Source organism: Micromonospora psammae, from assembly GCF_036902725.1.
GTDB lineage: Bacteria > Actinomycetota > Actinomycetes > Mycobacteriales > Micromonosporaceae > Micromonospora.
This window is the reverse complement of sequence record NZ_JBAKHM010000012.1, coordinates 1-57,671: the sequence shown is the minus strand read 5'-3', so window position 1 is coordinate 57,671 and position 57,671 is coordinate 1. Positions and strand designations below refer to the sequence as shown.

Genomic DNA, 57,671 nt, shown 5'->3' with positions numbered 1-57,671 from the left:
AGCGCGGCCCAGCGTCACCGCCAGCGGCACCGCGGCCACCGACATGCCGACCGCCCCCCAGAGCGCCGAGGCGGGCAGGTCCAGGAAGACGGCGTGGGCCAGCACGCTGGAGAAGTACGTCCAGAGGTAGAGCGCGAACATCGGGGCGTCCCGGGAGTCGGTGACCGCGACGGCCGGCCCCGCGAGGGGGCGCAGCGCGCCCATCAGCAGCACCGCGAAGAGCAGCCAGCCCAGGTAGTTGCTGACCGGGACGCCGGGCAGCCCGGGCAGGGCGGGGGTGGCGTCCCGCCAGATCCAGTAGCCCTCGGCCACCATCTGGGGGTCGAGGAAGAGGTCCCAGGTGGCCAGTCCGAGCGCGGCCAGCGCGGTCCGCCCGAGCCCGGGCGGGACGAGCCGGGCGGCGGCCAGCCAGGCCGGCCAGGCCATCCAGGTCCACGCGAGGGGGATGATCAGCGGCACCCCGGCCAGCTTCGGGCCGAGTTCGCCGGAGTAGTCGTAGCTGCCGAACGGGAAGCCGGTGGCCACGCCGAGCGCCTCGATGGCGAACCCGCCGCCGGTGGCGACCGCGACCAGCGCCGCCGCCGTACGCGGACCGCGGCTGAGCAGCGCGTGCCCCACCGCCAGCAGGTAGCCGAGCACGACCGTGGCGACGGTCAGCCGGGCCCGGGTGTCGCCGCTGGTGAGCGGGTAGCAGATCTGGGCGAGGACGAGGACGGTCAGCAGCGCCCAGGAGACCCGCTGTCGGGTCACGGCACGCCCGGGCCGGGTTCGCCGGCGACGCCGGGCGCGGCCTCGGCGGCGGCGGGCGGGACCAGCGGCAGGTCCCGGCCGAGCACCCCGAAGGGACGTTCGTCGCCGGGGAAGTGGAAGTGGCGCAGCACGTCGACGAAGCCGAAGCGCCGGTACAGCCGCCAGGCGCGGGAGGTCGACTCGTCGGCCTCCGGGGTGGAGAGCAGGGTGGTCGTCCCCTCGGCGAGGGTGAGCAGCGCGGTGAGCTGGCGGGCGCCGAGCCCGTGGCCCTGCGCCGGGGGCCGGACGTGCAGCTCGACCACCTCGAAGCAGTCGGCCAGCCAGCGCCGCCGGTCCTCCGGGGTCAGGGCGCGGAACACCTGGTCGTGCCACCACTGCCCGGGTTCGCCCTGGTAGCCGTACCCGAAGCCGGCCAGCCGGCCGTCGGTGGTGAGGCTGGCCACGGCGCGGAACCCGGGGCGGCGCACGTGGCTGGCGATGTAGCCGCGTCGGGCCTCCAGCAGGTCGGCGCGGTAGCCCATCGCCTCCCCGTAGACGGCGACCACGTCGTCCAGCCGTCGGACGAGATCGTCCGGCGTCCACCGCACCAACCTCATGCGTGTCCTCTCACCGTTGCCCGTCGCCGTCGGCGACCCATCCCAGCACCGCCCGGTCACCGACCACGTCGCGCACCTCGAACCGCGCGAAGAGTTCCTCCGCGTACCACCCTTCGGTGGGGGTGCGCGTGATCGCGGCGCGGTGCTCCGGGTGACGGTACGCGAACGCCACCAGGTCCGTCGGGTCGCGCCACACGCTGACGGTGCCCTGCCAGCCCAGCGGGGCCTCGCCCACGCCGAACCGGGCGAGCAGGCCCGGCGCGGAGCGCAGCGCGCCGGCCACCGGTGGGACGGCCTTCCAGAAGGTGGCCGCCCGGTGGGGGCGCAGCCGGGCCCGGGTCAGCGCCAGCACCGGCCCGTCGACCCGGCCGCCCGGCGGGTCGCCGAACGGGCGCTGCCCGGACCACTCGCCCCGGCTGGTCACCGGACGCAGGTCGACCCGGACGCCGGCGTGGGCGATCCGGGCCCAGGCCCGGCCGACCGGGGAGGCGTCGAAGCCTTCGGCGGCGGCGGGGGAGTCCCACACGGTCAGCGCGGCCCACCGGGTGAGGTCGGCGTCGCCGGGGCCGAAGCCGGTGCCGGTCCCGGTGCCCAGCAGCTTGCCGAACCGTACGCCGGGGGTGGCGCGCAGCCGGCGCGGGTCGAGCGCCATCCGGGTCAGGGCCCGGGGCAGGGCGGCCCGGGAGATCCGCCACACGTGCAGGGTGACCAGCTCGGGAACGCCGTCGGGCCGGTTCACGCCACCTCGGTCGGGTCGCCGCCGGTGATCCGCAGCAGATCCGCGTACGTGGTGGGGAAGACCGCCTGCGGCACCCCGCCGGCCGCCCAGATCTCGTCGTACCCCTGTAGTGCCGTGTCGACCAGGGTGCGCAGCGGGCGGGGGTGGCCCACCGGGGCGACGCCGCCGATCACCTGGCCGGTGTGCTCCCGGACGAACTCGGGGGTGGCCCGGCGCAGCCGGGTGAATCCGAGGGTGGCGGCCAGTTCGGCGGTGTCCACCCGGTGCGCGCCGGAGGTCAGCACCAGCAGCGGGGCCCCGTCGGCCTCGAAGACCAGCGAGTTGGCGATGGCGCCGACGTCGACGCCGAGCGCCCCGGCGGCCGCGGCCGCGGTGTGGACCGCCTCGGGCAGCAGGCGGACCACGCTCGGCGCGCCGGCGCCGTCGCGCGCGTCCGCACCGGCCAGGGCCGCCTGCACCGCCCGTACGTTCGGGTGTGGCTGCATGCCCCCATTCTTCCCGGTACGCCTCCGGCCGGTGGAGCCGACCACGTCGGTGGGCGTGGCGCGGCTGCGGTGGTTCGGGGGGCGGGGAATCCGCTCCCGGCACGCCGTACGCCACACGTTGCGTTTTCGTCGGGGGCAGGGTGTACTGTCAGGGCAGTTAGAACGAGTGTTCGATTGAGTCGTACGCCCGTTCCAACTACCCGGAAGAGGTGTTTCGCGGCGCCGGCTTCCGGAGGGTGCGGTTTCGCGGACCGCACCGGGTGTCGGGCAGTCGCGAGCCCGGTCCCGTCAAGGCAGGATCGTCGTCCGCCGCCCACGACCCCCGGGCGGCGGACGACGGACCCGCCGGTTCGCCGGCCGGGTGTGGTGTGGGGAAGCGTCCACACCCGGCCGGCCCCCACCTGGTGCGTCTTCCTCCGCACCACCCGCTCCGGGCGCTCCGCCGGTGGAACTCCTCCGCCGCACGTCGCGCCCCGACCCGGTCACGCGGAGGAGACAGTCATGCCGACCAACCCGGCCCAGGCACCGACGGTGCCGGCGCACGTGCTGCCGCACCGCACCCCGGCCCAGCTCCTCGCGGTGGCCCGGCACGGGCTCGCCGAGGCCGCCCGGACCCGCCCCGACGGGCTGCGCTACGCCGCCGCCCACCTCGCCGCCCTGCGCGCCGCCGCGGCCCTGCTCGCCGCCCGCGCCCGCCCGGCGCCCGCCCGACGTCACCGGATCACCAGCGTCTGGGTGCTGCTCTCCACGGTCGCCCCCGAGCTCGACGAGTGGTCCCGTCACTTCGCCGCCGGCGCCGGCAAGCGGGCCGCCGCCGAGGCGGGGATACCCCGGGTGGTGAGCGCCCGCGAGGCCGACGACCTGCTCCGGGCGTCCGAGCAGTTCGTCTCGGTGGTGGAGACCGCGCTCGGCCTGGCCCACCAACCCACCTTCGACGGCCTCGCCGCCTGACCCGGAGCACGCCCGGGTCCCCGCCGGGCAGCGCCCCGGTGAGTCCATCCGCTCCAGCAGCGGGCACCTGATCCAGCACGACACGACGGGGGGTAGGTCCGATGGCGGGCCGCATGGTGGTCGGTTCCGCCGCACTGGCCGGTCTGGTGCGCCCGGCGAGCGCGCCGGATCCGGCGGGCGCTCACCGGGTCCTCCCGGTGGCCCCAGAGCTGACCGGCCTGCTGCCCAACCGCGGGCTGCGCCGGGGCAGCACGATCGCGGTCTCCGCCGGCCAGCCCCGGCACAGCGGTACCACCTCCCTGGTCCTCGCCCTGCTCGCCGAGGCGTCCCGGGCCGGCTCCTGGTGCGCGGTGGTCGGGGTGCCCACCTTCGGGGCGGGCGCGGCCGCCGAGGTCGGCATCGCGCTGGACCGGCTCGCCCTCGTGCCGGATCCGGGCCCGGAGTGGCCCACCGTCGTCGCCGCGCTGATCGACGGGGTGGACGTGGTGGTGGCCGCCGTGCCGCACACCGTCTCCGCCTCGGTCGCCGAGCGGCTGGCCGCCCGGGCCCGGCAGCGCGGCAGCGTGTTCGTGCCGTACGGCCGGTGGGACCGCGCGGACGTCACGCTCCAGGTGGTCCGGGGGGCCTGGGAGGGGCTCGGGTCGGGCCGGGGCCGGCTGCGCCGCCGCGAGGTGACCGTGTCCGCCCGCGGCCGTGGGGCGGCCGCCCGCCCCAAGGAGATCAAGGTCTGGCTGCCCGGCGACGGGCTCACCCGGGTCATCCCGCGCCCGGCCGCGTCCCCGGTCGGCCGGTCCCGGCGGGGCGCGCTCACCCTGGTCGGGTCGGCGTGACCGGCGCCCCGGTGCGCACCCTGCTGCTCTGGTGCCCGGACTGGCCGGTCATCGCCGCCGAGATCGCCGACGGGGTGCCCGCCACCGGCCCGGTTGCGGTGCTGCACGCCAACCGGGTGGTGGCCTGCTCCGAGCGGGCCCGCGCCGAGGGGGTGCGGCGAGGGCTGCGCCGGCGGGAGGCGCAGGGGCGTTGCCCGCAACTGACCGTCGTCGACCACGACCCCGCGCGGGACGCCCGGGCGTTCGAACCGGTGGTCGCCGCCGTCGAGGAGGTCGTCGCCGGGGTCGAGGTGGTCCGCCCCGGCGCGTGCGCGGTGGCCGCCCGCGGCCCCGCCCGCTACCTCGGCGGGGAGGAGGCGGCCGCCGAGCGGATCGTCGAACAGGTGGCCCAGGCCTGCGCGGTGGAGAGCCAGGTGGGGATCGCCGACGGGGTCTTCGCCGCCGGGCTCGCCGCCCGCGACGGTCGGGTCGTACCCCCCGGCGGGACGCCGGAGTTCCTCGCCGGGCTGCCGGTCGAGGCGATCGGCCGGCCGGCTCTGGCCGACCTGCTGCGCCGGCTCGGGGTGCGTACCCTCGGCGACTTCGCGGCGCTGCCCGCCGGCGACGTGCTGGCCCGGTTCGGGTTCGACGGCGCGCTCGCCCACCGGCTCGCCGCCGGCCGGGACGACCGGCCGCTGGCCGTCCGGCAGCCCCCGGTCGACCTGGCGGTGACCGCCGACCACGACGAGCCGCTCGACCGGGTCGACGCCGCCGCCTTCGCCGCCCGCGCGCTCGCCGAGCAGCTGCACGACCGGCTCGCCGCGTACGGGCTGGCCTGCACCCGGCTCGGCATCGAGGCGGTCACCGCGCACGGCCAGGAGCTGCACCGGGTCTGGCGGCACGACGGCCTGCTCACCGCCGCGGCCATCGCCGACCGGGTTCGCTGGCAGCTCGACGGTTGGCTCTCCGGCAGCACCGGTCGGGCCGGTGCCCGCCCGGCCCGACCGACCGCCGGCATCGTCCGCCTGCGGCTGGTCCCCGACGGGGTGCTGGCCCGGTCCGGGCTCCAGCCGGGCCTGTGGGGCGAGGCGGGTGAGGAGCGGGAACGGGCGCACCGGGCGTTGAGCCGGGTGCAGGGCATCCTCGGCCCCGAGTCGGTGGTCACCGCAGTGCTCGGCGGCGGCCGTTCCCCGGCCGACCAGACGCGGCTGGTCCCGTGGGGCGACGAGCGGCTCCCCGCCCGTCCCGGCCCGCCACCGCTGCCGGGCGAGCCGGCCGCCGGCGGTGCCGCCGGCAGCACCCCGGTCGCCGGTGGCGCCGGCGTCGGCCGGGCCGACGGTGCCGGTGGTGCTGGCCGGATCGGTGGTGCTGGCCGGGCCGGTGGTGTCGGCCGGGTCGCCGGTGGCGCCGGTGGCGCTGGTGGGGCCGGTGGCGTGGGCCGGGGTGACGGCGTTCCGCCGTGGCCGGGCCGGCTGCCGCCGCCCGCGCCGGCCGTGGTGCTGCGCAGCCCGCTCGCCGCGACCGTGCACGACGCCGCCGGCGAGCCGGTCGTGGTCACCGCGCGGCTGGCGGTGAGCGCCGCGCCGGCCCGGCTCACCGTCGGCACCGCCCGGCCGGCGGAGATCGTCGGCTGGGTCGGCCCGTGGCCGGTGGACGAGCGGTGGTGGGCCCCGGCCGAGGCCCGGCGCCGGGCCCGGTTCCAGGTCTGCCTGGCCGACGGCGCCGCGCTGCTGCTGGCGGTCGAGGCCGGCCAGTGGCTGGTGGAGGCGATCTATGACTGAGCACTCCGGCCGCACCCCGGCACCGGGCGTGCGTCCGCCGTCACTCCCCGCCTCGGCCAGCACCGGTGGGGGAGCGGTCCGGTGAGTTTCCACAATCCGAAGCTGCCCTGGTCGGAGTTGGAGCGGGTGCTCTCCGGCCGGTCCGGCGACGGTCGGTCCGGCGACGGCAGGTCCGGCGGCGGACGGTCGCGGGAGGGGCGGTCGCGCGAGGAGCGGCACCTGCACGTGGTGGACCCGCTCGCCGTCGACGCCGACGGCGGCGACTCCCCGGCCTGGAGCCGCCGGCGCGCCCAGTACCAACCGCCCGAGCTGACCCGCGCCGACGGCACGGTCCCCTACGCCGAGCTGCACGCACACTCCAACTTCAGCTTCCTCGACGGCGCCAGCCACCCGGAGGAGCTGGCCGAGGAGGCCGCCCGGCTGGGGCTGACCGCGCTCGCCGTCACCGACCACGACGGCTTCTACGGTGTGGTCCGATTCGCCGAGGCGGCCCGGTCCCTGCACCTGCCGACCATCTTCGGCGCCGAGCTCTCCCTCGGGCTGCCCGGCCCGCAGAACGGCGAACCCGACCCGCTCGGGCGGCACCTGCTGGTGCTCGCCCACGGGCACGAGGGGTACGCCCGCCTCGCCGCCACGATCTCCCGCGCCCAGCTACGCGGTGGCGAGAAGGGCCGCCCGGTCTACGGGGAGCTGGAGGAGGTGGCTGCCGAGCTGCGCGACCACGTGCTGGTGCTCACCGGCTGCCGCAAGGGGCACGTGCCGGCGGCGCTGCTCACCGAGGGGGTGGACGCGGCGGCCCGCGAGCTGGACCGGCTGACCGCGCTCTTCGGCGCGGAGACGGTGGCGGTGGAGCTGACCGACCACGGGCACCCGGTCGACGCCGACCGCAACGACGCCCTCGCCGAGCTGGCCGCCACCGCCGGGCTGCCCACGGTGGCCACCAACAACGTGCACTACGCCACCCCGGGTCGGCGGCGGCTCGCCACCACCCTGGCCGCGGTGCGGGCCCGACGCAGCCTCGACGAGATCGACGGCTGGCTGCCCGCCGCCGCCACCGCCCACCTGCGCAGCGGCGCGGAGATGGCGGCCCGGTTCGCCGCGTACCCGGGCTCGGTGGCCCGGGCCGCGGAGTTCGGCGCCGAGCTCGCCTTCGACCTCCAGCTCGTCGCGCCGCAGCTGCCGGCGTACCCGGTGCCGCCGGGACACACCGAGATGAGCTGGCTGCGCCGGCTCACCATGGACGGCGCCCGGGAGCGGTACGGCCCGCCCGAGGCGCACCCGGAGGCGTACGCGCAGCTGGAACACGAGCTGCGGATGATCGAGGAGCTGGGCTTCCCCGGCTACTTCCTGGTGGTCTACGACATCGTCACGTTCTGCCGCGAGCAGGACATCTACTGCCAGGGTCGGGGCTCGGCGGCGAACTCGGCGGTCTGCTACGCGCTGCGGATCACCAACGTGGACGCCGTCCGGCACCGGTTGCTCTTCGAGCGTTTCCTCGCCCCCGAGCGGGACGGCCCGCCCGACATCGACGTGGACATCGAGTCCGACCGCCGGGAGGAGGTGATCCAGCACGTCTACGCCCGGTACGGCCGGGAGCACACCGCCCAGGTCGCCAACGTCATCTCCTACCGGCCCCGGTCGGCGGTGCGGGACGTGGCCAAGGCGTTCGGTTTCTCCCCCGGCCAGCAGGACGCCTGGAGCAAGCAGATCGACCGCTGGGGCTCGATCGCCTCGGTCGACGTGGCGGACATCCCCGAGCAGGTCGTCGAGTACGCCAACGAGTTGCAGACCTTCCCCCGGCACCTGGGCATCCACTCCGGCGGCATGGTGATCTGCGACCGGCCGGTGATCGAGGTCTGCCCGGTGGAGTGGGGGCGGATGCCCGGGCGCAGCGTGCTCCAGTGGGACAAGGACGACTGCGCCGCGGTCGGCCTGGTCAAGTTCGACCTGCTCGGCCTCGGCATGCTCTCCGCGCTGCACTACGGCTACGACATGATCGGGATGACCCTCGACCTGGGCGACATGACGCTGGACGACCCCGAGGTCTACGACATGCTCTGCCGGGCCGACTCGGTCGGGGTGTTCCAGGTGGAGAGCCGCGCCCAGATGGCGACCCTGCCGCGGCTCAAGCCCCGCGAGTTCTACGACCTGGTGGTCGAGGTGGCGTTGATCCGGCCCGGCCCGATCCAGGGCGGCTCGGTGCACCCGTACATCCGGCGCAAGAACGGCCAGGAGCCGGTGACGTACGCGCATCCGCTGATGCGCAACGCGCTGGAGAAGACCCTCGGCGTGCCGCTGTTCCAGGAGCAGCTCATGCAGCTGGCGATCGACCTGGCCGGCTTCGACGCGGCCGGGGCCGACCAGCTGCGCCGGGCGATGGGGGCCAAGCGCTCGGTCGAGCGGATGGCGCAGATCGCCGACCGGCTCTACGCCGGGATGGCCGAGCGGGGCATCACCGGTGAGCTGGCCGACGACGTCTACCGCAAGCTCACCGCGTTCGCCAGCTACGGCTTCCCGGAGAGCCACGCGATGAGCTTCGCCTACCTGGTCTACGCCAGCTCCTGGCTCAAGCGCTACCACCCGGCGCCGTTCCTGGCCGCGCTGCTCAACGCCCAGCCGATGGGCTTCTACTCCCCGCAGACCCTGGTCGACGACGCCCGCCGGCACGGCGTCGAGGTACGCCGGCCGGACGTCAACGCCAGCGGCGCCAAGGCGGTGCTGGAGTCGACCCCGGAGACCCGGTGGGGCAGCCGGCCGGGGGAGCCACCGCACGCCTGGGGGCTGGGCGGCCCCGCGGTCCGGTTGGGGCTGGGCAGCGTACGTACCCTCGGCGAGGACGTGGCCGAGCGGATCGAGGCGGAGCGGGCGGCACACGGGCCGTACCGGGACATGCCGGACCTGGCCCGCCGGGTCGGTCTCACCGCCGCGCAGCTGGAGGCGCTGGCCACCGCGGACGCCTTCGCCTGCTTCGGGCTGACCCGGCGGCAGGCGCTCTGGGCCGCCGGTGCGGCGGCCCAGGACCGGCCGGGCCGGCTGCCCGGCACGGTGACCGGCACGGCCGCGCCCACCCTGCCGGGGTTGGAGGCGGTGGACCGGCTGGTCGCCGACGTCTGGGCGACCGGCCTGTCGCCGGAGAGCCACCCCGCCCGGTTCATCCGGGACCGGCTCGACGCCCTGGGCGCGGTGCCGATCGACCGGCTCGGCCGGGTGGAGCCGGGCCGGCGGATCCGGGTCGGCGGGATCGTCACCCACCGGCAGCGACCGGCGACCGCGGGCGGGGTCACCTTCCTCAACCTGGAGGACGAGACCGGCATGCTCAACGTCACCTGCTCCCCGGGCCTGTGGCAGCGCTACCGCCGGGTCGCCCGCACCAGCGTGGCACTGGTGGTCCGGGGCCGGTTGCACCGGCACGAGGGGGTCACCAGCCTCACCGCCGACCGGCTGGACGCGATCGAGCCGCCGGTCAGCCCGGCGTCCCGGGATTTCCGCTGACCCGAGTGATCCACATTACGGTTTTCGAGGGCGGAAGGCGGGACACTTCGAGGTCGTGCGGGCAGAGTGGCCCGCTCGCCGCAAGGGGGAAGACCAGTGACGGGGAACAGCACCTACACCGGTGGCGTGGCGAACGCCCGCCGCACCCGACTGGGCGCCGGTTGGACGCCGGCGCACGACGCCGAGCCGCGCGAGTACCAGGTGACCGACGGTCCGGTGGCGAACGCCCAGCGCTCGCGCGCCGAGGAGGACCCCGCCGGCGGCGGCGAGTCCTGACGTACCGGCCGAAGTCCACCCACGCCAGCGGGGGGTCGGGTGGCGCGGGTGACTAGGCTCGACCGGGTGGAGCAGACCCGAGGCCGGTTCACCGGGCCGCCGCTGACCCCCCGTACCGCTGTCATCTGGTCGGTCCTCGCCGCGGAGCTGGACCGACGCCCCGGCGACGAGTTGACCGTGCTCGACGTGGGCGGCGGCACCGGCGGTTTCGCCGTGCCGCTCGCCCAGGCCGGGCACCGGGTCACCGTGGTCGACGCCAGCCCGGACGCGCTCGCCGCGCTGACCCGCCGGGCCGCCGAGGCCGGGGTCGCCGACCGGGTCCGCGCCGTGCAGGGCGACGGCGACGCGATGGCCGGGCTGGTCGAGCCGGCCGGCGCCGACCTGGTCCTCTGCCACTCGGTGCTGGAGGTGGTCGACGACCCCGCACCGGTGGTGGCCGCGCTGGCCACCGCGCTGCGTCCCGGTGGGGCGGCGAGCGTGCTGGTCGCCGGGCGGGCCGCCGCGGTGCTGGGCCGGGCGATGAACGGCCACCTGGACGTGGCCGCCGCCCTCGCCGCCGCCCCGGACGGCTCCGCCGGGCCGCGGGACACGCTGCGCCGCCGCTTCGACGCCGACGGCGCCGCCGCGCTGCTGCGCGCCGCCGGGCTCACCGTGGAGGAGATCCACGGGGTACGCGTCCTCGCCGACCTGCTCCCCGCCGCGGTGGCCGACGGCCAGCCGGGCGCCCTGGTCGAGCTGGAACGGGCGCTGGCCGCCCGGTCGCCGTACCGGGACCTCGCCGCCCAGCTGCACCTGTTCGCCCGCCGCCCGGCATGACCGGCGTGCCGGGGCCGGACGGGCCGCGCGGACCGCTGGCGGTGGTCCCGCCGCGCTACGGCGGCGGCAGCCTGGCCGACGTGCTGCCCAGCGCGCTCGCGGTGCTCGGCGTCCCCGGCGCCGCCGACCTGCTCGGGTTGACCTCCCGGCTGGCCGGGGTACGCCGGATCGCCGTCCTGCTCGTCGACGGCCTCGGCTGGTACCAGATCCCGACCGCCGCCCCGTACGCGCCGACCCTGGCCGGGCTGGCCGCCACGGTCGGCCGGCCGCTGACCTCGGGTTTCCCGTCCACCACCCCGACCAGCCTGGTCAGCCTCGGCAGCGGCGCCGCGCCCGGGGCGCACGGCGTGCTCGGGTTCACCGTCCGGGTCCCCGGCACCGAGCGGGTGCTCAACCACATCGAGTGGACCGGCGACCCGGAGCCGCTGCGCTGGCAGCCGGTGCGGACCCAGTTCGAGCGGGCCCGCGCCGCCGGGGTGGCGGTGACGGTGGTGAGCCGCCCGGAGTACGCCGGCAGCGGGCTGACCCTGGCCGCCAACCGCGGCGGCGACTACCGGGGCGCCGCCGGGGTGGACGCCCTCGCCCGGACGATGCTCGCCGCGCTGTCCGCCGGTGCCGGACCCACCCTGGTCTCCGGCTACCACCCGGACCTGGACCGGCACGGGCACCTCACCGGGGTCGACTCGGCCCCGTGGCGGGTCGCCGCCGCCGAGGTGGACGTGCTGCTCACCCGGCTCGTCAACGGCCTGCCGCCGGACGCCGGGCTGCTGGTGACCGCGGACCACGGCCAGCTCGACGTGCCCGCCGCGCACCGCTTCGACCTGGACACCGACCTGCGGCTGCGGGCCGGGGTGCGGGTGGTGGCCGGCGAGCCCCGGGTGCGTTACCTGCACGTGGAGCCGGGCGCGGCGCCGGACGTGGTGGCCGCCTGGTCGGAGGTGCTCGGCGCGGCGGCCCGGGTCGAGACCCGGGAGGAGGCGGTCGCCGCCGGCCGGTTCGGTCCGGTGCCCGAGGAGCACCTGCGGCGCATCGGTGACGTGGTGGTCACCTGCCACGGCACGTACGCCGTGCTGGCCACCCGCTCGGAGCCGCCGGCGGTGTCCCGGCTGGTGGCGTACCACGGGGCGGACACCGCGGCCGAGATGACCATCCCGCTGCTGGTGGTCCGGGGCTGACCCGCCGGCTGTCGTACCGGGCGGCTAACCTGCGGGAATGGGTCGGAGCCAGTCGTTGCCGCGCGGCGGCGGCGACCCGCGTTTCGGGCCGGAGGCCGACGACACCGGCTGTCCGGTCCTGCACGTCGACATGGACGCCTTCTTCGCCTCGGTCGAGGTGCGGCGCCGTCCCGAGCTGCGCGGCCGGCCCGTGGTCGTCGGTGGGGTCGGGCCGCGCGGCGTGGTCAGCTCCGCCAGCTACGAGGCCCGCCGCTACGGCGTGCGCAGCGCCATGCCGACCATGCGGGCCCGGGCGCTCTGCCCGCACGCGGTCTACCTCCCGCCGGATTTCGCGCAGTACTCGGCGGCCTCCCGGGCGGTGATGCAGATCTTCCGGGACGTCACCCCGCTGGTCGAGCCGCTCTCCACGGACGAGGCGTTCCTCGACGTGGCCGGCGCCCGGCGGCTGTTCGGCTCGCCGGCCGCGATCGCCCGCCTGATCCGCGGCCGGGTGGCCGAGGAACAGGGGCTGACCTGCTCGGTGGGGGTGGCGCCGACCAAGTTCGTGGCCAAGCTCGGCTCGACCCGGGCCAAGCCGGACGGCCTGCTCGTGGTGCCGGCCGACCGGGTGCTGGAGTTCCTCCACCCGCTGCCGGTCGACGCGCTCTGGGGGGTGGGCGAGCGGTCGGCGGAGACGCTGCGCCGGCTCGGCCTGGCCACCGTCGGCGATCTCGCCCAGGCACCCTTCGGGATGCTCCGCAAGGCCGTCGGTGCCGCCTCCGCGACCCACCTGCACGAGCTGGCGTGGGGGCGGGACCCGCGGACGGTCAGCCCCGAGCACGTGGAGAAGTCGATCGGCGCCGAGGTGACCTTCGACGCGGACGTCGCTGACCCGCTGGAGATCCGCCGGGCGCTGCTCGCCCTCAGCGAGAAGGTCGGCGTCCGGCTGCGCCGGGCGGGGCAGGTGGGACGGACGATCTCGCTGAAGGTGCGGTTGACCGATTTTCGCACGGTCACCCGGTCCCGCACCCTCGGGGTGCCGACGGACGTGGCCCGGGAGATGTTCGACACGGTCTGGGGGCTCTACACCGCTCTCGACCCGGGGGAGCGGGTCCGGTTGGTGGGGGTGCGGGCGGAAGGGCTCAGCGGCTTGGCGGAGACGCCGCGCCAGTTGACCCTCGGCGCGCCCGAGCGCGGATGGCGGGAGGCGGAGGCCGCCGCGGACGCCGCGGCTGCCCGTTTCGGGCGGTCCGTCATAGGTCCGGCCAGTCTGCTCGGCAAACGTGACCCCCGTCGAAGCGAAAATCAACCCCGGCCGTAGGTCGTCCCGCTTTCCGACGCGCGACCCCCCTCGTAGACTTGGCGGTAAGCAGCCGGTTGGCTGCCACGGTCTGTCGGCCCGACCGGGCCGACCAACGTGACCGGGGAGGAGTGCCGTGCCGCTCTCGGAGCACGAGCAGCGGCTGTTCGAGCAGATCGAGCGGTCGCTTGCCGAGGACCCCAAATTCGCCTCGGCCGTGCGCGCCAGCGACCCGCGTTTCCATGCGCGGCGTCGTCTGCTCGTCGCTGCCGGCGTCGTCATCGTCGGCCTGGCCCTGTTGGTCTACGGCGCGGTGATCAAGACTCCGCCGCTGGCAGTGGCGGGGTTCGTGGTCATGCTGGCTGCGCTGGGCTACGCGGTGCAGTCGCAACGGCGGGCACAGTCACCCGACCTGCACGTGGTGGGTGGCACGACGAGTCGTCGTCGCCCGCGCGGGCGCGCGGGTGGTCGACGCCCGTCGCTGCTGGACCGCATGGAGGACCGGTGGCGGCAGCGCCCGGAGGGACACCGCTGAACGCCCGCCGTACCTGAGGACGGGCGTCACCGCGACGGCGGGCGCCGGACGAACTCCGGCCTCCTCCGTCGTATCACCGTGTCCGGCGCCGGCCGCCCGTCGTCTGATCGGCTCGACTCCACCCACCTGGCGGGCGTCCCGGGTCACGTGCCGTCGCGTCGGTGGACCGGCGTCCATCCGGTAAGCGGCGCCACGCGTCCCCGGCGCGGTGGGCGCCGTCGTCCCACACGGAAAAGGCCCGCCCGCCGACCGTGGGGTCGGACCGGCGGGCCGATCGTCCGGGATCAGGCGCGCCGGACGGCGCGGTCGGCCCACAGCCGGCGGGGGCTCCACCGCAGCAGCCGGTACCGGACCCGCCCGGCCGTCGTCACCAAGCGCGACGACGAGTCGCCCAGCGCCAGTCGCCAGCGCAGCAGCACCGACGGCGGCAGCACCGCCGCCAGGAACCGGGTCCGCCGGTCCGCCCGCGCGGCGAGGGCGCCCCGAACCGTCCGCAGCGCCGGGTGCAGCGGCTCTCCGGTCAGCGGGTCACGCGCGTAGCGGGCCCGCTCCTCGGCCCGGCCGAGCAGCCGGACCGCCGACGCCGACTCCGCGTCCTCGGCGACGGCCTCCCGGACCAGCCGCTCCGCGGTCGCCCGGGGCGTCTCCGTCCGGTCGACCGGCACCCGGTAGTCGACCAGGGTGTCGAGCAGTTCGTCCCAGGCGGCGTGGGCGTCGGCGCGGGCCCGGTCCGCGTCCGCCCCGACCACCACCATCGGGGTGGCCCCCACGATCGCGTCGACGTCGCCGGTCGCGGCCGGCGTGGGGACCGGGGTGGGCCGGCCGTGTCGCCGGCGCCGCAGCGCCGAGCGGCGCAGCGCGGGGAGCGCGAGCAGCGCCAGCAGGGCCAGCAGCGCACCGGCCGTCCACCAGGGCCAGGTCGGGGCGCGTTCCACCGGAGCGCCGGTGGTCGGGTCGAAGCCGGGGTCGATCTCCCGGTTGGCCGGGTCCGGTCGGTCCGGTCCCGCCGAGGCGGCCGGGTCGTCCGGGGTGGCCCCCGGCGCGGTCGTCCCCGAGGGCTCCGGGTCCGGCGCGTCGCTGTCCGGGGCCCACGCCGAGCGGGTGGAGCCCTGCACGCCGTACGCCGGGGTGGCGTCGAACGGCACCCAGCCCATGCCGTCGAAGTAGACCTCGGTCCAGGCGTGCAGGTTGCGGTTGGTCAGCACGGTCGCGTCGCCGTCGGAGGAGCTGCCGTTGGTGAACCCGAACGCCACCCGGGCCGGGATCCCGGCGGCGCGGACCAGCCACGCCATCGCCGCCGCGTACTGCTGGCAGTAGCCCACCTTGTTGGTGAGGAAGTCGACGATGTCCTCGCCGCTGGTCCCGCCCTTGGTGCTCAGCGAGTAGCTGAAGCCGTTCTCCCGGGAGAAGTAGTCGTAGATCGCCCGGACCGTGTCGTAGTCGTTCCGCTTGCCCTGGGTGAGCCGCTGCACCAGCAGCTCGACGTCCCGCACCAGCGGCCGCTGGGTCTGCTGCCGCTTGATCGGGTGCTCGGCCGGCAGCGACGGCGCCCCGCGCAGCGCCGCCGGCGTGTACGCCGAGCGGACGTAGTCGAACGAGTAGCGCTTGCCGCGGGAGTTGTCCCGGTTGGAGTAGACGACGCCGAGGCTCGGGTCGTAGAGCCAGTTGCCGCTGAGCCCGTCGGTGTTGACCGGGTCGGAGTAGACCGGCAGGTACGGCATGTTCAGGCTCTTCGTCACCTCGACCGTGGCCCGGTAGGTCTGCTGCTGCACCCCGCGCCGCGCCTGCTCGGGCAGGTCCCGGTTGGCCGGCCGGCCGTTCGGCGGGCGGACCCGGAAGCCGTCCGGCCGCAGCTCGTCGGCGACGCCGAAACGGAGGTAGAACGGGTTCGGCTCGTTCGTGGTGACCTTGACGACGTCGGTCACCTCGGACTGGTTCAACTGACCGCTGAGCGCGGCGAAGAGGTCGATCCGGCCCGGGCCGCCCCCCTGCCCCGGGCGCCCGTTGCCGGTGCCCTCGCCGGCGGTGGTGAACCGGTCGAGCAGGCCGCCGGTCATCCCCGGCACCGCCAGCGGCACCACCACGGCCAGCGCCACACCGACCACCGCCAGCCGCCGGCCGGCCGCCGCCAGCGGGGAGGACTCCCAGACGTCCACGTCCCGGCCCTCGCCGGTGAACCGGCGTCCGAACCGGCGTACCCGGTCGACGTTGTCGGTGACCAGCAGCCAGAGGTAGCCGGCGGCGCCGATCACGAACGGCAGCGCGGGGACGTCCTCCACGTACACCGCCACCGGGACCGAGTAGATCGCCAGCATGGGCAGGCCGGCCAGCGCCGGGCGGCGCAGCCCGACCGCCAGCACGTCGACCAGCACCGCCACCCCGCCCACGCCGAGCACGGTGATGAACAGCAGCGGGGTGGTGTCCGGCACCTCGACGCCGTAGGCGCGCATGTCCTGCAGGGACCCCTGGAGCAGGTCGCCGAAGTGGACCAGGGTGTCCGGGGTGGGCAGGAAGGCGAACAGCTCGGTGCCGCCGGGGAAGAGCCAGGTCAGGGCGAGCAGCAGGCCGGCCAGCATGCCCAGCACCTGGCCCCAGAGCGGGGCCCGGAGCAGCCGGGTGAGCGCGGCGACGCCGCCCACCACCGCCACCGCGATGGCGGACTGGATCAGCCAGGTCCAGCGCTCGAAGATCGACGACAGCGGCGCCGCGGCGAGCAGAGTCGCCGCGGCGGCCACGAAGCCGAGGTTCCGGGACGCGATCACGACGCCACCCTTCCCGTCATCGGACACCACCGGCCACCGTCTCGGCGAGCGCCGCGCGCAGCGCGAAACCCTGCGAGCCCCGGGCCGCCTGCGGCCACAGCGCCGGCAGCCGGCCGCCGTGGTCCACGCCGATCACCCGCCAGCCGCCCTGTAGCAGGGCCAGCGCCGCGGCGCCGTGCGCGTGCTCCGCCTCGGCCCGGGCCTTCTCCGGCAGGTTGAGCCAACTGGAGCTGTCCAGCAGGAAACCCACGCAGGTGGCGCCGTTGCCCCGCAACCCGGCCAGCAGCTCCGCCTCGGCGATGCTCAGCGAGCCGAGCAGCGCGATGATCAGCCCGCCGTCGGCGCGCTGCCGGACCTGCTGCACCAGGCTGGCGACCCCGCCGTGCTTGTCCAGCCGTACGTCGGCGAGGTGGTCGAGGAGCAGGCCGTCGCCGGCCCCCTCGGTGGCGTCGACGTCGGCGCCGGACCCGGTGACCAGGCGCAGCTTGTAGCCGGCCTGGCGCAGGTGCACGGCGACGCTCGCGGCGGCGGAGACCGCCCACTCGAAGCTCGCCGTGGGGCCGTCGCCGCGGTGCCCGTACGCCCGGGTGTCCAGCACCACGGTGGCCCGGCTCTCCCAGGGCTGCTCCTCGCGCCGGACCATCAGCTCGCCGGTGCGGGCGGTGGACTTCCAGTGCACCCGGCGCAGGTCGTCGCCGCGGCGGTACTCGCGGGTGGCGGCGTCGTCCTCACCGTGCACGGCCACCGACCGGGCCCGGCTGTCGCCGCTGCCCGCGTACTCGCCGGGCAGCCGCACCGAGGGCAGCGGGGTGACCTGCGGGATGACGGTGAGGTGGTCGGTGCTGGGGAACGCGCGGGTCAGCTCGCACAGCCCGAACGGGTCGGTCAGCCGGACCACCAGCGGGCCCACCTCGTAGCGGCCCCGCACGTCGGCGCGGACGGTGTACGCCACCGAGCTGGCCTGGTGCGCGCCGAGCCGCTCCAGCACCACCCGGGGGCGGCTGCCCAGCGCGTACGGCAGCCGGTCCTCCAGCAGCAGGGTGCCGGTGGGCAGCCGGGAGAGGTTCTGCAGTCGCAGCACCACCCGGGAGCTGGCGCCGACCGGCACCCGGTGCGGCTCCAGCGAGCGGTTGCAGGCGAGCTTGTAGCGGCTGCGCCCGACGTAGAGCGCGGCGATCAGCGGCAGGACGGCGAGCAGCACGGCCACCCGCAGCAGGTCCCGCTCGCCGAGGATGCCGGCGGAGACGGCGGCCGCGACGGCGGCCGCCAGGAAGGAACGACCACGGGTGGTCAGGCCGCGCAGCCCGTCACGCACCTCACGGCCTCCGCGGCTCGAACGGTGGGCGGCCGTTGCCGGCGGCGGGCCGGGCGTCGTGCGGGGCGCGCTTGCGGTCGTGCGGCAGCGCCAGCCGGTGCACCAGCTCGGAGACGATCGCGTCGGTGGTGCGCCGGGCCAGCTGGGCCTCGGCGGTCGGGATGATCCGGTGCGCCAGCACCGGCACCGCGAGCGCCTGGAGGTCGTCGGGGAGCACGTAGTCCCGGCCCTCCAGGGCGGCCACCGCGCGGGCGGTGCGCAGCAGCTGCAGGGTGGCCCGGGGGGAGGCGCCGAGGCGCAGGTCCGGCGCCTCGCGGGTGGCGGTGACCAGGTCGACGGCGTACTGCTTGACCGCGTCGGCGACGTGCACCTGGCGGACCGTGGAGATCAACCGGCGCACCGTGTCGGCGTCGGAGACCGGCCGCAGCTCCTGGAGCGGGTCGGCGGCGCCGTGACCGTCCAGCATGGCCAACTCGGCGCCCGGGTCCGGGTAGCCCATCGCGATGCGCGCGGTGAAGCGGTCGCGCTGCGCCTCGGGGAGGGGGTAGGTGCCCTCCATCTCGATCGGGTTCTGGGTGGCGATCACCATGAACGGCGTCTGGAGCTGGTAGGTCACGCCGTCGACGGTGACCTGGCGCTCCTCCATGCACTCCAGCAGCGCGGACTGGGTCTTCGGCGAGGCGCGGTTGATCTCGTCGCCGACGACCAGGTTGGCGAAGACCGCGCCCGGGCGGAACTCGAAGTCGTGCGTCTCCTGGTTGTAGACGCTGACCCCGGTGACGTCGCTGGGCAGCAGGTCGGGGGTGAACTGGATGCGGCGCACCGAGCAGTCGATCGAACGGGCCAGGGCCTTGGCCAGCTTGGTCTTGCCGACGCCGGGCACGTCCTCGATGAGCAGGTGCCCCTCGGCGAGCAGGACGGCCAGGGCGAGGCGCACGGTAGCGGTCTTGCCCTCGATGACCTGCTCGATGTTGGTCACGATGGCTTCGCTGGCGGCGCGGAACTCGTCGTGCGGCAGCAGGCCGCCCACCTCGTCCCAGGTCTGTTGTGTCACGGGCCTCCTCCTCGTCGCCGAACGGCATCTCTGTCAAGAGCACCTGGACCCGCCGTAGGGTTCGCGACGTCGAGCCACGTCTGCCGCAGGAATCTCACTGGCCTCTCAGGCTAACCATGTTTGTCGTGATCGCCGACCCCCGCAGGCAGTCGGTCGGTTACGCCCGAATATTCGTCAAGTCGGGGGACGACGCCCGTGCCGTCGCGCTCACCGCAAGTGATCACCGCGCGGGAAAGGGGCGACCTGACGGTCCGGTCGGCGGGGTACACTGCCGGTCATGGCCGGAGTGTTCCTGCTTCTTACCGGGCCGTGCTGATGCGCTGACGCGCGACAGCACGGCGGCCCCTCCTGTGCGAGGGGCTTTTTTGTGCCCGCAGCAGAGCTCCCCATATCCGACATGACCGCGCCAAGGAGACGCCATGAGTGAGGCAGCCGCACCGGCGGGCGACATTCCCCCGTACCGGTACACCGCGGCCCTGGCCGACGAGATCGAGCGCCGGTGGCAGGACACCTGGGCGCGGGAGGGCACCTTCCACGCCCCGAACCCGACCGGCCCGCTGGCCGACCCGGGTCACCCGCGTTTCGGCGCGGAGAAGCTGTACGTACTGGACATGTTCCCGTACCCGTCGGGCGCGGGCCTGCACGTCGGCCACCCGCTGGGCTACATCGGCACCGACTGCTTCGCCCGCTACCAGCGGATGGCCGGGCGCAACGTGCTGCACGCGATGGGCTTCGACGCGTTCGGCCTGCCCGCCGAGCAGTACGCGGTGCAGACCGGCACCCACCCGCGGACCACCACGGTGGCCAACATCGAGCGGTACAAGGAGCAGCTGCGCCGGCTGGGCCTGGCCCACGACGAGCGGCGCTCGGTGGCCACCATCGACACCGACTTCTACCGCTGGACCCAGTGGATCTTCCTGCAGGTCTTCAACTCCTGGTACGACCGCGACGCGCGCCGGGCCCGCCCGATCGCCGAGCTGGTCGCCGAGTTCGCCGGCGGCACCCGACCCACCCCGGACGGCCGCCCGTGGGCCGAGCTGACCGAGGCCGAGCGGCGGCAGGTCGTCGACGACCACCGGCTGGCGTACGTCTCCCAGGCGCCGGTGAACTGGTGCCCCGGGCTGGGCACGGTGCTGGCCAACGAGGAGGTCACCGCCGACGGCCGCTCCGAGCGGGGCAACTTCCCGGTCTTCAAGCGCAACCTGAAGCAGTGGATGATGCGGATCACCGCCTACGGTGACCGGCTGCTGGACGACCTGGACGCGCTGGACTGGCCGGAGCCGATCAAGCTGATGCAGCGCAACTGGATCGGCCGGTCCCAGGGCGCGCACATCGACTTCCCGACCGACCGGGAGCCGATCCGGGTGTTCACGACCCGGCCCGACACCGTCTTCGGCGCCACCTACATGGTGCTGGCCCCCGAGCACGAGCTGGTCGACGCGCTGGTGCCGGCCGCGTGGCCGGAGGGGACCAGGGAGGTCTGGACCGGCGGGCACGCCAACCCGCGCGCCGCCGTCGAGGCGTACCGGAAGGCGGCGGCGGCCAAGACCGACGTCGAGCGGCAGGCCGACACCAAGGAGAAGACCGGCGTCTTCGTCGGGGCGTACGCCACCAACCCGGTCACTGGCGGGCAGATCCCGATCTTCATCGCCGACTACGTGCTGGCCGGCTACGGCACCGGCGCGATCATGGCGGTGCCCGCCCAGGACGAGCGGGACTGGGCGTTCGCCGAGGTCTTCGAGCTGCCGATCGTGCGTACGGTGCAGCCGTCGGAGGGCTTCGACGGCAAGGCGTACACCGGGGACGGGCCGGCGATCAACAGCGCCGCGCCCGACCGCGGCCTGGACCTGAACGGCCTGGGGGTCACCGACGCCAAGGCGCGGATCATCGAGTGGCTGGAGGCCAACGGGCACGGCGCCGGCGCGGTGACCTACCGGCTGCGCGACTGGCTGTTCTCCCGGCAGCGTTACTGGGGCGAGCCGTTCCCCATCGTCTACGACGAGACCGGGGCGGCGATCGCGCTGCCGGAGGAGATGCTGCCGGTCGAGCTGCCCGAGGTGGACGACTTCTCACCGAAGACGTTCGACCCGGACGACGCCGACAGCAACCCGGAGACGCCGCTGTCGCGCCGCCGGGACTGGGTCGAGGTCGAGCTGGACCTGGGTGACGGGCCGAAGCGCTACACCCGCGAGACCAACGTGATGCCGCAGTGGGCCGGCTCCTGCTGGTACGAGCTGCGCTACCTGGACCCGACGAACCCGGACCGGTTCGTCGACGCGGAGAACGAGCGGTACTGGATGGGTCCGCGCGGCGAGGGCGACTGCGGGGGCACCGACCTGTACGTCGGCGGCGCCGAGCACGCCGTGCTGCACCTGCTGTACGCGCGCTTCTGGCACAAGGTGCTGTACGACCTGGGCCACGTCTCGTCGGTCGAGCCGTTCCGCAAGCTGTTCAACCAGGGCTACATTCAGGCGTACGCGTACACCGACGCCCGGGGCGCCTACGTGCCGGCCGAGGAGGTGACCGAGCGCGACGGCGGCTTCTACCTGGGCGACACCCAGGTCAAGCGCGAGTACGGCAAGATGGGCAAGTCCCTGAGGAACGTCGTCACCCCCGACGAGATGTGCGCCGCGTACGGCGCGGACACGTTCCGGGTCTACGAGATGTCGATGGGCCCGCTGGAGGTGTCCCGCCCGTGGGAGACCCGGGCGGTGGTCGGGTCGTACCGGTTCCTGCAGCGGGTCTGGCGGGCGGTCGTCGATGAGCAGACCGGCGCGCTGCGGGTCACCGACGCCCCGGCCGACGAGGCCACCCGGCGGCTGCTGCACAAGGTGGTCGACGGGGTCCGCGGCGACATGGAGGCGATCCGGTTCAACACCGCGATCGCCAAGCTGATCGAGCTGACCAACGGGCTGACCCGGCTGGCGGAGACCCCGCGCGAGGTGGCCGAGCCGCTGGTGCTGATGCTGGCGCCGTTCGCCCCGCACGTGGCCGAGGAGCTGTGGCGGCGGCTGGGGCACGAGACCTCGCTGACGTACGCGGACTTCCCGGTCGCCGACCCGGCGCTGCTGGTCGCCGAGACGGTGACGTACCCGGTGCAGATCAACGGCAAGGTCCGCGGCCGGATCGAGGTCGCGGCCGACACGTCCGAGGAGGACGTGCGCGCGGCGGCGCTGGAGGCGGTCGCGTCCGCGCTGGCCGGCAAGGAGCCCCGCAAGGTCATCGTGGTGAAGGGCCGGATGGTCTCGGTCGTCGCCTGACCTCGCGTCCGTTTCCACCGGAGGCGCATCCCCGTCGGGGGTGCGCCTCCGGTCGTTCGGGGGCCGGTACCCGCGGCTCAGGGGTCGCGGCGGACGATCAGGCGGCGTGGACCGTCCGGGAGCCGACGACCGGGGCCGGGACGGGGTCCACCGGCGGCGTGCCGCGGCAGCGCGCGCATGCTGGTCCATCCGTCGGAGTGACCGACCCGGCCCGCAGCCGGCGGCCGGCGGTTCGGAGGGCCTCAGGCGCGGAGGGTCGACTCCACGGTTCGCCGGTGGGTGCGCAGCCACTCCTGCCAACGGCGTATCCCGTCGACCGCGCCGGCCGCGCGCAGCCGACGCATGCCGGGCTCGTCGCGGTCGGCGCCGGCGTCGATGCCCCGCCAGGTGGCCTCGATCTGGTCGAGCATGACCGGCACCAGTTCACCCCGGGCGAGGGGCGTCCCGGCCGGTCCGGCGGCGGCCGCGTCGTAGGCGGCGCAGAGCAGCCGGCAGCGCCGGCCCAGCTCGGCCGGGTCGGCGCCGTCGCCCAGCTCACCCCAGTGCCAGGCGGCGAACGCCACGTCGTCGATCCGACGGCCCGGCGCGGCGAGGTCCCAGTCCAGGAACGCCACCGGCAGCAGCCCGGCGGGGGAGTCCCGGTACACCGTGTTCTTCGGCGACAGGTCGCGGTGGCAGACCGTCTCCGCGCCGCCGGCCAGGTCGCTGCCGGCGCAGGCGTCGTGCAGGGCGCGGATCAGCTCGGCCAGCCGGGTCAGCGCGGCGTCGGAGAAGAAGGCCCGATCCTCCCGCTCCCGCCACGGCACCCGCCCGTCGAGGTGGCTGAGCACCTGCCGGCCCCGCTCGTCGGTGCCGAGGTGGCGGGGCGCCAGGTCGGCGCCGGCCCGTTCCAGGTGTGCCAGCAGGGCGGTGACGAACGCGGCGTTCGCCGGGGGAGTACGGCGGACCGTGTCGCCGACGCGGACCACCTCGGCGATGAACCCGCCGGCCAGCAGCTCCTCGACGACCGGCCGGGTTCCGGCCGTCCCGGTCCGGGGCGGCGGCCGGTGCCCACCCGTCACGGTCGCGGCTCCGTCACCTCGAGCCGGCGCTGCCGTTCGGTACGCCACCAGCGGTGCACCAGCACCACGCTGGCGATCAGGCCGAGGCCGGCGGGGGCGGCGGCGTACCAGTTGACGGTGCCGGGGGAGCTGACCGCGGCGCCGATCGCGGCGTAGCCGAAGGCCGTCGGCGCGGACGCGATCACGCTGCCGACCAGGAACGGCAGCGCCCGCGCGCCGGTGGTGCCGTAGCCGTAGCTGACCAGTCCGAAGCCGGCGATCGGCAGCAGCCGTACGGTGACCACGCCGAGCACGCTCTGCCGGGCGAACCAGCCGTCGAGGCGGGCCAGCCGGCCGCGGACCCGCTCGGCGACGAACTCCCGGCCGAGCACCCGGCCGACCGCGAAGCCGATCGCCGCGGCGAGCAGCGCCGCGCCGAGCGCGTACGCGGCCCCTTCGAGGGGGCCGAAGATGGCGCCCGAGGCGAGCGTGACGAAGGTACGGGGCACCAGTGCGACGAGCAGCAGGGCCCCGGTCACGATCGCCGCCACCGGGGCGTAGCCGCCGAGGGAGTCGGCCAGGTGGGGCAGCTGCCCCGGGTCGGGCCGGGGCGTCACCAGCAGCAGCACCCCGAACCCGGCGAGCAGGAGCAGCAGCAGGGCGAACCGTCGCGCCGACGGCTGCCCGAGCAGCCGTCGGACGACGGGGATCATGCCCGGGCGGCGGCGGCCACCGCGGCGCGGCGCTCGGACCGGAGCCGTTCGGCCCAGGTGTCGTCCAGCGGCGGGAGCTGGTGCACGCCGGTGGCCCAGCGCAGCAGCAGGTCGGCCAGCGCGGGGTTGCGGGCCAGCGCCGGGCCGTGCGAGTACGTGCCGAGCAGCTTGCCGCGCCAGGCCCCCTCGGTGGCGCCGTCGTTGCCGACCCCGGCGGTGACCCGGGCCAGCGGGGACACCCCGGGCCCGAGGTGGGTACGGCCGCCGTGGTTCTCGAACCCGGTGAGCGCCGGCACGCCGAGCCGTGGGTCGATCTCCCCGGCCAGCTCGCCGACGGCCCGGGTCGGACCCCGGTCGGAGGAGAGGTCGAGCAGCTCCAGCCCGGCGCACCGGGTGCCCTTGGCGAAGAAGGAGGTGCCGAGGAGCTGGTAGCCGGCGCAGACGCCGAAGACCACCGAGCCCTGCGCGACGGCCCGGTGCAGGCCGCCGTCGGCGAGCAGCCGCTGGGCGCCGAGCGCCTGCGGGCCGTCCTCGCCGCCGCCGATCAGGTAGATGTCGGCGGTGGCGGGGAGCCGCTGGTCGGAGCGGACCTCCATCACCTCGACCGGCATTCCGCGCAGCTGCGCCCGGCGGGCCAGGATCAGCATGTTGCCCCGGTCGCCGTAGGTGGAGAGCAGGTCGGGGTAGATCCAGACGATACGCAGGCTCTCAGTTGACACGGTCCAACTCCGCTCGGATGTCCTGGAAGGCGGTGTAGTTCGCGATGACCTCCAGCCGGCCCGGCGGAACCGCCCGGACGGCCTCGTCGAACGTCCGGACGTGCTGGAACGGCACGCCGTTGACGTCGAGCCGGACGGCCAGGTCGTACGCCCGGTCGCCGGTGATCAGCACCTGCCGCCCGCGCAGCGGCGCGAAGTCGACGTCGAAGAGCCAGGAGGTGTCCAGCCCGTCGGGGTCGCGGGCGTTGATGGAGAGCAGCGTCGGCGCGAGGTCCGCCATGTCGAACGCCTCCAGCCAGCTGGCCGGGTTCTTCGCCAGCAGCAGCCGGATGTTGCGCCCGTCCCGGTCGACCTGGGCGTAGCGGCCGGCGACCGAGGTGACGCTGCCCAGCCGGGACACCGCGTCGACGGGGCGTACGCCGAACTCGGCGGCGACGGCCAGCGCGGTGGCCGCGTTGCCGAGGTTGACCTTGCCGGGCAGCTGGAGCTGCACCTTGTGCCAGGCGCCGGTCGGGTCGAGGACGCCGTCGTCCTCCACCGTCCACTGTGGTTCGGGGCGGCGCAGCGGGCAGCCGGTGCACCACCACTGCTCGCCGGAGCGCTGGATGGTGGAGCCGCACTCGGGGCAGACCCAGGAGTCGTCGTGCCAGCGCTGGCCGGCGCTGAACCAGGTGACGTGCGGCGGGCGGATGCCGTTGGCCGGGTCGCCGGGCGGGGTGGCCGCCCAGACCACCATCGGGTCGTCGGCGTTGGCCACCACCCGCACGTCGGTGTGCCGGACCAGCGCGGCGCGCCAGAGCTGCGCCATCATGGCGACCTCCTTGGCCCGGTCGAGCTGGTCGCGGGAGAGGTTGAGCAGCGCCACGACGTGCGGCTCGGTCGCCTCCAGCACCTGCGCGAGGTAGTGCTCGTCGACCTCCAGCACCGCGTACGGGGTGCTGCCGGCCTTGGCCAGGGCCGAGGTGTGGCCGGTCGGCATGTTGGCGCCGAAGGAGTTGGTGGCGACCCGGCCGAGCACGCCGACGGCGGCGGCGGTGAGCCGGGTGGTGGTGGTCTTTCCGTTGGTCCCGGAGACCAGCGCGATGGCGCGGCCCGCCGAGAGATGCGCCAGCAGGTCGGGGTCGATCTTCAGCCCGATCCAGCCGCCGATCACCGAACCGTCGCCCCGGCCGGCGGCCCGCGACAGCGCCGCGGCCGTCCGCGACACGGAGCTGGCCACAATTGCCCGCAAGGGCATCTTCGCGTCCGTCACCCGAGCGAGGTTACCGGACCCCCGGGTACGCCAGATCGCCGCCGAGGGTGAACCGTTCGGGCGGGGTGGGTCGGGTGTCCGGTCCGGGGCGGCTGGGTCGGACGGCGTCGGGCAATGTCGGGTAACGGACGCGCGCCGGGGGCGCTCCGGCCCTCCACTCCGCTCCACCCCTTCTGACGTGCGCTTTTGCCGCCGCCGACGGCGCGCCACGCGGGCGATTCTGGTTGCAGGTGGAGGGAAGTGGAGTAGAGTGGGGCGCGATGGTGAGGCCGGGAGGGCCCACCGGCCCGGGGGGTCAGCGGCGACGCGAACGCCGCTAAAAGGGCGAGGGGGTTGGGCCGATGTTCCTCGGCACCCACACCCCGCGCCTGGACGACAAAGGCCGGTTGATCCTTCCGGCGAAGTTCCGGGACGAACTGGCGGGGGGTGTCGTGATCACCAAAGGGCAGGATCGCTGCCTCTACGTCTTCCCCACGCCCGAGTTCCAGCGGATCGCGGACCAGCTGCGTGCGCAGCCCATGACGAACAAGGCGGCCCGGGCCTACAGCCGGGTCTTCTTCGCCAGCGCGCACGACGAGGTCCCCGACAAGCAGGGGCGGGTCACCATCCCGGCCCACCTCCGGTCCTACGCCACGCTCGACCGGGACCTGGTGGTGATCGGGGCGAGCACGAGGGTGGAGATCTGGGACAGGACGGCCTGGGAGACCTACCTCGCGGAGAGCGAAGACGACTTCGCCGACATCGAGGAGGGGGTGCTGCCCGGCGGTCTGTAGGGCGTGGCGACGCCCGACGTACTGCGAGATCTCCAGCCGCTTTCGAGTTCCTGGCATCCCTTCCCCGGTGCCAGGGGCACGATCAGTCTCCGGGGCCGCGGCCCGGGGGGCGAGCGGGAGCGGATGGGGATCTGGCGGTACGACGACAGGCGTCGTCCGACGAACAGGCGCGCGACGAACGGACGTTTCAACCAGTGGGGGTCGACATGGGGGAGCTACGCGGCACGCACGTGCCGGTGCTGCTTGAGCGGTGTCTCGAGTTGCTGGCCCCCGCGCTGGACCGGGGCGGCCGGACGATCCACGTCGACGCGACGCTGGGTCTGGCCGGGCACGCCGAGGCGGTGCTGGAGCGGCACCCGCAGACGATCCTGATCGGGCTGGACCGGGACACCGAGGCCCTCGCGCACGCGCGGGTCCGGTTGGCCCGCTTCGCCGACCGGATCCACCTGGTGCACGCCGTCTACGACGAGCTGCCCGAGGTGCTGGAGCGGCTGGACTATCCGGGCATCGACGGGGTGCTGTTCGACCTGGGCGTCTCCTCGCTCCAGCTCGACGCGCCCGACCGCGGGTTCGCGTACGCGCAGGACGCGCCGCTGGACATGCGGATGGACCAGACCCGGGGGGTGACCGCCGAGGAGGTGGTCAACACCTACGCCCACCCGGACCTGGCCCGGGTGCTGCGGGTCTACGGCGAGGAGAAGTTCGCCGGGCGGATCGCCTCGGCGATCATCCGGGAGCGCGAGCGGGCGCCGATCACCTCGTCGGCGCGGCTGGCCGAACTGGTCAGGGAGAGCATTCCGGCGCCAGCCCGACGAACCGGCGGACACCCGGCCAAGAGAACGTTTCAGGCTTTACGGATCGAGGTAAACAGGGAGCTGGCAGCGCTGGAGACGGCGCTGCCGGCCGCTCTCGACAAGCTCAACGTGGGCGGTCGCATGGTGGTCCTGTCCTACCACTCGTTGGAGGACCGGCTCACCAAGCAGGCGCTCGCCGATCGGGTCCGCAGTAAGGGCCCGATCGACCTCCCGGTCGAACTCCCCGGGTCGGGTCCGACGTTCCGGCTGCTCAGCCGGGGCGCCGAACTCCCCGGGGACGCGGAAGTCGCCGCGAACCCGCGCGCCGCCTCGGTGCGCCTGCGGGCAGCGGAACGACTCGACCCGCGGGCCGCGGAACAGGGGCGGACCGACCGCGAACGGTACCGCCGCCGGGTCAAGGCGATGCACCAACCGGGGACGGGGTCGACACCGGGTTCCACAGTGGACCGGGGGGCGGCGCCGGGGGACGGCAGAGGGACGGACGAAGAGGGGGAGGGAACATGAACGTCAACAAGCGCGACGGCCGGGACGCGGCCGTCGGGCAGCGCGCACCGCGGTCGGGGGGCCGGACCGCGGCGCAGCGGACCACGCGAGCCGGCACCCCGACGCCGCTGGCGGACCGCGCCGGTCGGCGGCAGGAGACTCGCGCCCGGGGGGCGCGCGAGTTCCCGACCCAGGGCAACGCCGCGCTGCGGCCCGCCGAGAAGCCCGTCGCCACCACGGCGGCGCCGCCCCGGCTGCGGGTCGCGCCCCCGCCGCCGGTGCGGGTGCCGCGGGCGCCCTTCGCGGCGCTGATCGTGGTGCTGGTCGTCGGCGGGGTGCTGGGCATCCTCGCCGTCAACACGAAGATCAACGAGAACGCGTTCAAGCTTCAGCAGCTCCAGCGGCAGCAGGCCCGGCTCGACGTGGACCAGCAGCAGCTGGAGAAGAAGATCGAGCAGCACGAGGCGCCGGGCAACCTGACCGCCCAGGCCCGCAAGCTCGGCCTGGTGGAGAACGACGACCCGGCCTACATCCGGCTGCCCGACGGGCGGACGATCGGCGTGCCGCAGCCGGCCAACGGTCAGCCGGCGATCACCAGCCAGCAGGGCAACGGGGGATAGCACCGTGCCGCCGAGATCGGACGAACCGCGCCGGGACCCCACGGGCTCCCGGCGCGGCCCGTCCCGGGGTGGGCGGGCCACGGATCCACGCACCGGTGAGCCGGGGGGCGGGGGGATCTCCGACGCCCGGGCGTACACCCCCCGGGGCCGGACCATCCGGGAGAGCAGTGACGAACGGGCCGGCCGCGAGGAGCGCGCCGGCCAGCGGCGCAATCCCCGGGCCAACCGCTCCGGCGACCCGTTCCGGCCGGCGTTGCAGGTGCTCGACGGCGGCCGGGCCGGCGCCACCCGCACCGGCCGGCGGGAAACCAGCCCGGCCGGCCGCACCGGCGTGGTCCGCACCGTCCAGGCCCGGCCGCCGGTCGACGAGGAGGACGAGCTTCCCGCGCCGCGCCGCCGCTCCGGCGGACGCGTGCCGCGCCCGCCGGCCCGCCCGGCGGCCCGCCGGCCGTCGCGCAAGCCGAAGCGGCCGCCGAAGCTGGCCGAGCCGCGCCGGCGGCTGCGGCTGGGCACCGTCCTGGTCCTGGCGCTCTTCGCCACCATCGGCATCCGGCTGGTCTTCCTCCAGGCCGCCGACACCCCGGCGTACGCGGGCGGCGGCGTCTCCGGCCGGCTCATCCGGGTCGACCTGCCCGCGCCGCGCGGCGCGATCGTCGACCAGCACGGCGAGCCGCTGGCCCACAGCGTCGAGGCGCGCTACGTGTACGCCGACCCGACCCAGGTCGAGGACCGCGACGCGGCGGCGCGACTGCTCTCCCCGCTGCTCGGCGTGCCCGTCTCCGAGCTGGCCGACAAGATGAAGCGGCGCGGCGGCTCGCAGTTCCAGTACCTGGCCCGGGGCGTCGACATCGCCAAGGCCAAGCAGGTCGAGGCGTTGAACCTGGCCGGCATCGGGGTGCACCGCGACGAGCGGCGCGAGGTGCCCGGCGGCGACCTCGCCGCCAACCTGGTCGGCTTCGTCAGCCAGGACATGGACGGCCTGGAGGGCCTCGAGGCGCGCTACGACGACCTGCTCCAGGGCAAGGACGGCCGGCGGGTCTACGAGGCCGGCCAGGGCGACCTGGACGCCCCGATCCCCGGCGGCTTCAGCCAGACCACGCCCGCCAAGCCGGGCAGCTCCCTGGTGCTGACCATCGACCGCGACCTGCAGTTCCAGGTGCAGCAGGTGCTCGGCCGGCAGATGGCGCGCACCCGGGGCAGCGTCGGCGCGGCGGTGGTGCTGGACGTGAAGACCGGCGACGTGCTCGCCCAGGCGAGCTACCCCACCTACAACGCGGCCGCGCCGGGGCCGAGCAAGCCGACCGAGCGGGAGGACGCGGCGACCAGCTTCGTGGTCGACCCCGGCTCCGTGCACAAGGCGATCACCTTCGGCGCGGCGCTCCAGGAGGGGGTGATCACCCCCGACACCACGATGCCGGTCGCCAACACGATCACCAAGGGTGACGTCCCCTTCACCGACACCCACCCTGCCCACGGGCAGCGGATGAGCCTGGCCGGCATGCTGGCGTACTCGTCGAACGTCGGCACCATCCAGGTCGCCGACCTGCTGGGCCGGGACCGGCTGATCGACTACCAGAAGCGGTTCGGGCTGGGCCAGCCCACCCGCGAGGGCATGCCGGGGGAGGCGTCGGGCCGGCTGCTGCCGGCCGACCAGTGGAGCGGGTCGTCGGAGGGGTCGGTGCCGATCGGGCACAGCGTCGACGCCACGCCGTTGCAGATGGCCGCCGCGTACGCCGCCATCGCCAACGACGGCACCTACGTCCAGCCCCACCTGATCAAGGAAGTGATCAGCGGGGAGGACGGCCGGCGCACCCCCGCGCCGGCGCCGGTCACCCGGTCGGTGCTCAGCCCGCAGAACGCGGCCGCCCTGCGCACCATGCTGGAGGCGGTCACCACCGTCCCCGACGCGACCGGCGTGGCGGCGGCGGTGCCCGGCTACCGGGTCGCCGGCAAGACCGGCACCGGGCTGCGGTACGTCGACGGTCGGCAGCAGCCCGGCGAGGTGGGGTCGTTCATCGGGATGGCCCCGGCGGAGAAGCCGCGCTACGTGGTGGCCGTCTTCGTGTGGAGTCCCGGCGGTGGGGGCGGCGAGGTCGCCGCGCCCGCGTTCCGCGAGATGATGGGCTTCACGCTGCGGCACTACCGGGTTCCGCCGTCCGGCGGCAAGGCCCCCAAGTTCGAGGTCTTTCCGCGCTGAGCGGGGACGGCGGGACATCATCGGTGAGTGCGGACGAACCACCGGGGCGGCTGTGCGGCCGGCACCGGGCGACCGGGTAGGGTCTGACGCCGTGCCCGGCAATCCACGTCCCCGTACCGTGCCCGCAGTCCGGCTCGGCGACCTCGCCACCCGGCTCGGCGTCATCGCGCCGGAGGGCGCCGCCGACCCGACCGTGACCGGGGTGACCCACGCCAGCCAGGAGGTCCGCCCCGGCGACCTGTACGCCGCGCTGCCCGGTGCCCGCCGGCACGGCGCGGAGTTCGCCGCCGCCGCGGCCGCCGCCGGCGCGGTGGCCGTGCTGACCGACGTGGCCGGCGCCGCCGCGGTGGCGGAGGCCGGGCTCCCCGCCCTGGTGGTGCACGACCCCCGCGCGGTGCTCGGCGACGTCGCGTCGGCCGTCTACGGCGACCCCACCGCGGGGCTGGCCGTGATCGGGGTGACCGGCACCGCCGGCAAGACCTCCACCGCGTACCTGGTCGAGTCCGGTCTGCGCGCCGCCGGCCACGTCACCGGGCTGATCGGCACGGTGGAGACCCGGCTGGGCGACCTGGTCCTCGACAGCGTACGGACCACCCCGGAGGCCACCGACCTGCACGCCATGCTCGCCGCCGCGCGGGAGCGCGGGGTGACCGCGGTGGTGATGGAGGTCTCCAGCCACGCCCTGGCGATGGGGCGGGTCGGCGGGGTCCGCTTCGCCGTCGGCGGCTACACCAACTTCGGCTCCGACCACCTCGACTTCCACGCCGACTCGGCCGACTACTTCGCGGCCAAGGCGAAGCTCTTCGACGGCCGCTGCGGGGCCGAGGTGCTCAACCACGACGACCCGGCGCTGCGACCGCTGTTCAAGCCCGGCACGGTCAGCTACTCGGCGGCCGGCGACCCCACCGCCACCTGGTGGGCCGACGGGATCGACGGCGAGGGGTACGCCCAGCGCTTCACCGCGCACGGCCCGGACGGGGTGGCCGTGCCCGCCGGGGTGGCGCTGCCCGGCCGGCACAACGTGGCCAACGCGCTGCTGGCCATCGCCGTCCTGGTGGCCGCCGGGGTGGACCCGGCGACCGCCGCCGAGGGAGTGGCCGCCTGCGGTGGTGTTCCCGGGCGGCTCGAGCTGGTCAGCGCGGGCAGCCCGGTGCGCGGGGTGGTCGACTACGCGCACAAGTCGGACGCCATCGTGGCCGCCCTGGCCGCGCTGCGGGAGCTGAGCACCGGCCGGCTGATCTGCGTCATCGGCGCCGGCGGCGACCGGGACCGGGGCAAGCGGCCGGTGATGGGTGCCGCCGCCGCGGAGGGGGCCGACGTGGTGCTGGTGACCGACGACAACCCGCGCACCGAGAACCCGGCCGCGATCCGGGCCGAGGTGCTCACCGGGGCGTACGCGGCGGACGCCGCCGCCCGGATCATCGAGGTGCCCGGCCGCCGCGCCGCCATCGCCGAGGCGGTCCGCCTCGCCGAACCGGGCGACGTGGTGGCGCTGCTCGGCAAGGGGCACGAGCGGGGCCAGGAGATCGACGGCGAGGTGCTTCCGTTCGACGACCGCGTCGAGCTGGCCGAGGCGCTGCACGCCCGCTTCGGGGACCGGGCGGGTCACCGGTGATCCCGCTGAGCCTGGCCGAGGTCGCCTCGGCCGTCGGCGGCCGGCTGGCCGGCGCCGACCCGGACGCCCGGATCACCGGTCCGGTCGAGTTCGACTCCCGCAAGGTCACCGCCGGGGCGCTCTTCGTCGCCTTCCCCGGCGAGAAGGTCGACGGCCACGACTACGCCGCCGGCGCGGTGGACGCCGGCGCGGTGGCGGTGCTCGGCACCCGCGAGGTGCCCGGGGTGCCGATGGTGCTGGTGGACGACGCGCTCGCCGCGATGGGCCGGCTGGCCCGCGCGGTGGTGGACCGGCTGCCCGGGCTGACCGTGGTCGGCCTGACCGGCTCGTCCGGCAAGACCACCACCAAGGACCTGATCGCGCAGCTGACCGCCCGCCTCGGCCCGACGGTGGCGCCGCCCGGGTCGTTCAACAACGAGCTGGGGCACCCGTACACGGCCCTGCAGGCCGGCCCGGAGACCCGCTTCCTGGTGATGGAGAAGGGCGCCCGCGGGGTGGGGCACGTGCGCTACCTCTGCGAGGTGGTGCCGCCGCGGATCTCGGTGGTGCTCAACGTCGGGGTGGCGCACCTCGGCGAGTTCGGCTCGGTGGAGAACATCGCCCTGGCCAAGGGCGAGCTGGTCGAGGCGCTGCCCGCCGACGGGTTGGCCGTGCTCAACGCCGACGACCCCCGGGTCGACGCGATGGCGGCGCGTACCGGCGCCCGGGTGGTCCGGTACGGCGAGGCCGCGCACGCCGACGTCCGGGCGGTCGACGTGTCGCTGGACGACCGGGGCCGGCCGTCGTACACCCTGGTCACCCCGGAGGGGAGCGTCCCGGTGCGGCTCGGCCTGTCCGGCCGGCACCAGGTCTCCAACTCGCTCGCCGCGGCGGCGGTGGCCCGTGAGCTCGGCATGCCGCTGGCCGACCTGGCCGCGGCGCTGGGCGAGCTGGGGCTGGTCTCCACCCGTCGGATGGACGTCTTCGAACGGCCCGACGGGGTGACGGTGATCGACGACTCGTACAACGCCAATCCGGCGTCGATGGCGGTGGCGCTGCGCGCGCTGGCCGGCATGGGCCGGCGGGGGCGTACCTTTGCCGCGCTGGGCTACATGGCCGAGCTGGGCGAGTTCGAACGCGAGGGGCACCGCGAGGTGGGCCGGCTCGCGGCCGAGCTGGGGGTGGACCGGCTGCTCGTGGTGGGCGGTCCGGCGGCGCCGATCCATGAGGGCGCGACAGCGGTAAGTGACTGGGGAGGAGAGTCGGTGCTGCTCACCGATCAGGCGGCGGCCGTCGAGGTGCTGCGGAGCGAACTACGTCCGGGTGACGTGGTCCTGGTGAAGGGCTCCCGGTACCGCACCTGGGAGGTGGCCGACGCGCTGCGCGCCGACGCCACCGGCAACGGGGCCGGCGAGAACAGCGCGGCGGGGAACGGGGTCGCCGGATGAGGGCGGTCATCGTCGCCGTCGGTGTGGCGTTCCTGATCTCGCTGCTCTGCACCCCGATCGCGATCAGGGTGTTCACCCGGCTGAAGGCGGGTCAGCCGATCCGGGCCGAGGGCCCGGCGATGCACCAGGGCAAGAAGGGCACGCCGACGATGGGCGGCGTGGTCTTCATCCTGGCCACGGTGATCGCCTACGTGGCCGGCCACCTCGCCCTCACCACCCTGCCGGACGCGCAGATCGCCCAGGTCGAGCCGACCATCACCGCGCTGGTGCTGCTGGGGCTGATGGTCTTCTCCGGCGCGGTCGGCTTCATCGACGACTTCCTGAAGGTCCGCAAGCGGCACAGCGGCGGGCTGAACAAGCGGGGCAAGCTCTTCGGCCAGATCCTGGTCGGCGCGATCTTCGGGGTGGTCGCGCTCTGGTTCCCCAGCACCATGACCGACGCCAGCGGCGCGGCGACCAACACCGAGACGGTGGGCAGCACCACACTGAGCTTCATCCGGGACATCCCGGCCCTGGAGATCGGCAAGATCGCCTCGGTGATCGTGATCATCATGGTGGTGATGGCCGCGACCAACGGCGTGAACCTCACCGACGGCCTGGACGGCCTCGCCACCGGCGCCTCGGTGATGGTCCTCGCCGCGTACGCCCTGATCGCGTTCTGGCAGTACCGGCACTGGTGCGCCGACCCGACCTACACCGCCAACCCGGACAACTACTGCTACGCGGTGCGCGACCCGCTGGAGATCGCGCTGATCGCCGGCGCGGCGGCCGGTGCCTGCGTGGGCTTCCTCTGGTGGAACACCTCCCCGGCGCGGATCTTCATGGGCGACACCGGGGCGCTCGGCCTGGGCGGCCTGATCGCCGGCATGGCGATGTCCACCCGGACCATCCTGCTGCTGCCCATCCTCGGCGGCCTCTTCGTGATCGTCACGATGTCCGTGGTGATCCAGATCATCTCGTTCCGGACCACCGGCAAGCGGGTGTTCCGGATGTCGCCGCTGCAGCACCACTTCGAGCTCGCCGGCTGGAGCGAGGTCAACATCGTGGTCCGCTTCTGGATCATCGCCGGGATCGGCGTCGCCATCGCCCTCGGCCTGTTCTACAGCGACTTCCTGGCCAGCATGGGCTGACCCGGACCGACCCCGGAACGGGGGCTCCTCCTGACGGAGGGGCCCCCGTTCCGCGTCGGCGACACGCCGACCGCGCGGAACGGCCGGAACGGGCCCGCCGCAGCGGCGATGATGGGCGGGTGGGGGAGGACCGAGGCACGACCGGCACGACGACGACGGAGACCAGGCCACGGAGGGGGGCGGCCACGGGGCGTACGGCCGACCCGCCGGCGCCCCTGTCCGGCCTGGGCGCGGCCGGCGGCCTGGCGGCGCTGCGCGGCCTGCTGGACCGCCCGATGGCCTCCTACTACCTGCTGCTCTCCAGCGCCGGCCTGCTGCTGCTGATCGGCCTGACCATGGTCTTCTCGGCGACCAGCGTGAAGGACTACGCCGAGGCCGGCGACGCCTCCGCGTCGGTGACCAAGCAGGCGATCTTCGCGGTGATCGGCATCGTGGCCTTCTGGGCCTGCCAGCGGCTGCCCGCCACCACCTTCCGGTCCCTGGGCCGGCCGGTGCTGGGCACCGCGGTGGTGCTGCTGCTGGTGCTCAACGTGCTGCTGGCGTTGAACTCGCTGTTCGGGATCACCTCGCTCGGCCCGGTGCGGGCCCAGCTGCTCTGGCTCTACCTCGGTCCGGTCCAGGTGCAGCCCTCCGAGCTGGCGAAGCTCGCGCTGGTGCTCTGGGGCGCGCACGTGATCGCCCGCAAGGGCGCCGCGCTGGGCTGGTGGCGGGAGCTGGCCACCCCGCTCTTCCCGGTGGTCGGCCTGCTCTTCGTGCTCGTCGGCTACAACGACCTGGGCACCATGCTCTGCCTGCTCTGCCTGGTGGTCGGGCTGCTCTGGGCGGCCGGGGTGCGGATGCGCGTCTTCGCCGCCCTCTCCGCGGTGGGTCTGCTCGGCATCGGGTTGCTGGTCGCCCTGGCGTCGCTCGGCGCCGGCTCCGGGGCGCGGGGCGCCGAGAACTACCGGCTGATGCGGCTCACCTCCTTCCTCGATCCGGCCGACCCGAGGGCCTGCGTCGAGCAGCAGCTGGAGGGTTGCTGGCAGTTCGTCCAGGCCCGTTACGCCATCGAGAACGGCGGGTGGTTCGGGGTCGGCCTGGGCCAGAGCAAGGTCAAGTGGGCCTGGCTGCCGGCGGCGGAGAACGACTTCATCTTCGCCGTCATCGCCGAGGAGCTGGGGGTGGTGGGCTGCGCCGTGGTGCTCGCGCTCTTCGCCGTGCTCGGCTACACGGGGCTGCGGATCGCCCGCCGGGTCGCCGACCCGTTCCGCCGGCTCGCCGCCGCCGCCGTCACCGCCTGGCTGATCGGCCAGGCGGTGATCAACGTGGGCGGGGTGATCGGCCTGATGCCGATGACCGGGGTGCCGCTGCCGTTCATCTCCGACGGCGGAAGCGCCCTGGTCGTGACCCTGGCGGCGGTCGGCATGCTCGCCTCGTTCGCCCGCGCCGAACCCGATGCGGCCCGGGCCCTGCATGCCCGTCCGCCCGCCCGATGGGTCCGACTACTCTGGGCCCCGTTGCCGCCGCTTCCGGGACGGCGTCGCCGGCCGGCGACGCCACCGGCAGCCCGAGGGTCCGTACCCCGGGCGCGAGCGCGGCGGGAGGACGACCAGGCCGTACCACGCGGCGTCCGGCAGGCCCGGAACCGCGGCGGCACGGCGAACGAGAGGAGACGCTGATGGGTCCGCTGCGTTCGGTGGTGCTCTGTGGAGGGGGCACGGGTGGCCACATCTACCCGCTGCTCGCCTTCGCCGACTGCCTGCGCCGACACGACCCGGGCGTCCGGATCACCTGCCTGGGCACCCCGAAGGGGCTGGAGAACGAGCTGATCCCGCCGGCCGGCTACGACCTGCGGCAGATCCCCGCCTACCAGCTGCCGCGCTCGGTCAACATGAGCCTGATGCGTACCCCCGACCGGATGTGGAAGGCGGCCCGCGCGGCGGGCAAGGTGATCGAAGAGGTCGCCGCCGACGCGGTGGTCGGGTTCGGCGGGTACGTCTCGGTCCCCGGCTACCTCGCCGCCTGGCGTCGTGAGCTGCCGATCGTCATCCACGAGGTCAACGTGCCGCCGGGCGTGGCCAACCGGCTCGGGATGAAGTTCACCCGCAACGTCGCGGCGGGCTTCCCGCACCAGCCCCTGCAGTCCGAGGCGCTGCGCGACGCCCGGGTGGTCGGCGTGCCGCTGCGCCGGGGCATCGCCGGGCTGGACCGGGCCGCCATGCGCAACGCCGCCCGGGCCCACTTCGGACTCCGCCCCGACCTGCCGGTGCTCTTCGTCGCCGGCGGCTCGCAGGGCGCCCGCTCGATCAACCTGGCGGTCACCGGCGCGGCCAAGGAGCTGGCCCGCAACGGCGTGCAGGTGCTGCACGTGATGGGGGCCCGCAACGAGCCGGTGCCGGTCCCCACCGACCTGCCGGTGCCGTACGTGGCCCTGCCCTACCTGTCCGAGATGGAGCTGGGCTACGCCGCCGCCGACCTGATGCTGGGCCGGGGCGGGGCGATGACCTGTGCCGAGGTGGCCGCCATCGGGCTGCCCACCATCTACGTGCCGTACCCGCACAGCAACCAGGAGCAGAAGCGCAACGCGCTGCCCGTGGTGGAGGCCGGCGGTGGGCTGCTGGTCGACGACGCCGAGCTGACCCCGGACTGGCTGGAGCGGACGGTCATCCCGCTGGTCCGGGACCCGCACCGGCTCGCCGCGATGGGCAACGCCGCGGCCGCGTACGGGCGGCGCGACGGCGACGTCGCCCTGCTGAACTTCGTCTACGAGGCGGTGGCTCGGTGAGCGCGAGGAGTGAGCTCGCGAGCCCCGCAGTCGCGAATGACGGTGGCCCGATGAGGTCGGCCACCGCGACGGGAAGGTACCTGGCATGAACACCGCGCAGTTCACCCCGGCCGGCACGCTCACCGCGGAGGACCTGGGTCGGATCCACCTGATCGGGGTGGGCGGGGTCGGCATGAGCGGCCTGGCCCGGCTCTTCCTCACCCGTGGCCTGCCGGTCTCCGGCAGCGAGCTGCGGGAGTGGCCGTCGCTGGCCGGGCTGCGTGCCCTCGGCGGGACGGTCCACATGAGTCACGAGGCGTCCAACCTCGACGGTGTGGACACCGTCGTCTACTCCTCGGCCATCCCCCAGGACCACCTGGAGATGGTGGAGGGCCGCCGGCGCGGGCTGCGGGTGCTGCACCGCTCCGAGGCCCTGGCGGCGGCGATGACCGGCCGGCGGACGGTGGCGGTCGCCGGCACGCACGGAAAGACCACCACCACCTCGATGGTCACCATGGTGCTCCAGCAGGCGGGGGCGGACCCGTCCTTCGTCATCGGCGGGGAGATCTCCGAGGTCGGTTCCGGGGCCCACCACGGCACCGGCGAGCACTTCGTGGTCGAGGCCGACGAGAGCGACCGCTCGTTCCTGATCTACCGCCCGTACGTCTCGATCATCACCAACATCGAGGCGGACCACCTCAACACCTACGGCGACCTGGCGAACCTGGAGGCGACCTTCGCCGAGTTCGCCCGGCTCACCGACCCGGACGGCTACATCGTCACCTGCGCGGACGACCCGGGCGGTCGGCGGCTCGCCGAGACGCTGCGCGCCGAGGGGCGCCGGGTGCACACCTACGGCGAGTCGGCCGACGCCGACCTGCGGCTGAGCGAGGTGACCTCCTCCGCGCGCGGGGTGCGCTACCTGGCCGAGATCGACGGTCGCTCGCTGGGCGAGTTCCGGCTGCCGGTGCCCGGCCGGCACATGGGGCTCAACAGCGCCTCGGCGGTGCTCGCCGCGTACCTGCTGGGGCTGCCGGTGGAGGCGGCGGAGGCGGCGCTGGCCGCGTTCCCCGGCGTCCGCCGCCGCTTCGAGCGCAAGGGCGTCGCCGACGGCGTGCTGGTCTACGACGAGTACGCCTACCACCCGACCTCGATGACGCTGGCGTTGCAGACGTTGCGCGAGGTGGCCGGCGACGGCCGGTTGATCGTGGTCTTCCAGCCCTACCGGCTCTACCGCACCCGGGACCTCCAGGCGGAGATCGCCGCGGCGCTCGGCATCGCCGACGAGCTGGTGCTGCTGGAGGTCTTCGGCCCGGGCGAGCTGCGCCAGCCGGGTGAGGGCTCGGCGGCGTTGCTCGAGGCGGTGCCGCTGGCCGCCGGGCACAAGGTCTTCGTCGACTCCTGGGACGACGCGCCGCTGGAGGTGGCCCGCCGGGCCCGCCCCGGCGACGTGGTGGTGACGATGGGCGCGCCGCCGATCTCGCTGATGGGCGACCAGCTGCTGGACGCCCTGGCGGCCCGCGCGGGTGTCGACGGGGTGGCTCTCGGCGCGGCCGTCGACCCGGACGGCGCGGCCTCCGCCGCCGGATGAGCCCGGGCCCGGCACGGGGCCGTACCGCCGGCACGGACGGTGGCGGCCCCCGGCGTGGTCCGGTCCGGCGCTGGCAGCTCGTCCGGGCCGGCACCGACGCGGTGCCGCCGTCGACCCGGCGGTTCATGGCCCGCGCCCGGCAACGTCGGATGCGCGCGGCGCTGCCCTGGGCGGTGGCCGGCGGGGTCCTCGCGGTGGCCGGGCTGGTCGCCTGGGCGGTGCTGGGCAGCGGCCTGTTCGGTGTCCGGGAGGTACGGGTGGTCGGCGCGGACCTGGTCACCCCGGTGGAGGTGCGCGAGGCGGCGGCGGTGCCCGACGGCGTCCCGCTGGCCCGGGTGGACCTGGCCGCGACGGCCCGGCGGATCGGCGCCCTGGCCCCGGTGGAACGGGCCACGGTGTCCCGGGACTGGCCGGAGACGCTGGTGGTGACCGTGGTCGAGCGCACCGGCGTGGCCGCGGTGCCGCAGGACGGGCAGTTCGTGGTGCTCGACCGGGCCGGCGTGGTGTTCCGGACGGCGCCGCAGGCTCCGGACGGTCTGCCGGTGGTCCGGCTCGCCACCCCCGGCCCGGACGACGCGGGCACCCGGGCCGCGCTGGAGGTGCTGGCGGCGCTCACCCCGCAGTTGCGCGCGGAGCTGTCCGAGCTGACCGTGGAGGGGCTGGCCCGGATCAGCCTGACCCTGCGCGGGGAGCGCAAGGTGGTGTGGGGCGACGCCACCCGGGGCCCGGAGAAGGCGCGGGTGGCCACCGCGTTGCTGGACCGGGACGCGGCCACGATCGACGTGAGCGCGCCGGACGTGGTGACCTTCAAGTGATCCGGCGGGACGTGAGCCGTCCCGCCAATGGGGCGACACGCCGGGTGGGTCCTTGGCTCTCGGCGTGGGGGCGCTTACGTTGCCCCGAAGAGGATCAGTGGTTGACATAACCGTAAGCCTCTAGTAGAGGGTGAGGGTTTATCCCTGACTCCTACTGGTGACAGCTGTCGTCGACCGCTGGGCTGGCCACGCCGTACCCGGTCGGCCGATGCCAATCTCGAAGGGAAAGGACCGGAGATGACACCTCCGCACAACTACCTGGCGGTCATCAAGGTCGTCGGCATCGGGGGCGGCGGCGTGAACGCCGTCAACCGGATGATCGAGGTTGGGCTCAAGGGCGTCGAGTTCATCGCGATCAACACCGACGCGCAGGCGCTGCTGATGAGTGACGCCGACGTCAAGCTCGACGTCGGCCGGGAGCTGACCCGGGGGCTCGGCGCGGGTGCCAACCCGGACGTCGGCAAGAACGCCGCCGAGGACCACCGCGACGAGATCGAGGAGGTGCTCAAGGGCGCCGACATGGTCTTCGTGACCTGCGGCGAGGGGGGCGGCACCGGCACCGGCGGCGCGCCCGTGGTGGCCAACATCGCCCGCAAGCTGGGCGCGCTGACCATCGGTGTGGTGACCCGGCCGTTCTCCTTCGAGGGCAAGCGCCGCCAGGTGCAGGCCGAGTCCGGCATAGACGAGCTGCGCAACCAGTGCGACACGTTGATCGTCATCCCGAACGACCGGCTGCTGGCGCTGGGTGACCGCAACATCAGCATGATGGACGCGTTCCGCACCGCCGACCAGGTGCTCCTCTCCGGTGTCCAGGGCATCACCGACCTGATCACCACCCCCGGTCTGATCAACCTGGACTTCGCCGACGTCAAGAGCGTGATGAGCGGCGCCGGCAGCGCCCTGATGGGCATCGGCAGCGCCCGCGGCGAGAACCGCGCGGTGGAGGCGGCCGAGGCGGCCATCTCCAGCCCGCTGCTGGAGCAGAGCATGGACGGCGCGCGCGGCGTGCTGCTCTCCATCGCCGGCGGCTCCGACCTGGGCCTGTTCGAGATCAACGACGCGGCGCAGCTGGTCACCGACGCGGCGCACCCGGACGCCAACATCATCTTCGGTGCGGTCATCGACGACGCGCTGGGTGACGAGGTCCGGGTGACCGTCATCGCGGCCGGCTTCGACGGCGGCGCGCCGGCGTACAAGGCGGCCGAGGCGCCGCGCAAGACCAACCAGAACCAGCCGGCGCCGCAGACCCCGCCGGTGACTCCGCCGGCCAGCATGCCGGCGCCGCAGCAGTCGCCGCGCCGGGTGCTCTTCGACGACGTCGACGTGCCCGACTTCCTCAAGAACGGTTCCTGAGCTCCGCCGATGACCGAACAACCAGCCACGGCGCGGCCCGACCGGCGCGCCGAACTCGCGGCCGGGCTGGCCCGGGTCCGGGTCCGGATCGCCGACGCCTGCGCCGACGCCGGCCGGGACCGCGCCGAGGTGACGATGATCGCGGTGACCAAGACGTACCCGGCCGGCGACGTGGTCGCGCTGGCCGGGCTCGGGGTGGCCGACGTGGGGGAGAACCGCGACCAGGAGGCGGCGCCGAAGGCGGCCGAGGTGGCGGCGGCCGGGGTGCGCCCGCGCTGGCACTTCATCGGGCAGTTGCAGCGCAACAAGGCCCGCTCGGTGGTCCGCTACGCCGACGTCGTGCACTCGGTGGACAGTGTCCGGCTGGCCCGGGCCCTGGGCACCGCGGCCGAGGCGGGCCGGGACCGGCCGTTGGACGCCCTGGTGCAGGTGAGCATCGACGGCGACCCGGCGCGCGGGGGCGCGCTGCCGGACTCCGCCGACCCGGACCGCGGCCTCGGCCCGGTGGCCGAGGCGCTGGCCGGGGCGGGCTCGCTGCGGTTGGCCGGGCTGATGGCGGTCGCGCCGCTGGGCTGGGAGCCGGAGCGGGCGTTCGCCCGGCTGGCCGAGGTCGCGGCGGGTTTCCGCCAGACACATCCGGAGGCCACCGCGCTCTCCGCCGGGATGAGTGGGGATCTGGAGGCCGCGATCAGGTACGGCGCGACACATGTCCGCGTCGGCAGCGCGTTGCTCGGAATGCGCCCCACGCTGCGGTAGCCTGACCGCGGAAGAAGCAAATTACATCTGTGTTGTTCAGGAACGGGATCCCTGTGCTCGGGGGGCCAGGGCGGACGGCCGCGAATCGTCCGCCGGGGATTGCCGATCCGATCCGGTGGGCATTGGGTTTCCCATTCGCGATCAAGGCGACACGGCACGGGGGTGCGTGCCGCACGGCGGACGGAAGGGCGCGGGATGGGTGCACTGCGCAAGGCGGGGGTCTGGCTCGGTCTCGTCGAGGAGGACGACGAGCGGGCGTACGACGAGGGTGGCTACGACAAGCCGGGTTACCGGGAGTCGCGCTACCGGTCGAGCCGGTACTCCGAGGAGTTCGCCGACGACGATGACGACGACGCGGAGGAGCCGCCGGCGCCGCGGCCCCGGCAGGGGGAGCGGGGTCGGCTGGGCGAGCGGTCCACGAGCCGCGCGGCGGAGGCCGAGCGGGTCGACGACGACCGCCCGGAGCGCGGCGAGCGGTCCAGCGTCCGGTCCATCACGCGGTCCGGGGCGGGGGAGACCTCGGGCGCGCTGACCTACCACACCCGGGACAATCTCGCGCTGGCGCCGCAGGTGCAGGCGCGCGAGCGGGCGGTGGTCGAGGAGGAGCAGCGCTACCAGATCACCACGCTGCACCCGACCACCTACCGCGAGGCGCGCACCATCGGCGAGCACTTCCGCGACGGCGTGCCGGTGATCATCAATCTGACCGAGATGGACGAGGCCGACGCGCGGCGGCTGGTGGACTTCGCCGCCGGACTGGCGTTCGGCCTGCGCGGTACGATCGAGCGCGTGACCAACCGGGTGTTCCTGCTCTCACCGGCCAACGTCCAGGTCACCGCGGAGGACAAGGCCAAGATCGCTGAGGGCGGCTTTTTCAGCCTGAGCTAAGTCCGCCCGACCGAGGGACGTCGTCTGCCGTGTTGTCGATCGTGCTGCAAGTGCTGTACCTGATCCTGTACCTATTCCTAATTGTGCTGTTGGCCCGATTCGTCCTCAGCGCTGTTCTCCAGTACGGTCGCCGGTGGCAACCGGGGCGCGGAGCGTCGGCGGGACTGGAATCCGTGTGGAGCGTCACTGATCCGCCTCTCAAGGCGTTGAGGCGTGTGATCCCTCCACTGCGAATTGGTACCGTGAGCATCGACCTGGCCTCCCTTGTGCTCCTGGTTATCCTGTTCGTGCTGATGGAGTTCGTGTTGAAGCGGTTGATCATCGGGTGAGGAATCCGATGTCCCTGCCGCTACGCGGCCGCAACTGACCCGAGGAGTTTCGATGCCGCTGACCCCGGCCGACGTCCACAACGTCGCCTTCAAAAAGCCGCCGATCGGCAAGCGGGGGTATGACGAGGAGGAGGTCGACGCCTTCCTGGACGAGGTCGAGCGTGAGCTTGCCCGTCTGATCGAGGAGAACAACGAGCTGCGCGCCCAGGTGGAGCGCGGCGGTCGTGGTGGCGCTCCCGCCGGCCCCGGCGGCGACGCCCGTCTCGCGGCGGAGCTCAACGACGTCAAGGCCCAGCTCGACCGGGTGCAGCGCGACAAGGCCGCGGCCGAGCAGGCCGCCCGCGCGATGCAGGCGGAGCTGGAGCAGGTCCGCTCCACCGGCGGTCCGGCCGGCGGCGGTGACGGCGAGCAGCAGGCCCTGCGCGTCCTGATGATGGCCCAGCGCACCGCCGACGACCACGTCTCCGACGCCCGTCGGGAGGCCGACCAGCTGCTCTCCGAGGCCCGTTCGAAGGCCGAGGAGGTCACCCGCGAGGCGCGCGCCAAGGCCGACGCGCTGGAGCGCGACGCCCGTCAGCGGCACCAGGAGGCCATGGGCGGCCTGGACGCCAAGCGCACGGCCCTCCAGAAGCACATCGAGGAGCTCAAGCAGTTCGAGCGCGAGTACCGGACCCGGCTCAAGGCCTACCTGGAGAGCCAGCTGCGGGACCTCGACGGCCGCGGTCAGGGCCTGGAGGCCGAGATGACCCGGGCCGAGGGCAGCCGGGCCGCCGGCGGCAACGGTCTGGCCGCCGCGGGCCTCGCCGGCTCGTACGGCGGCGGTCGCTCCGGCGCTCTCGAAGCCGGTCGCTGATCAACGGTCGACGGTCGTCCTCCGACGACCGTCGACCGCCCCACACCGAGCCGACGCGGCGGGGGTGAGCCGTGATAGTCGCAAGTCTGCTGCTCATCCTCGTCGCGGTCGTGCTGCTGGTGCTCGGTCTCGCTGACGGCTCCAGCGCCCTGTTGATCAGTTCCATCGCGGCCAGCCTGTTGGCCGCCGTCGCGTTGGTGGCCGGCGCCCGCCAGGTGGCCGCCGCCAGAGCGACGACGAGCCGGGACCGGCCGCGTGGCCGGGGACGCCTCCGGGTGCCCCGCACGGCCGCTCCGCGCGCCGCCTACAGCCCGGTGGCGACGGAGATCCCCGTTCAGCACGTACCTCCGAGGAATGGCACCGACGGCGACGGGTGGCGGCAACCGCCCGAGCCGTCGGTGACCGGGGCGGCCCCCCACGCCGCCGGGACGACCGGCCCCTGGGAGCCCCGGCCCGAGGCCCCGTGGGAGCCCGACCCGGCCGGGCCGTGGGAGCCGGACCCCGCCGATCCGACCCCCACCAGCGGCGCCGGCCGGTCCGCCGAGCCGGAGGCCCAGCACGTGTCACCGGCGGACGCCGCCCGGGTCGCCACCCTCCACGCCGAGATCCGGGTGGTCGACGGCCATCCCCGCTACCACCTCGCCTCCTGCGCGTACCTGGTGGACCGGGACCACGAGCCGCTGCCGGTCTCCGAGGCGGTGGCGCTCGGCTTCACCCCGTGCGGGCGGTGCGCCCCGGACACCACCCTGCTCGCCGACGCCCCCGACTGAACCGGTGCCGATGTCCACCGAGGAGACGCTCACCGTCGCGGTACGGGTCAGGCCCGGCGCGTCCCGGGCCCGGGTCGGCGGTCGTTTCGACGGCCCGCACGGTCCCGCCCTGGTGATCGCGGTGAACGCGCCGGCCGTCGACGGGCGGGCCACCGAGGCCGCCCGGCGGGCCCTGGCCGGCGCGCTGGGCGTCCGGCCGGCCGCCGTGTCGCTGCGCACCGGCGCGGCCAGTCGGGACAAGCTCTTCCTGGTCGACCACCCCACCTCGGACCTGGCCGACGTGCTCCGCCGGCTGCGCGACGGATCGGCCGGGTGACGGCGCACCGGGTCGGCCGCCCGTGACCCCCGGGCTGGACGTCGCGCTGCTGCTCGGCGCCGCCGTACTGCTGGTCGCGGTGGGCGCGGTCCGCTTCTCCACCCGGCTCGGCGTGCCGAGCCTTCTGGTCTACCTCGCCCTCGGGGTGGCGATCGGCGAGGCCGGGCTCGGCATCCGCTTCGACGACGCCGAGCTGACCCGGGTGCTGGGCTTCTGCGCGCTCATCGTGATCATCGCCGAGGGCGGGCTGACCGCCCGGTGGAGCACGCTGCGCCCGGTGCTCGGGCTGGCCGCGGCGCTCTCCACGGCCGGCGTGCTGGTCAGCATCCTCGTCGTCGGCCTGGTCGTGCACCTGCTGCTGGGGCTGGACTGGCGGCTGGCCCTGCTCTACGGCGCGGTGCTCTCGTCCACCGACGCCGCCGCGGTCTTCGCCACCCTGCGCCGGCTGCGGCTGCCGCCCCGGCTGGTGGCCACCCTGGAGGCCGAGTCGGGCATGAACGACGCCCCGGTGGTGATCCTGGTGGTGCTGCTCTCCCGCAGCGCCCCGGCCGCCCACCCCTGGTGGTACGAGGCGCTGCTGGTCGGCTACGAGCTGGGGGCCGGGGCGGCGGTGGGGCTGGCGGCCGGGATCACCGGCCGGTTCGCGCTGCGCCGGGCCGCCCTGCCCTCGGCCGGGCTCTACCCGATCGCGGCGGTCGGTTTCACCGTGCTGGCGTACGCCGCCGGGGCGGTGCTGCACGCCTCCGGCTTCCTCGCCGTCTACGTCGCCGGGGTGCTGCTCGGCAACGCCCGGCTGCCGCACCGGCAGGCCATCCTCGGCTTCGCCGACGGGCTGGCCTGGCTGGCCCAGATCGGGCTGTTCGTGCTGCTCGGCCTCCTCGCCACGCCGGGCCGGCTGGGTGCGGCGGTGCTGCCGGCGGTGGTCACCGGGCTGGCCCTGCTGCTGGTCGCCCGACCGCTGTCGGTGGCGCTCTCCGCGCTGCCGTTCCGGGTGTCGCTGCGCGAGCAGGCCTTCCTGTCCTGGGCCGGGCTGCGCGGGGCGGTGCCGATCGTGCTGGCCACCATCCCGCTCTCCGAGCGGGTTCCGGGGGCGGACCGGCTCTTCGACGCGGTCTTCGTGCTGGTGGTCATCTTCACGCTGCTCCAGGCCGGCACGCTGGCCCCGGCGGCCCGCCGGCTGGGCGTCACCGCGCCCGCCGAGCTGGCGGAGATCCGGGTGGAGACGGCTCCGCTGGAGCGGATGCGGGCGGACCTGCTCCAGCTGGAGGTGCCGCCGGGTTCCCGGTTGGCCGGTGTGCACGTGGACGAGCTGCGGCTGCCGGTGGGCGCCTCGGTGACCCTGGTGCTGCGCGACGGCGCCGGTTTCGTGCCGGGCCCGGACACCCGGCTCAAGGCGGGCGACAGCCTGCTGATCGTGGCGACCGCCGGGGTGCGGGACGAGGCGGAGCGGCGGCTGCGGGCGGTCAGCCGACGGGGTCGACTGGCCAGGTGGTTTGGCGAGTACGGCGAGGATCGGGAGGGGTGATCTGCTAGCGTTCTTTTTGCCCTAATTAGGGCTTACTAGAGGCTGAATAACGGCACGACGGTGCGCCACGTTGTCGGACGCCTGTACGTTCCGTATTCTTGCCAACCTCCGGAGTGCGCGGCCCTCATTGCCGTGCGCCCGTTTTGTTACGTGGGGGCGCCAGGCCGGTGGCCCCTGTCCGGACACCGCCGACCGCCGCGCTACGCGGCTGAGGGAGCTGACGATGGCCAAGCCAGCCGACACCAGGACCGCCGGCCGGAAGCCGGTGGCGAAGGCCACCCGCAGCGCGGCGGAGACCGAGAAGATCCGGGCCGCCCTGGCGGCCCGACGGGACGAGCTGCGCGCCGAGTACGATCAGACGCTGAGCGAGATCACCGAGCTGCAGCGCGACCGGCTGACCGACTCGGCCGGGGACGACCAGGCCGACACCGGCACCAAGACGTTCGAGCGCGAGCAGGAGATCTCCCTCGCGAACAGCATCCGGGAACGGATCACGCAGGTCGAGCGGGCACTGGAGCGGCTCGACGAGGGTGGCTACGGGTGGTGCGAGCGGTGCGGGAACCCGATCCCGGTGGAGCGGCTCGCCGCCTTCCCGTCGGCGACCCTCTGCGTGACCTGCAAGCAGCTGGAGGAGCGGCGCTGACGTCCGCTCCCCGGCGACCGCGTGAGACGGCGAACCATCGCCGTCCGGACAGTCGATGGGGAGTCGATGACCACAGCACCGACCGGATCCGGCACCGCTGAGCCGGGCGGCGGCACGCCCCGCCGCAGAGCGGTCGTGGTCCTCGGCGGCATCGCCCTGGTGGGCCTGCTCGCCGACCTGCTCACCAAGCACCTGGCGCTGCTGGCCCTCGACGACCGGGAGCCCGTCCGGCTGCTCGGCGGCGCGGTCTACCTCACCCTGACCCGCAACAGCGGGGCGGCCTGGAGCATCGGATCCGACCACACCTGGATCTTCCCGCTGATCACCATCGGCGTGGTCGGCTGGATCGTCTGGATGGCGGTACGGCTGCGTTCCCTGCCGTGGGCGATCTCGCTCGGGCTGGTGCTCGGCGGCGCGCTGGGCAACCTCGTCGACCGGATCTTCCGCGCCCCCGGTCACTTCGTCGGGCACGTGGTGGACATGGTCAGCCTCTTCGACCCGTACGGGCAGGTCTGGCCCGTGTTCAACCTGGCCGACAGCTGCCTGGTCTCCGGCGTGCTGCTCGCCGTGCTGCTGGAGCTGACCGGCCGGCAGCGCGACGGCAGCCGGATCGGCAAGGGCGGCGACGACACCGCGGCGGCGCCGGCCGGCGCCACCTCCGAGCAGCGGGAGCCGGCATGACCTCGGCCTTCGCCGGCGGCGGCGACCACCGTTCCCTCCCCGTCCCCGACGGGCTCGACGGGATGCGCCTGGACCAGGCGGTGTCCCGGCTCTTCGGCCTGTCCCGCACCGCCGCCGCGGCGCTGGTCGACGGCGGCGACGCGCTGGTCGACGGGGTCGCCCGGCAGAACTCGCACAAGGTCAAGGCCGGCTCCTGGCTGGAGGTGACGCTGCCCGCCCCGGTCGCCCCGCCGACCGTGGTGCCGCAGGCGGTGCCCGGGCTCACCGTGGTCTACGCCGACGACGACATCGTGGTGGTGGACAAGCCGGTCGGGGTGGCCGCCCACCCCAGCCCCGGCTGGACCGGGCCGACCGTGATCGGCGGCCTCGCCGCGATCGGGCACCGCATCTCGACCAGCGGCGCGGCCGAGCGGCAGGGCGTGGTGCACCGGCTCGACGTCGGCACCACCGGCATCATGGCGGTGGCCAAGAGCGAGCAGGCGTACACCGCGCTGAAGCGGGCGTTCAAGTACCGCGAGGTGGAGAAGCGATACCACGCGGTGGTGCAGGGCCACCCCGACCCGTCGCGCGGCACCATCGACGCGCCGATCGACCGGCACCCGCACCACGACTACCGCTGGGCGGTGGTCTCCGGCGGCAAGCCGAGCATCACCCACTACGACACCATTGAGGCGTTCCCGGCGGCGAGCCTGCTCGACGTGCGGTTGGAGACGGGCCGGACGCACCAGATCCGGGTGCACTTCTCCACCCTGCGGCACCCCTGTGTGGGCGACATCACCTACGGCGCGGACCCGACCCTCTCGGCCCGGCTGGGACTGAGCCGGCAGTGGCTGCACGCCCGGTCGCTGAGCTTCGCGCACCCGCGCACGGGTGACGAGGTGACCTTCGTCAGCGAGTACCCCGACGACCTGGCGCAGGCGCTGGCGATCCTGCGCGACTGACGGCACCGATCCTGTGACGACGAGGGGGCCCGCGCCGGTGGACGCCGCCGGTCCGCCGCCGGGCGACCGGGGGCCGCTCGCCGACGCCCGGCGCCGGCCGGGCTGGCTCGGCTGGGCCGCGGCCCTCTCCGTCGGCGCGGTGCTGCTCGCCGCCGGGTGGACGGACCGGCGGGACGAGCCGGTCGGGGACCGCACGGTGGGCGAGGTCACCCGGGTCGGGGTGGGTCCCGGCGACGCGATCCCGACCTACCTGCGCTCCGCCGCCACGGAGCTCGCCGCGCTGCCCCCGGCCGACGCGTCGGCCGGGACGTACGCGCTGGTCTCCTTCGACGCCTACCTGCGGCCGGACGCGCTGCCGGCGGTGCTCGCCGACGTGTCGGTCGTCGAGGTGGTGGCGCGGGTGCCGCTGCCCGACCGGCAGACCGAGGTGGTCCACCTGGCGGCGCAGCGGACGCCGCAGGACGTGCTGGCCGGGATGGCCGGGGTCGCCGACCGCAAGGACCGGGAGGCCGCCGACCAGCGCGACCGGGCGGCGGCGGCCGCGGAGCCGCTGCTGCGCCGGACGTACTCCACCGGGGCGGAGGTGGCCGTCCGGGAGGCCCGGGCCTACCGGGCCGGCTGCGGCTGCGTGTACGCCGCCGTGGTGCGGGCCGCGCCGGACGCGCTGCGGGAGCTGGCCACCCGGCCGGGTGTCCGAGGGGTCGACCCGGCCCCGGAGGTACGCCGGCTGGACCGCACGGTCTTCCTCCCGCCCCTGCCCGAGCAGCGGGACGTGGTGCGCCCGCCGGCCGACACCGCGCTGACGCCCGAGGTGGGCGATTCGTCGGAAGCGGCACCGGATGTGACGGGTTCCTCACCGGACCGTGCGCCCGCCGGTACCGCCCGCCGGCCGCCCACCACCGCCCCGACCTCCCCGGACGTCGGTGCCGGACGGTCGTCGCCACCGTCGCGCTGAGTATGGCCGCCGGGGGATGTGCGCGGACAGGTGTGGTCCGCATAGGGTTTCGTTCGTAGCCTGTCAGGCGGAGATCGATGTGGTGCGGGGAGGGCGAGCCTTGGACGGCACCGAGACCGGCTGGGGTCGGTCGGCCGAACCGGCCCCGCGATGGCGGGCGCTGCTCGACCGCGCCCGTCTGGGCGGTCGCGCCGGCGAGCAGCCGGAGACCGACCGTCGGGCCGAGGAGCCGCCAGCGCCGGACCCGCTGCCCCGGCGCGGATCCGGCAACGGCTGGTCCGCGCGGGCCGCGGCGGCCGTGCCGCCACCGGTGGATCCGCCGTACGGCGCGGACCCCGGGTACCGGGCCGAGGCGACCTACCGGGTCGACCCGGCCTACCGGCTGGAGCCGTCGTACCGGCCGGAGCCGTCCTACCAGCCCGAGCCGTCGTACCAGCCCGAGCCCGCCCCGCGCCCCGAGCCGTCGTACCGGCCGGAGTCGTCGGCGGAGTCGCGGTACGCGCTGCTGGACAACGGCTACCGGCACGAGCCGCCGGTCGAGTCCCGGTACGCCGCGCTCGACGGCGGTTACGGCGGGCGGCCCGGGTACGCTCCCGTCGAGCCGGTGTACCCGGCGCAGCCGACGTACCAGCCCGAGCCGATCGCGTACCCGGCGCAGCCGACGTACCAGCCGGAGCCGGCGGCGTACCAGCCGGACCGGACGTACCAGCCGGAGCCCCCGCGCCGCCCGGAGCCGGACTACCCGGCCGAGCCGACGTACTCGGCGGCGGTGACCACCGACCGGGGCTACCCGGCGCGGATCGAGCCGGCCCGGATCGAGTGGCGCGCGCCGACCCCGCAGGACGAGCACGAGCGGGCCGCCGCGGTCCTCCGCCGCGACCTGGGCACCCCCCGGGTGCTCGCCTTCGCCAACCCCAAGGGCGGGGTGCACAAGACCACCGCGACCGTGCTCGCCGCCGCCACCGTCGGCAGCGTGCGCGGCCGGGGGGTGCTCGCCTGGGACGACAACGAGCTGCGCGGCACCCTCGGCCTGCGCGCCGGCAGCGCCCGGCACGCCCGGACCATCCGGCACCTGATCGGCGACCTGGCGCACATCGAGATCCGCGAGGGCGCCGAGCTGCTGGAGTCCCTGGACGACTACCTGCGGCACGCCTCCGACGGGTCGTACGACGTGCTGGCCGGTGAGGAGAGCCCCCGGTTCGCCCAGCGGCTGGACCAGTTCACCGTCAAGCGGGTGCTGGAGCTGCTGCGCCGCACCCACGACGTGATCTGCGTGGACACCGGCAACAACGTGGAGAGCGCCAACTGGCGGACGGTCATGCACGCCGCCGACCAGCTGGTGGTGACCACGGTGCCGCGCGAGGACGCGGCGTTCAGCGCCGACTGGATGCTGGACCTGCTGCACGAGGAGGGGATGGGGGAGCTGGCCGACAACGCGGTGACCCTGATCTCCTGCCCGACCCCGGGCCGCTCGTCGCTCCAGGACGACCTGGAGCGGCACTTCGCCACCCGCACCCGCGCCGTCGCCGTGGTGCCGTACGACCCGGCGCTGGAGACCGGCTCATCGATCGAGTACCACCAGCTCCAGCCGGAGACCCGGCAGGGGTGGCTGCGGGCGGCCTCGATGATGCTGGAGCCGTTCGCCCGCTGAGCGGTTCGGCCTCCGCCGCCCCGTCGCACAGCTTCGCCTGAGAAGATCGTCGGGTGAGCCCGGACACCCCCGATCCGCACCGGCCCGTCGACCGTACCGACGAGCCGGGTCGTGCCGGTCCCGCCGCCGGCCCCGTGCCGGCGCCGTCCGGGACCGGATCGCCGTCCTCCGCCGCCCCCGGCGGGGGTGCCGGCGGTGACCCGCGACCGGCCGGGCCGGCCGACGTCGAGCCGGTGCCGGTGGGCACCTGGCCCCCGGCGTACGCCGGCCGCCCGGCGGAGCCCGGGGAGCGGACGCGCCCTGCCCCGGCACTGGCGGTCGCCACGGTGCTCGCGCTCACCGCGCTGGGGGCGCCGCTCGGCCTGCTCTGGGCGGCCCTGGCCCCCGAGACCCCGGTGCTGAAGACCGCCCAGGGCGCCGTCTACGCCCAGCCACAGCCGGAGCAGCCGATCGCCGCGGACGGCTGGTTCAGCCTGCTCGGGCTCGGCTTCGGGGTGCTCGCCGCGGTCGGGCTCTGGGTGCTGCTGCGCCGCCGCCGTGGCCCGGGGGGCCTGTTCGTGGTCACCCTCGGCGGGCTCGGCGCCGCACTGGTCGCCTGGCAGGCGGGCCGCCGGATCGGACTCTCCGACTTCGAGCGGCTGCTGGCGTCCGCGCCGGAGGGGACGGCGTTCGCCAAGCCGGTCGACCTGCGCGCCGGCGGCGTCGAGTGGTTGCTGGGCGTGCTCCCGCTGCCCTTCGGGAACGTGCTGCTGCCGGCGTTCGCGGCGGCCGTGACGTACACCCTGCTGGCCGGCTGGTCGCGCTGGTCGTCGCTGCGCCCGGAGCCGGAGCCCGACTGGACCGGCGGGCCCGGCGCGCTCAGTTGGGGGCCGGGGGCGATGCCAGCTCCGACAGCGGCACCGGAACCGCCCGCACCTGACGCAGCAGAGCCGCCTCGCGGTTGAGCAGCCGCAGCTCGGCCCGGAGCCGGGCCGCGGTGTCGTCGATGGCGAGCAGCCGCTGCCGGTCGGCGACGGTCAGCGCGGCGGTGGCGGCCACCAGGTGGGACAGCACCGTCGGGTCCTCCGGCAGCTGCTCGGAGATCTCCTCCGGGTCGGGCCGGATCAGCCCGAGGTACTGCCGGAAGACCGAGATCACCCGGGCGGCGAGCAGGTCGGCGACCTCGTCGGTGCCGCTCGGCTCCGGCAGCCACTCCACCCGGGCGGTCAGGTACGGCAGCGAGCTGTCGTCGACCTCGGCGATGCGGAACCGACGGCGGCCGACGGTGACGATGTCGAACCCCCCGTCGTCCAGCTCGGTCACCTGCCGCAGCTCGGCGGTGCAGCCCACCTCGTGCAGGGTCACCTCGCCGCTGCCGCTCGGACTGGCCCGGCCCGGGCCCGGGGCCACCTCCCAGCCGGCCCGGATCGCCACCACGCCGAACTCGCGGGCCGCTCCCTCGGGCAGCCCGACCAGGTGCCGGACCAGGGCCCGGTAGCGCTCCTCGAAGATGTGCAGCGGCAGCACCAGCCCGGGGAAGAGCACCATCCCGAGCGGAAACACCGGCAGCCGTGCGGTCACGGGACCGAGCCTAGCCGCCCCGGGCCCGTCCGGCGTGGCCTGGCTCACGCCCACGCGGTCCCGGGCGGCGCGGTCCCACCCGGGCCGGGCCGCCTAGACTCGAAGGGTGTTGAATCGGATCGACCTGCGCGGTGCCGTCCGTGACCCCCGCCGCCTGCTGCCTCGTGCCCAGCTCGACGTCTCCGTGGCGGTCGAGAAGATCCGCCCGCTCGTCGAGGCGGTCCGGGAGCATGGCTATCCGGCGATCCGCGAGGCCAGCGAGCGCTTCGACGGGATCTCCCCGGAGGTGCTGCGGGTGCCCGCCGAGGCGATCGCCGAGGCCGAGGGGACGCTCGACCCGCAGGTGCGGGCCGCGCTGCTGGAGTCGATCACCCGGGCCCGCAAGGTCCACGCCGACCAGCGCCGCACCGACCACACCACCCAGGTCGTCCCGGGTGGCACCGTCACCGAGCGCTGGGTGCCGGTCGACCGGGTCGGCCTCTACGTCCCCGGCGGCCTGGCGATGTACCCGTCGACCGTGGTGATGAACGTCGTACCGGCCCAGGCGGCCGGGGTCCGCTCGCTGGTGGTGGTCAGCCCGCCGCAGCGGGACAACGGCGGCCTGCCCGACGCCCGGGTGCTCGCCGCCTGCGCGCTGCTCGGCGTCGACGAGGTGTACGCCGTCGGCGGCGCCCAGGCGGTGGCCATGCTGGCGTACGGCGCCGCGGTGGACGCCGAGGGCCGCGCGCACTGCGACCCGGTCGACATGATCACCGGTCCGGGCAACATCTGGGTCACCGCCGCCAAGCGGCTGCTGCGCGGCGTGGTCGGCATCGACGCCGAGGCCGGCCCGACCGAGATCGCCATCCTGGCCGACGACACCGCCGACCCGGCGCACGTCGCCGCCGACCTGATCAGCCAGGCCGAGCACGACCCGCTCGCGGCGAGCGTGCTGGTCACCCCCTCGGTGGAGCTGGCCGACGCGGTGGAGCGGGAGCTGGCCCGGCAGGTGCCGGCCACCAAGCACGCCGAGCGGGTGACCACCGCGCTCAGCGGAGAGCAGAGCGGGGTCGTCCTGGTCGACGACCTCGAGGCCGGGCTGCGGGTGGTCGACGCGTACGCGGCCGAGCACCTGGAGATCCAGACCGTCGACGCGCGCGAGTGGGCGCTGCGGGTGCGCAACGCCGGGGCGATCTTCGTGGGCGCGTGGTCGCCGGTGTCGCTCGGCGACTACTGCGCCGGCTCCAACCACGTGCTGCCCACCGGCGGCTGCGCCCGGCACTCCTCCGGACTGTCGGTGCAGTCCTTCCTGCGCGGCGTGCACCTGGTGGAGTACACCCGCGACGCGCTGCACGAGGTGGCCCCGCACGTGGTCACCCTGGCCAACGTGGAGGACCTGCCGGCGCACGGCCAGGCCGTCGCCGCGCGCTTCGCCGGGACGGGCTCGTGACGACCCTCGACGACCTGCCGATCCGCGACGACCTGCGGGGCCTGACGCCGTACGGGGCGCCGCAGCTGGACGTCGCGGTGCGGCTGAACACCAACGAGAACTCCTACCCGGTGCCCGAGCCGGTGGTGGCGGCGATCGCCGAGGCCCTCGCGGCCGAGCTGCGCGACCTCAACCGCTACCCGGACCGGGACGCCGTGGCGCTCCGCGCCGACCTGGCGGCGTATCTCGGCCACGGCCTCACCGTCGACCAGGTGTGGGCGGCCAACGGCTCCAACGAGGTCCAGCAGCAGCTGCTCCAGGCGTTCGGCGGTCCCGGGCGCACCGCGCTTGGCTTCACCCCGGCGTACTCGATGCACCCGCTGCTGGCGCTGGGCACCGGCACCCGGTGGGTGCCGGCGGCCCGGGGCGTCGACTTCGGGCTGTCCGCCGCCGACGCGGTGGCCCAGGTCCGCGAGCACCGCCCGGACGTTGTCTTCCTCTGCTCGCCGAACAACCCCACCGGCACCGCGCTGGACCCGGCGGTGGTCGCCGCGGTGCTCGACGTCGCGCCCGGCGTGGTGGTGGTCGACGAGGCGTACGCCGAGTTCGCCCGGCCCGGCACGGTCAGCGCCCTGGCGGTGCTGCCCGGCCACCCGCGGCTGGTGGTGACCCGGACGATGAGCAAGGCCTTCGGCTTCGCCGGCGGCCGGCTCGGCTACCTGGCCGCGGACCCGGCGGTGGTGGCGGCGGTGCAGCTGGTCCGGCTGCCGTACCACCTCTCCGCGCTCACCCAGGCCGCGGCCCGCGCGGCGCTGGCGCACCGCGACGCCCTGCTCGCCACGGTCGACGCGATCAAGGCGCAGCGGGACCGGATCGTGACCGAGCTGCGTGCCGGGGGCCACCGGGTGGCCGACAGCGACGCCAACTTCGTGCTCTTCGAGGTCGGCGGCGACCAGGCCGCGGCCTGGCGCACCCTGCTCGACGCGGGCGTCCTGGTCCGCGACGTCGGGCTGCCCGGCTGGCTGCGGGTCACCGCCGGCACCCCCGCCGAGACGGACGCCTTCCTCGCCGCGATGGAGAAGGTCGTGAGCGCGAGGAGCGAGCCGCTCTTGCGAGCCCCGCAGTCGCGAACGAAAGGTTGCCCAGCATGAGCCGGACCGCCCGGGTGGAGCGGATCACCAAGGAGACCGAGGTCCTGGTCGAGATCGACCTGGACGGCACCGGCCGGGCCGAGATCGGCACCGGGGTCGGCTTCTACGACCACATGCTGAACCAGATCGCCCGGCACGGCGGCTTCGACCTCACCGTGCGCACCGTCGGCGACCTGGAGATCGACGCCCACCACACCATGGAGGACACCGCGCTCGCCCTCGGTGCCGCGTTCGACCAGGCGCTGGGCGACAAGGCCGGCATCCGGCGGTACGGCTCGGCCACCGTCCCCATGGACGAGGTGCTGGTCCGGGCGGCGGTGGACCTCTCCGGCCGCCCGTACGTGGTGCACGACGAGCCGCCGCTGGCCCCGTACATCGGGCCGGTCTACCCGACCAGCATGACCCGGCACATCTGGGAGTCCTTCGGCCAGGCCGCCCGGATCACCCTGCACGTCGACGTGCTGCGCGCGGCCCGCCCCGGCGGCCACCCGGACGCCCACCACGTGGTGGAGGCGCAGTTCAAGGCGGTCTCCCGGGCGCTGCGCGAGGCGACCGCGATCGACCCGCGGTCGCAGGGCGCGATCCCCAGCACCAAGGGAGCGCTCTGATGAGCGCGAGGAGCGCAGCGCAGCGGAGCCCCGCAGTCGCGAATGAAGGTGGGCTCTGATGAGCGCGAGGAGCGCAGCGCAGCGGAGCCCCGCAGTCGCGAATGAAGGTGGGCTCTGATGAGCGCGAGGAGCGCAGCGCAGCGGAGCCCCGCAGTCGCGAATGAAGGTGGGCTCTGATGAGCGCGAGGAGCGCAGCGCAGCGGAGCCCCGCAGTCGCGAATGAAGGTGGGCTCTGATGAGCGCGAGGAGTGCAGCGCAGCGGAGCCCCGCAGTCGCGAATGAAGGTGGGCTCTGATGGGGGCGGTGCTGCCTACCCTGCTGCTGATCCTGGCCGGGGTGCTGGTCGGCGGGACCTGGTCGTTGTACCGGCAGGGCGCGCCGCGCGGCACCGTGGTGATCACCGCGCTGCTCGCCGTGCTGGCCACCGTCGGCGGGGTGCTCTGGCTGCTACCCGGGGAGGGCTCATGAGCGAGCGCAGCGAGCGAATCGTCAGGCACAGTGCCGTGGTGTCTCAGGGCGGCACGGAGCGCAGCGGAGTGGCGGCATGAGCAGGCGGATCGTGGTGCTGGACTACGGCTCGGGCAACCTCCGCTCGGCCGAGCGCGCGCTGGAGCACGCCGGCGCGGACGTGACCGTCACCGACGATCTGGCCGCCGCCGCCGAGGCGGACGGCCTGGTGGTGCCGGGGGTCGGGGCGTTCGCCGCCTGCATGGCGGGGATCGAGGAGCTCGGCGCGGGCCCGGTGATCGCCGAGCGGGTCGCCGCCGGCCGGCCGGTGCTCGGCATCTGCGTGGGCATGCAGGTCCTCTTCGAGCACGGTGACGAGCACGGCGTGGTCACCAAGGGGCTGGGGCTGCTGCCCGGCGGGGTGACGCAGCTGGCCGCGCGGCGGCTGCCGCACATGGGCTGGAACACCGTCCGGCCCCCGGAGGGTTCGGTGCTCTTCGCCGGCCTGCCCGCCGACAGCCGGTTCTACTTCGTCCACTCCTACGGGGTCGCCGATGCCGGCGCGCTGACCGCGACCGGTGCCCGGGTCACCACCGCGCACCACGGGACGGACTTCGTCGCGGCGGTGGAGCGGGGCGCGCTCTCCGCCGCGCAGTTCCACCCGGAGAAGTCCGCCGACACCGGCGCCGCGCTGCTGCGGAACTGGCTCGCCACGCTGCGGCCCGGTGCCTGAGCCCGTCGCCGCCGCCCGGCCGGCGGCCCGCCTTGACCGCGCTGGTGCCGATCACCAGCTCCAGCCAGCACTGTTCGGTGCGGGCCGCCTCGCCG

Annotated in this window: 51 protein-coding genes and 2 pseudogenes (1 of these 53 running past the window's edge); 41 read left to right on the top strand and 12 right to left on the bottom strand. The window is 74.9% G+C overall.

Going from position 1 to position 57,671, the window contains the following annotated elements; translation table 11 throughout:
• The 4 genes in view from V6U79_RS16270 to V6U79_RS16255 are tightly spaced (at most 10 nt apart) and all read right to left on the bottom strand, a layout consistent with a single transcriptional unit that may run on beyond the window.
• A protein-coding gene (locus V6U79_RS16270; RefSeq protein WP_334529831.1) for a carotenoid biosynthesis protein crosses the window boundary here: on the bottom strand, positions 1-750 show its 5' portion. 66 nt of this gene lie to the left of the window's left edge; the window shows 750 of its 816 coding nt (coding positions 1-750); the start codon lies at positions 748-750; its stop codon lies off the left edge, out of view.
• Positions 747-1,346, bottom strand: a complete 600-nt coding sequence (locus V6U79_RS16265; protein ID WP_334529834.1) for a GNAT family N-acetyltransferase — start codon at positions 1,344-1,346, stop codon at positions 747-749. Before V6U79_RS16265 ends, V6U79_RS16270 begins: the two co-directional genes overlap by 4 nt.
• A 10-nt stretch (positions 1,347-1,356) precedes the next feature.
• Positions 1,357-2,085 (bottom strand): monooxygenase, encoded by a 729-nt coding sequence (locus V6U79_RS16260; RefSeq protein ID WP_334529837.1) that lies wholly within the window; start codon positions 2,083-2,085, stop codon positions 1,357-1,359.
• Positions 2,082-2,570: a YbaK/EbsC family protein gene (locus tag V6U79_RS16255; RefSeq protein ID WP_334529839.1), complete on the bottom strand. Its 489-nt coding sequence runs from the start codon at positions 2,568-2,570 to the stop codon at positions 2,082-2,084. The genes V6U79_RS16260 and V6U79_RS16255 overlap by 4 nt, the downstream gene beginning before the upstream one ends.
• 501 nt (positions 2,571-3,071) lie before the next feature.
• On the opposite strand from V6U79_RS16255, the gene V6U79_RS16250 reads away from it, so the two are divergent.
• The 10 genes and pseudogenes from V6U79_RS16250 to V6U79_RS16210 all read left to right on the top strand — a co-directional run bounded on the left by V6U79_RS16250 (position 3,072) and on the right by V6U79_RS16210 (position 13,684).
• Positions 3,072-3,521, top strand: a complete 450-nt coding sequence (locus tag V6U79_RS16250) for an SAV_6107 family HEPN domain-containing protein (protein ID WP_334529841.1) — start codon at positions 3,072-3,074, stop codon at positions 3,519-3,521.
• 101 nt (positions 3,522-3,622) lie between these two features.
• A complete protein-coding gene (imuA', locus tag V6U79_RS16245) occupies positions 3,623-4,351 on the top strand; it encodes a DnaE2-dependent mutagenesis accessory factor ImuA' (protein ID WP_334529843.1) in 729 nt (242 codons plus the stop codon).
• A gap of 11 nt (positions 4,352-4,362) precedes the next feature.
• A pseudogene (locus V6U79_RS16240) lies at positions 4,363-5,604 on the top strand (DNA polymerase Y family protein); the annotation flags it as partial.
• Between the two features lie 174 nt (positions 5,605-5,778).
• Positions 5,779-6,111 (top strand): annotated as a pseudogene (locus V6U79_RS29810) (DNA polymerase Y family protein); the annotation flags it as partial.
• A gap of 81 nt (positions 6,112-6,192) precedes the next feature.
• Positions 6,193-9,603 carry an error-prone DNA polymerase gene (locus V6U79_RS16235; RefSeq protein ID WP_334529848.1) on the top strand — a complete coding sequence of 1,137 codons (3,411 nt, stop codon included), beginning with the start codon at positions 6,193-6,195 and terminating at the stop codon, positions 9,601-9,603.
• 96 nt (positions 9,604-9,699) lie between these two features.
• Positions 9,700-9,879, top strand: coding sequence for a hypothetical protein (locus tag V6U79_RS16230; protein ID WP_334529850.1), 180 nt, complete (start codon positions 9,700-9,702; stop codon positions 9,877-9,879).
• A 48-nt stretch (positions 9,880-9,927) separates the two neighbouring features.
• The gene (locus V6U79_RS16225; protein WP_334529852.1) at positions 9,928-10,695 is read left to right on the top strand and encodes a methyltransferase domain-containing protein; all 768 of its coding nucleotides are present in this window, start codon (positions 9,928-9,930) and stop codon (positions 10,693-10,695) included.
• Positions 10,692-11,870 (top strand): alkaline phosphatase family protein, encoded by a 1,179-nt coding sequence (locus tag V6U79_RS16220; protein WP_334529855.1) that lies wholly within the window; start codon positions 10,692-10,694, stop codon positions 11,868-11,870. Before V6U79_RS16225 ends, V6U79_RS16220 begins: the two co-directional genes overlap by 4 nt.
• Before the next feature lie 37 nt (positions 11,871-11,907).
• A complete protein-coding gene (locus tag V6U79_RS16215) occupies positions 11,908-13,170 on the top strand; it encodes a DNA polymerase IV (protein WP_334529858.1) in 1,263 nt (420 codons plus the stop codon).
• Between the two features lie 115 nt (positions 13,171-13,285).
• On the top strand, positions 13,286-13,684 hold the full coding sequence (locus V6U79_RS16210; RefSeq protein ID WP_334529861.1) for an SCO2097 family morphological protein: 399 nt from the start codon (positions 13,286-13,288) through the stop codon (positions 13,682-13,684).
• Between the two features lie 284 nt (positions 13,685-13,968).
• Here the strand turns inward: V6U79_RS16210 and V6U79_RS16205 are convergent, their stop codons facing one another.
• Genes V6U79_RS16205 through V6U79_RS16195 form a run of 3 tightly spaced genes read right to left on the bottom strand, consistent with a single transcriptional unit; the run spans position 13,969 to position 18,815 of the window.
• Positions 13,969-16,446, bottom strand: coding sequence for a transglutaminase TgpA family protein (locus V6U79_RS16205; protein WP_334529863.1), 2,478 nt, complete (start codon positions 16,444-16,446; stop codon positions 13,969-13,971).
• 16 nt (positions 16,447-16,462) lie between these two features.
• A complete protein-coding gene (locus V6U79_RS16200; RefSeq protein ID WP_334529866.1) occupies positions 16,463-17,761 on the bottom strand; it encodes a DUF58 domain-containing protein in 1,299 nt (432 codons plus the stop codon).
• 1 nt (position 17,762) lies between these two features.
• On the bottom strand, positions 17,763-18,815 hold the full coding sequence (locus tag V6U79_RS16195) for an AAA family ATPase (protein WP_334529869.1): 1,053 nt from the start codon (positions 18,813-18,815) through the stop codon (positions 17,763-17,765).
• Between the two features lie 419 nt (positions 18,816-19,234).
• On the opposite strand from V6U79_RS16195, the gene leuS reads away from it, so the two are divergent.
• A complete protein-coding gene (gene leuS, locus V6U79_RS16190; protein ID WP_334615106.1) occupies positions 19,235-22,075 on the top strand; it encodes a leucine--tRNA ligase in 2,841 nt (946 codons plus the stop codon).
• Between the two features lie 242 nt (positions 22,076-22,317).
• On the opposite strand, the gene V6U79_RS16185 is transcribed toward leuS, so the two are convergent.
• The 4 genes from V6U79_RS16185 to V6U79_RS16170 are packed head-to-tail and all read right to left on the bottom strand — an operon-like array spanning position 22,318 to position 25,784.
• Positions 22,318-23,136, bottom strand: coding sequence for a phosphotransferase (locus V6U79_RS16185; protein WP_334615105.1), 819 nt, complete (start codon positions 23,134-23,136; stop codon positions 22,318-22,320).
• Positions 23,133-23,828 carry a TVP38/TMEM64 family protein gene (locus V6U79_RS16180; protein ID WP_334529878.1) on the bottom strand — a complete coding sequence of 232 codons (696 nt, stop codon included), beginning with the start codon at positions 23,826-23,828 and terminating at the stop codon, positions 23,133-23,135. The genes V6U79_RS16185 and V6U79_RS16180 overlap by 4 nt, the downstream gene beginning before the upstream one ends.
• Positions 23,825-24,547, bottom strand: coding sequence for a type 1 glutamine amidotransferase (locus V6U79_RS16175; protein WP_334529880.1), 723 nt, complete (start codon positions 24,545-24,547; stop codon positions 23,825-23,827). The genes V6U79_RS16180 and V6U79_RS16175 overlap by 4 nt, the downstream gene beginning before the upstream one ends.
• Complete coding sequence (locus V6U79_RS16170) at positions 24,537-25,784, bottom strand: MurT ligase domain-containing protein (protein WP_334615160.1); 1,248 nt, start codon at positions 25,782-25,784, stop codon at positions 24,537-24,539. The genes V6U79_RS16175 and V6U79_RS16170 overlap by 11 nt, the downstream gene beginning before the upstream one ends.
• A gap of 356 nt (positions 25,785-26,140) precedes the next feature.
• Here V6U79_RS16170 and mraZ point away from each other — a divergent pair, with 356 nt between their 5' ends.
• From mraZ to V6U79_RS16045, 25 genes are all read left to right on the top strand, one after another.
• Positions 26,141-26,572 carry a division/cell wall cluster transcriptional repressor MraZ gene (mraZ, locus tag V6U79_RS16165; protein WP_334529882.1) on the top strand — a complete coding sequence of 144 codons (432 nt, stop codon included), beginning with the start codon at positions 26,141-26,143 and terminating at the stop codon, positions 26,570-26,572.
• A gap of 206 nt (positions 26,573-26,778) precedes the next feature.
• Positions 26,779-27,891, top strand: a complete 1,113-nt coding sequence (gene rsmH, locus V6U79_RS16160; protein ID WP_334529885.1) for a 16S rRNA (cytosine(1402)-N(4))-methyltransferase RsmH — start codon at positions 26,779-26,781, stop codon at positions 27,889-27,891.
• A complete protein-coding gene (gene ftsL, locus V6U79_RS16155) occupies positions 27,888-28,490 on the top strand; it encodes a cell division protein FtsL (protein WP_334529888.1) in 603 nt (200 codons plus the stop codon). The genes rsmH and ftsL overlap by 4 nt, the downstream gene beginning before the upstream one ends.
• Positions 28,491-28,494: 4 nt before the next feature.
• Positions 28,495-30,687, top strand: coding sequence for a peptidoglycan D,D-transpeptidase FtsI family protein (locus tag V6U79_RS16150; RefSeq protein ID WP_334529891.1), 2,193 nt, complete (start codon positions 28,495-28,497; stop codon positions 30,685-30,687).
• 52 nt (positions 30,688-30,739) lie between these two features.
• Entirely contained in the window at positions 30,740-32,302 is a 1,563-nt protein-coding gene (locus V6U79_RS16145) for a UDP-N-acetylmuramoyl-L-alanyl-D-glutamate--2,6-diaminopimelate ligase (RefSeq protein WP_334615104.1), read from the top strand.
• Entirely contained in the window at positions 32,299-33,729 is a 1,431-nt protein-coding gene (locus V6U79_RS16140; protein ID WP_334615103.1) for a UDP-N-acetylmuramoyl-tripeptide--D-alanyl-D-alanine ligase, read from the top strand. Before V6U79_RS16145 ends, V6U79_RS16140 begins: the two co-directional genes overlap by 4 nt.
• On the top strand, positions 33,726-34,859 hold the full coding sequence (mraY, locus tag V6U79_RS16135) for a phospho-N-acetylmuramoyl-pentapeptide-transferase (RefSeq protein ID WP_334529897.1): 1,134 nt from the start codon (positions 33,726-33,728) through the stop codon (positions 34,857-34,859). The genes V6U79_RS16140 and mraY overlap by 4 nt, the downstream gene beginning before the upstream one ends.
• 275 nt (positions 34,860-35,134) lie before the next feature.
• Entirely contained in the window at positions 35,135-36,517 is a 1,383-nt protein-coding gene (locus tag V6U79_RS16130; RefSeq protein WP_334529960.1) for an FtsW/RodA/SpoVE family cell cycle protein, read from the top strand.
• Entirely contained in the window at positions 36,517-37,623 is a 1,107-nt protein-coding gene (gene murG / locus V6U79_RS16125) for an undecaprenyldiphospho-muramoylpentapeptide beta-N-acetylglucosaminyltransferase (RefSeq protein WP_334529899.1), read from the top strand. Before V6U79_RS16130 ends, murG begins: the two co-directional genes overlap by 1 nt.
• An 85-nt stretch (positions 37,624-37,708) precedes the next feature.
• Entirely contained in the window at positions 37,709-39,193 is a 1,485-nt protein-coding gene (gene murC, locus V6U79_RS16120) for a UDP-N-acetylmuramate--L-alanine ligase (RefSeq protein WP_334615102.1), read from the top strand.
• The gene (locus V6U79_RS16115) at positions 39,190-40,008 is read left to right on the top strand and encodes a cell division protein FtsQ/DivIB (protein WP_334529901.1); all 819 of its coding nucleotides are present in this window, start codon (positions 39,190-39,192) and stop codon (positions 40,006-40,008) included. Before murC ends, V6U79_RS16115 begins: the two co-directional genes overlap by 4 nt.
• A gap of 237 nt (positions 40,009-40,245) precedes the next feature.
• A complete protein-coding gene (gene ftsZ, locus V6U79_RS16110; RefSeq protein ID WP_334529903.1) occupies positions 40,246-41,361 on the top strand; it encodes a cell division protein FtsZ in 1,116 nt (371 codons plus the stop codon).
• 9 nt (positions 41,362-41,370) lie between these two features.
• Complete coding sequence (locus tag V6U79_RS16105) at positions 41,371-42,117, top strand: YggS family pyridoxal phosphate-dependent enzyme (protein ID WP_334529906.1); 747 nt, start codon at positions 41,371-41,373, stop codon at positions 42,115-42,117.
• Positions 42,118-42,312: 195 nt separating this feature from the next.
• Entirely contained in the window at positions 42,313-43,005 is a 693-nt protein-coding gene (locus V6U79_RS16100; protein WP_334615101.1) for a cell division protein SepF, read from the top strand.
• 29 nt (positions 43,006-43,034) lie between these two features.
• Complete coding sequence (locus V6U79_RS16095) at positions 43,035-43,334, top strand: YggT family protein (RefSeq protein WP_334529914.1); 300 nt, start codon at positions 43,035-43,037, stop codon at positions 43,332-43,334.
• Positions 43,335-43,386: 52 nt separating this feature from the next.
• Positions 43,387-44,187 carry a DivIVA domain-containing protein gene (locus tag V6U79_RS16090; protein ID WP_334529917.1) on the top strand — a complete coding sequence of 267 codons (801 nt, stop codon included), beginning with the start codon at positions 43,387-43,389 and terminating at the stop codon, positions 44,185-44,187.
• Between the two features lie 71 nt (positions 44,188-44,258).
• Positions 44,259-44,957, top strand: coding sequence for a hypothetical protein (locus V6U79_RS16085; protein ID WP_334615100.1), 699 nt, complete (start codon positions 44,259-44,261; stop codon positions 44,955-44,957).
• Positions 44,958-44,967: 10 nt separating this feature from the next.
• On the top strand, positions 44,968-45,273 hold the full coding sequence (locus V6U79_RS16080) for a DUF167 domain-containing protein (RefSeq protein WP_334615159.1): 306 nt from the start codon (positions 44,968-44,970) through the stop codon (positions 45,271-45,273).
• Between the two features lie 22 nt (positions 45,274-45,295).
• The gene (locus V6U79_RS16075) at positions 45,296-46,798 is read left to right on the top strand and encodes a potassium/proton antiporter (RefSeq protein ID WP_334529923.1); all 1,503 of its coding nucleotides are present in this window, start codon (positions 45,296-45,298) and stop codon (positions 46,796-46,798) included.
• 223 nt (positions 46,799-47,021) lie between these two features.
• Positions 47,022-47,441: a TraR/DksA family transcriptional regulator gene (locus tag V6U79_RS16070; RefSeq protein WP_334486313.1), complete on the top strand. Its 420-nt coding sequence runs from the start codon at positions 47,022-47,024 to the stop codon at positions 47,439-47,441.
• A gap of 66 nt (positions 47,442-47,507) precedes the next feature.
• Positions 47,508-48,122 (top strand): signal peptidase II, encoded by a 615-nt coding sequence (gene lspA, locus V6U79_RS16065; RefSeq protein ID WP_334529926.1) that lies wholly within the window; start codon positions 47,508-47,510, stop codon positions 48,120-48,122.
• A complete protein-coding gene (locus V6U79_RS16060; RefSeq protein ID WP_334529929.1) occupies positions 48,119-49,063 on the top strand; it encodes an RluA family pseudouridine synthase in 945 nt (314 codons plus the stop codon). The genes lspA and V6U79_RS16060 overlap by 4 nt, the downstream gene beginning before the upstream one ends.
• A gap of 37 nt (positions 49,064-49,100) precedes the next feature.
• Positions 49,101-50,018, top strand: a complete 918-nt coding sequence (locus V6U79_RS16055) for a hypothetical protein (protein ID WP_334615099.1) — start codon at positions 49,101-49,103, stop codon at positions 50,016-50,018.
• Between the two features lie 100 nt (positions 50,019-50,118).
• Positions 50,119-51,669, top strand: a complete 1,551-nt coding sequence (locus tag V6U79_RS16050) for a MinD/ParA family ATP-binding protein (RefSeq protein WP_334615098.1) — start codon at positions 50,119-50,121, stop codon at positions 51,667-51,669.
• A gap of 53 nt (positions 51,670-51,722) precedes the next feature.
• Positions 51,723-52,613 carry a DUF2567 domain-containing protein gene (locus tag V6U79_RS16045; protein ID WP_334615097.1) on the top strand — a complete coding sequence of 297 codons (891 nt, stop codon included), beginning with the start codon at positions 51,723-51,725 and terminating at the stop codon, positions 52,611-52,613.
• Here the strand turns inward: V6U79_RS16045 and V6U79_RS16040 are convergent.
• Positions 52,528-53,229, bottom strand: a complete 702-nt coding sequence (locus tag V6U79_RS16040; RefSeq protein ID WP_334529940.1) for an LON peptidase substrate-binding domain-containing protein — start codon at positions 53,227-53,229, stop codon at positions 52,528-52,530. The genes V6U79_RS16045 and V6U79_RS16040 overlap by 86 nt on opposite strands.
• 106 nt (positions 53,230-53,335) lie before the next feature.
• Here V6U79_RS16040 and hisD point away from each other — a divergent pair, with 106 nt between their 5' ends.
• The 5 genes from hisD to hisH all read left to right on the top strand — a co-directional run bounded on the left by hisD (position 53,336) and on the right by hisH (position 57,576).
• Complete coding sequence (hisD, locus tag V6U79_RS16035) at positions 53,336-54,658, top strand: histidinol dehydrogenase (RefSeq protein ID WP_334615096.1); 1,323 nt, start codon at positions 53,336-53,338, stop codon at positions 54,656-54,658.
• Entirely contained in the window at positions 54,655-55,788 is a 1,134-nt protein-coding gene (locus tag V6U79_RS16030; RefSeq protein WP_334529946.1) for a histidinol-phosphate transaminase, read from the top strand. Before hisD ends, V6U79_RS16030 begins: the two co-directional genes overlap by 4 nt.
• Positions 55,785-56,396 carry an imidazoleglycerol-phosphate dehydratase HisB gene (gene hisB, locus V6U79_RS16025; RefSeq protein ID WP_334615095.1) on the top strand — a complete coding sequence of 204 codons (612 nt, stop codon included), beginning with the start codon at positions 55,785-55,787 and terminating at the stop codon, positions 56,394-56,396. Before V6U79_RS16030 ends, hisB begins: the two co-directional genes overlap by 4 nt.
• A gap of 294 nt (positions 56,397-56,690) precedes the next feature.
• Positions 56,691-56,864, top strand: a complete 174-nt coding sequence (locus V6U79_RS16020) for a CG2302 family histidine operon protein (protein WP_334529952.1) — start codon at positions 56,691-56,693, stop codon at positions 56,862-56,864.
• 76 nt (positions 56,865-56,940) lie between these two features.
• The gene (gene hisH / locus V6U79_RS16015) at positions 56,941-57,576 is read left to right on the top strand and encodes an imidazole glycerol phosphate synthase subunit HisH (protein WP_334529955.1); all 636 of its coding nucleotides are present in this window, start codon (positions 56,941-56,943) and stop codon (positions 57,574-57,576) included.
• Positions 57,577-57,671: the final 95 nt, after the last annotated feature.

Coding starts and splice junctions, on each gene's coding strand:
- V6U79_RS16170 (WP_334615160.1), bottom strand. CDS start 25,784: ATGCCCTTGCGGGCAATTGTGGCCAGCTCCGTGTCGCGGACGGCCGCG.
- ftsZ (WP_334529903.1), top strand. CDS start 40,246: ATGACACCTCCGCACAACTACCTGGCGGTCATCAAGGTCGTCGGCATC.
- murG (WP_334529899.1), top strand. CDS start 36,517: ATGGGTCCGCTGCGTTCGGTGGTGCTCTGTGGAGGGGGCACGGGTGGC.
- V6U79_RS16255 (WP_334529839.1), bottom strand. CDS start 2,570: ATGCAGCCACACCCGAACGTACGGGCGGTGCAGGCGGCCCTGGCCGGT.
- V6U79_RS16070 (WP_334486313.1), top strand. CDS start 47,022: ATGGCCAAGCCAGCCGACACCAGGACCGCCGGCCGGAAGCCGGTGGCG.
- V6U79_RS16215 (WP_334529858.1), top strand. CDS start 11,908: ATGGGTCGGAGCCAGTCGTTGCCGCGCGGCGGCGGCGACCCGCGTTTC.
- V6U79_RS16220 (WP_334529855.1), top strand. CDS start 10,692: ATGACCGGCGTGCCGGGGCCGGACGGGCCGCGCGGACCGCTGGCGGTG.
- V6U79_RS16020 (WP_334529952.1), top strand. CDS start 56,691: ATGGGGGCGGTGCTGCCTACCCTGCTGCTGATCCTGGCCGGGGTGCTG.
- V6U79_RS16180 (WP_334529878.1), bottom strand. CDS start 23,828: ATGATCCCCGTCGTCCGACGGCTGCTCGGGCAGCCGTCGGCGCGACGG.
- murC (WP_334615102.1), top strand. CDS start 37,709: ATGAACACCGCGCAGTTCACCCCGGCCGGCACGCTCACCGCGGAGGAC.
- V6U79_RS16060 (WP_334529929.1), top strand. CDS start 48,119: ATGACCTCGGCCTTCGCCGGCGGCGGCGACCACCGTTCCCTCCCCGTC.
- rsmH (WP_334529885.1), top strand. CDS start 26,779: ATGGGGGAGCTACGCGGCACGCACGTGCCGGTGCTGCTTGAGCGGTGT.
- V6U79_RS16100 (WP_334615101.1), top strand. CDS start 42,313: ATGGGTGCACTGCGCAAGGCGGGGGTCTGGCTCGGTCTCGTCGAGGAG.
- hisH (WP_334529955.1), top strand. CDS start 56,941: ATGAGCAGGCGGATCGTGGTGCTGGACTACGGCTCGGGCAACCTCCGC.
- V6U79_RS16115 (WP_334529901.1), top strand. CDS start 39,190: ATGAGCCCGGGCCCGGCACGGGGCCGTACCGCCGGCACGGACGGTGGC.
- V6U79_RS16080 (WP_334615159.1), top strand. CDS start 44,968: ATGTCCACCGAGGAGACGCTCACCGTCGCGGTACGGGTCAGGCCCGGC.
- V6U79_RS16250 (WP_334529841.1), top strand. CDS start 3,072: ATGCCGACCAACCCGGCCCAGGCACCGACGGTGCCGGCGCACGTGCTG.
- mraY (WP_334529897.1), top strand. CDS start 33,726: ATGAGGGCGGTCATCGTCGCCGTCGGTGTGGCGTTCCTGATCTCGCTG.
- hisB (WP_334615095.1), top strand. CDS start 55,785: ATGAGCCGGACCGCCCGGGTGGAGCGGATCACCAAGGAGACCGAGGTC.
- V6U79_RS16265 (WP_334529834.1), bottom strand. CDS start 1,346: ATGAGGTTGGTGCGGTGGACGCCGGACGATCTCGTCCGACGGCTGGAC.
- leuS (WP_334615106.1), top strand. CDS start 19,235: ATGAGTGAGGCAGCCGCACCGGCGGGCGACATTCCCCCGTACCGGTAC.
- mraZ (WP_334529882.1), top strand. CDS start 26,141: ATGTTCCTCGGCACCCACACCCCGCGCCTGGACGACAAAGGCCGGTTG.
- V6U79_RS16105 (WP_334529906.1), top strand. CDS start 41,371: ATGACCGAACAACCAGCCACGGCGCGGCCCGACCGGCGCGCCGAACTC.
- ftsL (WP_334529888.1), top strand. CDS start 27,888: ATGAACGTCAACAAGCGCGACGGCCGGGACGCGGCCGTCGGGCAGCGC.
- V6U79_RS16130 (WP_334529960.1), top strand. CDS start 35,135: ATGGCCTCCTACTACCTGCTGCTCTCCAGCGCCGGCCTGCTGCTGCTG.
- imuA' (WP_334529843.1), top strand. CDS start 3,623: ATGGCGGGCCGCATGGTGGTCGGTTCCGCCGCACTGGCCGGTCTGGTG.
- lspA (WP_334529926.1), top strand. CDS start 47,508: ATGACCACAGCACCGACCGGATCCGGCACCGCTGAGCCGGGCGGCGGC.
- V6U79_RS16090 (WP_334529917.1), top strand. CDS start 43,387: ATGCCGCTGACCCCGGCCGACGTCCACAACGTCGCCTTCAAAAAGCCG.